The organism is Pseudomonas sp. PvP009 (genome assembly GCF_017832995.1).
Classification (GTDB): domain Bacteria; phylum Pseudomonadota; class Gammaproteobacteria; order Pseudomonadales; family Pseudomonadaceae; genus Aquipseudomonas; species Aquipseudomonas syringae.
Genome location: NZ_JAFIBG010000001.1, coordinates 5,680,764 through 5,738,434, shown reverse-complemented (window position 1 = coordinate 5,738,434; position 57,671 = coordinate 5,680,764). Strand labels below are relative to the sequence as shown.

Genomic DNA, 57,671 nt, shown 5'->3' with positions numbered 1-57,671 from the left:
CAGCTGTGTGGCTTGTATGGCATTGGTGGCGTTGTTGAGAATCACACCCTTGCTGTCGACGTTGTACTGCTGGTACTGGTTATGCGAAAGCCCTGCCGCGTTGGGAGCGGCAATGTTGATGACCGGCACACCGTTGCCTGCCTGGCCTACGGACGTATTGGTGGTACCGCTGACTGCTATCCCATCGGCCTGCGCCCAGATCGGTTGCCAGAACATGACGTTGGCCAACAGCAACGCCAGCAGGCGCTTGGGAATGCCCAGAAATCGCGTGCGCTCGGCTACTGCAGCAGAGGGCTGACGTGCCAGCAGAGCCAGTTGATGAGCGTCCATGTGGGCGACCTCGGAGCAGCGTTATTAAAGGAAAAAGTCCATACGGAAGTAGATCGGCGCTTCGCGCTCGATCACGTCGGGACGTTCCAGGGAATGGGCAAAGGTGACGGACGCAGCGACGTGCTGGCCACGGGTAAACAATTCAAATGAGTTACTGGACAACCGACCATGGTTTTGGCCGTTATAACGATCATTGCGGATAACCCCCTGATCGTAGCCAGCAGCAGCGCCGTATTCAGTGAACACCGGGCGCAGCCAGTCCAGCGCAACCGGACGCGTCAGACGTATTTCATTACGCCAGTAACCGCCACTGTCGCCGGACAGAAACTCGTCCTTGTAACCGCGCACCGATGACGAACCGCCGAGGCTCAGACGTTGTGGACTGAACAGCACGTCCTCGCTGCGTTGCCCTGTGGCCAGGCTGGTGAAGGCCAGATTTTCGCCCCATAGCTGAAACGGATGCAGGTAGCTGATGGTGCCGGTGTATTTGCGATAGCGCGCATCGGCCTCGCCCGGCCCCGGATCGTGATTGCCTTGAGCATCCAGTAAGCCGATGCCCTGCTGCATACCCAGGTCAATGTTGACGAATGCAGACCCGACTCGTCGGCCGTGGTTGATGCCGAATTGTGCTTCGGTGATGCGGTTGCTGCTCAAGGCCAGCTTGCTGTCCTCGACGTAGTTGTTGGTGCGCAGGTACGCCAGACCGGCGTTAAGCGAGGTCTTGCTGACCGAATCGCGGTGGATCACCCGCTCGGCACGAAACTGATGGTTCTGGCTGTCGCCATCCTGTTTGAACTTGAAGCCATCGGCTTCGGCCTGCGAGCGATATTCGGTTTCGCTATACAGATAGCTGAAAGTCCACCAGCCCCACGGCAGGCTGTATGACAGCAGGCTGTTGTGTGAAGCCTGTTGATGGTCACTGACTGCATCATGACCGCCGCGCAGGCTCAACTGATCGGCAAGACCCAGCGGGCTGTCCCAGTCCAGACCCACGTTCCACTGCTGCTCGCCAGTACTGCGCTGGCCTTCGTTATTGCGCGAGAGGTTGGCACGCCAAGGCTTCTGCGGGGTATTTTTGACCACGACATCGCTACCGCCAACAGCCTGGCCCGGAGTCAGCTCCATTTGCGCCTGATTGGACGGCAGGCGGTTGAGCTGATCAACCATCTGCTCGATTTCCCGCAGATTGAGTAACTCGCCCTCTTTACCCGGAAAGGCCATGGCCAGTTCGCGATCCGAGAGGCCGCTGGCAGCGTCACTGCGCAGATTCTCTAGCTTGCCCTCGATGACCAGCACCTGCAGGTCACCCTTGGACAGATCCTGCTGCGGCAGATAGGCCCGAGTGGTCACCAGACCTTTGTCGATGTAATGGTCGGTGATGGCCTTCAGCAGTTCATTGAGCTGGGCAACGCCCAAGCATTTGCCCTGAAACGGCTTGATCAGTGCATCGCGCTCAGCGGGCGACAAGGAATCCACGCCTTTGAGTTCGATGCGATTGATAGTGAAGCAGCGGGTGTCGGCGGGCGTGGCGGGTGTTGTCGGCGTGGTCTGCTTGCCGGGCAGGTCCTTTAGCTCTTCCAGGCGACGGCGCTGCTCTTCGAGCAAGCGGTCCTGGCGATCACGTATGAGATCCTGTTCGCCGGGGGTTGCAGCCTGAACAGGCGTCAACACTCCCATGGCCAGGAGTAGCGCACACAGACCCAGCCATGTCCTTTTAGAGGCAAGCATAAATATTCCATTAGAAGCGCTAGTGGCGAGAGGTACGCCTGTTCGGGGTTAGTCAACACGACGCTCAGTGCCATGCCTGGTAGCGGCAAATTGACATCACGTGTAACCATCGTGAAACAGACTACATAGATATCAGAAAATTCCCATTAATTTCTATTTTGGCGCTGATTTCTGATTACTTATGCAGTTCTAGTGAATTGCCCCTGGTTTCCTAGACACCGCAAGCCTCACCGTGAAGCCCAACTAAGAGGTGTCATGAGTCGTCAGCGTTATCCGACCGAAGCGGCAAGTAAGTGACCAAGAAAGGCAAGCCTGTCGCCGATGTTGCCCAGCGCCTGGCTCTAACTGGCGGTAGTGCTGGGACTCTTCTAACGCCAAGTAATTGGTTGATCAATGAAGCCAAGGATTTGCAGCGACCTGGCTATCGGCGCAAAGTTGATGACGAGCGCGCCACTGTCTGTTCTGTCTCTACGTCGGTGATCACGACCAGGACTTTTGCAGTAAACGAGCGCCTGCCACTATGGGACGAACCTTGTTTGATATCTTCGTGCAACGCCAGATGCTTGATTCTCTGAGGGCCGGCGCGGGCTGTTGCTGGAGTTTGTATGGCTAATCAAGCAGAACGGATAGGGTCCGTCACTTCGTCTGCGAAGCGAACGGACCCCGAGAGGCATAGAGGACTGTCTAAGTGAGGGGCGAGGCCCTATTTGGAGAGACCTGCGACAGTTTTAATTCTCTAAAATCATAACCCCTGTGGATAACTCACTCCACCGTCACCGACTTCGCCAGATTCCGCGGCTGATCCACATCCGTCCCCTTCAACACGGCCACATAATACGAAAGCAACTGCAGCGGGATGGTGTACAGAATCGGTGCCAGGGCATCGATGATGTGTGGCATGGCGATGACGTGGGTGCCTTCGCCGTTCTTCATGCCGGCTTGCTCGTCTGCGAATACGATCAACTCGCCGCCGCGTGCGCGCACTTCCTGCAGGTTGGATTTGAGTTTCTCCAGCAGTTCGTTGTTCGGTGCGACGGTGACGACTGGCATGTCGGCGTCGACCAGCGCCAGCGGGCCATGCTTGAGTTCGCCCGCCGGGTAGGCTTCGGCGTGGATGTAGGAGATCTCTTTGAGCTTGAGCGCGCCTTCCATTGCCACCGGGAACTGTGCGCCGCGCCCGAGGAACAGGGTGTGGTGCTTCTCGGCGAACAGTTCAGCGACTTTCTCGACCGTGCCGTCCATTGCCAGCGCTTCGCCGAGGCGGGTTGGCAGGCGACGCAGTTCTTCGACCAGCTGAGCTTCGACGCCCTCCTCCAGCGATCCCTTGACCTGACCCAGCGACAGGGTCAGCAGCAACAAGGCGACCAGCTGGGTGGTGAAAGCTTTGGTCGATGCCACGCCGATTTCCGGACCGGCCTGGGTCAGCAGGGTCAGGTCGGATTCGCGCACCAGTGAGCTGATGCCCACGTTACAGATCGCCAGGCTGGCCAGAAAGCCCAGTTCCTTGGCGTTGCGCAGCGCTGCCAGGGTGTCGGCGGTTTCACCGGACTGCGAGATCGAGACGAACAGGGTGTCCGGCTGAACCACCACCTTGCGATAGCGGAACTCGCTGGCCACTTCGACCTGGCAAGGGATGCCGGCCAGGCCTTCAAGCCAGTAACGCGCGACCATGCCGGCGTGGTAGCTGGTGCCACAGGCCACGATCTGAACATTGCGTACTTTGGCGAACAGCTCGGCAGCCTGTGGACCAAATGCGTGGACCAACACTTGCTGCTGCCCCAGACGACCTTCGAGGGTGCGCTGTACAACCTTGGGCTGCTCGTGAATTTCCTTGAGCATGAAGTGGCGGTACTCGCCTTTGTCGGCGGCCTCGGCGCCTTCGTGGTATTGCACCACTTCGCGCTCGACCGACACTCCGTCGACGTTCCAGATCTGCACGCTGTCGCGACGGATCTCGGCGATGTCGCCCTCTTCCAGGTACATGAAACGGTCGGTGACCTGACGCAGCGCCAGTTGGTCGGAGGCCAGGAAGTTTTCACCCAGGCCGATGCCGACAACCAGCGGGCTGCCGCTGCGGGCGGCCAGCAGGCGATCCGGCTGCGCGGCATTGATGACCGCAAGCCCATAAGCACCGTGAAGTTCTTTCACCGCAGCTTTCAGGGCAACCGCCAGATCGGCGGTGTCCTTGAGCTTGTGATGCAGTAGGTGGACGATGACTTCAGTGTCGGTATCGGATGCGAAGACGTAACCCAGGCCTTTCAGCTGTTCACGCAGCGCTTCGTGATTCTCGATGATGCCGTTGTGGACAACTGCCAGCGTGTCGGCCGAGAAATGTGGGTGGGCGTTACGCTCACACGGGGCGCCGTGGGTCGCCCAACGCGTGTGGGCGATGCCCAGACGGCCGATCAGCGGCTCGCCGGCAAGTGCCTGTTCCAGTTCACTGACCTTGCCCGAGCGACGACGGCGCTCAAGGATCCCTTCGTTGCTGAAGACTGCCACGCCCGCGCTGTCATATCCGCGGTATTCAAGGCGCTTGAGGCCTTCGAGCAAAATGGCCGTGATATTACGTTCAGCAACGGCGCCGACGATTCCACACATGGTTATCTCCTAGCTGACAGCAGCACAAATCAGATTGATGCCGCGGGCCTGTATCTGATCGCGTGCCTCACTGGACAGGCGATCATCAGTAATAAGGGTGTGGATACTGCTCCAGGGCAGCTCCAGATTGGGGATCTTGCGACCGACCTTGTCGGCTTCGACCATGACCACCACTTCCCGGGCGACTTCCGCCATGACCCGGCTCAAGCCCAGCAGCTCGTTGAAGGTGGTGGTGCCACGCACCAGATCGATGCCGTCGGCACCGATGAACAGCTGATCAAAGTCGTAGGAGCGCAGTACCTGCTCCGCGACCTGCCCCTGAAAGGACTCCGAGTGCGGGTCCCACGTTCCGCCCGTCATCAACAGGACCGGTTCGTGTTCCAACTCTGTCAGGGCGCGCGCAACATGCAGGGAATTGGTCATGACCACCAGGCCGGGTTGCTGGCCCAGCTCAGGGATCAATGCAGCCGTGGTGCTGCCGCTGTCGACGATGATTCTGGCGTGCTCCCGAATCCTGCAAACCGCAGCGCGAGCGATGGCCTGTTTGTAACGGGAAACCGGCTGACTGCCATCGCTTATAAGCTCATGGGGAAGCGATACGGCGCCCCCGTAACGGCGCAACAGCAGACCGTTAGTTTCAAGAGCAGCCAAGTCCTTTCGAATCGTAACTTCGGAAGTTTCAAAGCGTCTGGCCAAGTCGTCCACACTGACTTCACCTTGCTCGTTAAGCAGGGCGAGAATGTTGTGGCGACGTTGTGGTGTATTACGCTTCGACATGACAGCCTTAAGTTTCGATTCGAAAGATAACGAAGGCAATCAAAACCTATTTTTGGGGTTTGGTCAAGGTTTCGGGATGGGGCGGCGCAATTTCTATCGGATACTCGTGACACCGGCTTTTGAGCCTGGGGTTTGACGCGGAGCGTCAAGAACGGCATTCCTACGCGTGCCAATGTTGAGCATTGGCACGCGGGTCATAAGGGCTGTGGATAACTCAGTCTTTCCTGATTTTCACCGGCCGCTTCCAGCCTTCGATGTTTCGTTGGCGGGCGCGGGCCACACCGAGTTGTTCAGCAGGCACGTTCTGGGTGATGGTCGAACCGGCTGCAGTCGTCGCGCCGTCCAGGATATCCACAGGCGCAACCAGAGAGTTGTTGGAACCGATGAAGACGTCTGCACCCAACGTGGTCTTGTGCTTGTTGGCACCATCGTAGTTACAGGTAATGGTGCCGGCACCGATATTGGTGCGCGCGCCAACTTCGGCGTCGCCCAGGTAAGTCAGGTGGCCAACCTTGGCACCCTCGCCCAGGTTCGCATTCTTGAGCTCGACAAAGTTACCCACATGCGCCTTGGCACCCAGCACGCTGCCTGGTCGCAGGCGTGCAAATGGACCTGCATCACTGCCCTCACCCAGGATTGCGCCTTCGATGTGGCTGTTGGCTTTAACGACGACACCCTTGCGCAGGGTGCTGTCCTTGATGACGCAGTTCGGACCGATGACCACGTCATCCTCGATCACGACCTTGCCTTCAAGAATCACATTGATATCGATCAGCACGTCGCGCCCGACAATGACTTCACCGCGCACATCGAAGCGCGCAGGGTCGCGCAGGGTCACGCCAGCCGCCATCAGACGACGGGCTTCGCGCATCTGGTAATGACGCTCCAGCTCGGAAAGCTGCTTGCGATCATTGGCGCCCTGCACTTCCATCGCGTCGTGGGGCTGCTCTGTGGCAACCACCAGGCCGTCATTAGCCGCCATGGCGATCACATCGGTGAGGTAATACTCACCCTGGGCATTGTTGTTGGACAGCCGCCCCAACCAGTCAGCGAGATGAGCGGCTGGCACCGCGAGAATTCCGGTATTGCCTTCGGTGATAGCCTTCTGCGCGTCGCTCGCGTCTTTATGCTCGACGATGGCACAGACACGATTCTGATCGTCGCGAACGATACGGCCGTAACCGGTAGGGTCATCCAGCGTAACGGTCAGCAGACCCAGTTGCTGCGGATTGACCAGTTCGAGCAGGCGCGAAAGCGTTTCCACTTCGATCAACGGTACATCGCCATAAAGAATCAATACGGTGTCAGCCGTGAGCGCGGGCAGCGCCTGAGCAACCGCATGGCCGGTACCGAGTTGCTTGTCCTGCATCACGAAATTCAAGTCATCGGCTGCCAGCTGTTCACGCACGGCATCAGCGCCGTGCCCGATCACGACGTGTATTCCACTTGGGGATAACTGACGTGCGCTGTGGATAACATGACCCAGCATGGAATTGCCGGCCACGGGGTGCAGAACCTTCGGCAGCGCGGAACGCATCCGGGTACCTTGGCCAGCAGCGAGAATAACGATATCGAGAGACATGATAGGACTACCAACTGAGCGGCAACCGGACCGAAGACGGGCTGACTTGAAAGAGGAAATCTGAAAAAAGAAAAAGGGTAGCCGAGGCTACCCTTTTTCTCAATCGCGCATCGAGTGCAGCAGGGTTAGCCGCCGAACTTCTTGCGAATTTGCTGAACGGTGCGCAGCTGAGCTGCAGCCTCGGCCAGACGAGCAGTTGCAGATCCGTAATCGAAATCTGCGCCCTTCTCGTTCAGGGCCTTCTCTGCAGCCAGTACGGCCGCCTGAGCAGAAGCTTCATCCAGGTCGGCAGCACGTTGCACAGTATCGGCAAGCACCTTGACCATGTTCGGCTGAACTTCAAGGAAACCACCGGAGATGTAGAACACCTCGGCTTCCCCACCCTGCTTGATCAAGCGGATCGGGCCCGGCTTCAGATCAGTGATCAGCGGCGCGTGGCCTGGAGCGATACCGATATCACCCAGGTTGCCGTGCGCAATCACCATCTCGACCAGACCGGAGAAGATTTCCCCTTCCGCGCTGACGATGTCGCAATGGACTGTCATAGCCATTTGCTTGCCTCAACCTAATAGCGCCCGTTGCCGGGCGCCGGGATTACAGTTTCTTGGCTTTCTCGATCGCTTCTTCGATGCCGCCGACCATGTAGAACGCTTGTTCTGGCAGGTGGTCGTAGTCACCGTTGAGGATGCCTTTGAAGCCAGCAATGGTGTCTTTCAGGGAAACGTATTTACCCGAAGCACCGGTGAAGACTTCTGCCACGAAGAAAGGCTGGGACAGGAAGCGCTGGATCTTACGAGCACGGTTAACCAACTGCTTGTCGGTCTCCGACAGCTCGTCCATCCCCAGGATCGCGATGATGTCTTTCAGCTCTTTGTAACGCTGCAACACGTACTGAACGCCGCGAGCGGTGTCGTAGTGTTCCTGGCCAATGACGTTCGGGTCCAGCTGGCGCGAAGTCGAATCCAGTGGATCTACCGCCGGGTAGATACCCAGGGAGGCGATGTCACGGGACAGTACGACGGTGGCGTCCAAGTGGGCAAACGTGGTCGCTGGCGACGGGTCAGTCAAGTCGTCCGCTGGTACGTATACGGCCTGGATCGAGGTGATCGAACCATTCTTGGTGGAAGTGATGCGCTCTTGCAGAGTGCCCATCTCTTCAGCCAGGGTCGGCTGGTAACCTACTGCGGAAGGCATACGGCCCAGCAGTGCGGATACTTCGGTACCGGCCAGGGTGTAACGATAGATGTTGTCGACGAACAGCAGAACGTCGTTACCTTCGTCACGGAACTTCTCGGCCATGGTCAGGCCGGTCAGTGCTACGCGCAGACGGTTACCCGGCGGCTCGTTCATCTGACCGTAAACCAGTGCCACTTTGTCCAGAACGTTGGAGTCCTTCATCTCGTGGTAGAAGTCGTTACCCTCACGAGTACGCTCACCCACACCGGCGAACACGGAATAACCGCTGTGCTCGATGGCGATGTTACGGATCAGTTCCATCATGTTTACGGTCTTGCCGACACCGGCACCACCGAACAGACCGACTTTACCGCCCTTGGCGAACGGGCAGACCAGGTCGATAACCTTGATGCCGGTTTCCAGAAGGTCGTTGCCGCCTGCCTGCTCAGCGAAGGACGGTGCAGGACGGTGAATGCCCCAGCGCTCTTCGGTGGCGATCGGGCCAGCTTCGTCGATCGGGTTGCCCAGTACGTCCATGATCCGGCCCAGCGTCGCTTTACCGACCGGTACGGAGATGGCTGCGCCAGAGTCTGTTACTTCCAGACCACGCTTCAAGCCCTCGGTGGAGCCCATCGCAATGGTACGAACCACGCCGTCGCCCAGCTGCTGCTGAACTTCCAGGGTGGTTCCTGCCGCGCTCTGCACTTCCAGCGCGTTGTAGATACTCGGTACGCTATCGCGTGGGAATTCCACGTCGATCACGGCGCCGATGATTTGAACGATACGTCCGCTACTCATTAGCTGGTTCCTCTAATATTTGAACCGTTAAACCGCGGCAGCGCCGCCGACGATTTCCGAGATCTCTTGGGTGATCGCTGCCTGACGCGCCTTGTTGTAGATCAGCTGCAAATCGCTGATCAAATCACCGGCGTTGTCTGTGGCGTTCTTCATCGCGATCATCCGCGCTGCTTGTTCAGCTGCGTTGTTCTCGACCACCGCCTGGTACACCTGCGATTCCACGTAGCGAACCATAAGGCCGTCTAGCAGCTCTTTGGCATCGGGTTCGTAGAGATAGTCCCAGTGGTGCTTGAGCCCTTGATCCGGGGTTGCCACCAGCGGAATCAATTGCTCCACTGTTGGTTGCTGGGTCATGGTGTTGATGAACTTGTTGGATACCACGGACAGGCGATCAATACGGCCATCCAGGTAGGCATCCAGCATCACCTTGACGCTGCCGATCAAGTCGTTGATCGACGGCTCTTCGCCCAGGTGGCTGATCGCAGCGACGACGTTACCGCCGAAGTTGCGGAAAAATGCCGCACCTTTGCTGCCGACCACGCACAGATCGATCTCTACACCGTTTTCACGGTTCACCGCCATGTCCTTGACCAGAGTCTTGAACAGGTTGGTATTCAAGCCACCACACAGACCACGGTCACTGCTCACTACGACATAACCGACGCGCTTAACAGGGCGCTCGATCATGAACGGGTGGCGGTACTCCGGGTTGGCGTTTGCCAGATGACCAATCACCTGACGAATGCGCTCCGCGTAAGGACGGCTAGCAGCCATGCGCATTTGAGCCTTGCGCATTTTGCTGACCGCCACTTTTTCCATGGCGCTGGTGATCTTTTGCGTGCTTTTGATGCTCGCAATCTTGCTGCGAATCTCTTTTGCGCCTGCCATGTAACACCTATCAGGTTAGCAAGCGGGAGCCTTGCGGCCCCCGCTGCGGCTTACCAGGTTTGGGTGGCCTTGAACTTCTCGATGCCGGCTTTCATGCCAGAATCGATTTCGTCATTGAAGTCACCCTTCACGTTGATCTTCGCCATCAAATCGGCGTGATCGCGGTTGAAGTAAGCAATCAGCGCTTGTTCAAAGCTGCCGATCTTGGTGATTTCGACGTCAGTCAGGAACCCACGCTCAGCGGCATACAGCGACAGCGCCATGTCAGCGATCGACATTGGTGCGTATTGCTTCTGCTTCATCAGCTCGGTAACGCGCTGACCATGCTCAAGTTGCTTGCGGGTCGCCTCGTCCAGGTCAGAAGCGAACTGGGCGAATGCCGCCAGTTCACGGTACTGAGCCAGAGCGGTACGGATACCACCGGAAAGCTTCTTGATGATCTTGGTCTGAGCGGCACCACCCACACGGGATACCGAAACACCGGCGTTCACAGCCGGACGGATGCCGGAGTTGAACATGGCCGATTCCAGGAAGATCTGACCGTCGGTGATGGAAATCACGTTGGTCGGAACGAACGCGGAAACGTCGCCAGCCTGGGTTTCGATGATCGGCAGTGCGGTCAGGGAACCGGTTTTGCCGGTCACTGCGCCGTTGGTGAACTTCTCTACGTACTCTTCGGAAACACGCGATGCGCGCTCCAGCAGACGGGAGTGGAGATAGAACACGTCGCCTGGGTAAGCTTCACGGCCTGGTGGACGGCGCAGCAGCAGGGAAATCTGGCGGTAAGCCACTGCTTGCTTGGACAGATCGTCATAAACGATCAGCGCGTCTTCACCGCGGTCGCGGAAGAACTCGCCCATGGTGCAACCCGAGTACGGTGCAAGGAACTGCAGCGCAGCGGATTCGGAAGCACTTGCAGCCACGACGATGGTGTTAGCCAGTGCGCCGTTTTCTTCGAGCTTGCGAACAACGTTGGCGATGGTCGATTGCTTCTGACCGATCGCTACGTAGACGCAGAAGATGCCGCTGTTCTTCTGGTTGATGATTGCGTCGATGGCCAGAGCGGTTTTACCGATCTGACGGTCACCGATGATCAGCTCACGCTGGCCACGGCCGACAGGAATCATGGCATCGACAGCCTTGTAGCCAGTCTGTACAGGCTGGTCTACCGACTTACGCCAGATCACGCCTGGAGCAACTTTCTCGACCGCATCGGTCTCGGTGTTGTTCAGCGGACCTTTGCCGTCAACTGGGTTACCCAGTGCATCGACAACGCGACCCAGCAGTTCCTTACCTACCGGAACCTCGAGGATGCGGCCAGTGCACTTGGCGCTCATGCCTTCAGCCAGAGTCGTGTAAGCGCCCAGTACAACGGCACCCACGGAGTCTTGCTCAAGGTTCAGCGCCATACCGTAGACGCCGCCCGGAAACTCGATCATTTCGCCGTACATTACGTCGGCCAGACCATGAATCCGCACGATACCGTCAGACACGCTGACGACTGTGCCTTCGTTACGGGCTTGGGAGGTTACATCGAGCTTGTCGATGCGACCCTTGATGATTTCACTTATTTCGGAAGGATTGAGTTGCTGCATTGCTCTGCTGCCCCTTCAAACTCAAGATTTCAATGCTTCGGCTAGTTTCGCGATCTTGCCACGAACTGAGCCATCGATAACCAGGTCGCCGGCGCGGATGACGACACCCCCTATAAGAGAGGCATCCTCCGCAGCATGCAGGCGCACTTCCCGGCCGAGCCGTGCACTGAGAACCTTGGCGAGTTTGTCTTGCTGTTCTTGGTTCAATGCGAAAGCACTGGTGACATCCACATCGACCGATTTTTCCTGCTCTGCCTTGTACAGGTCGAACAGTTCGGCGATCTCCGGCAAAAGCGGGAGGCGGTCGTTTTCAGCAACGACGTGAATGAAATTCTGTGCCTTGGCATCGAACTTTTCGCCACACACTTCAATAAAAGTGGTGGCCTTTTGTGCGCTCGTCAGTCGCGGGGCCTTGAGCATGCGCTGCATGGTGTCATCTTGTGACACCGCAGCAGCCAGGCCGAGCATGGCTGACCAATTGGCCAGCTGCTGGTGGGCCTGCGCATGCTCGAAGGCCGCCTTCGCGTAAGGTCGGGCCAACGTGGTCAGTTCTGCCATGATCGCCCTCGCTTAAATTTCAGCAGCCAGTTTGTTAACCAGCTCCGCGTGCGCGTTTTGATCGATTGTGGCACCCAGGATCTTCTCTGCGCCATTGACTGCCAGGCTACCCAACTGGGCGCGCAAGGCGTCTTTGACACCGTTCAGTTCCTGCTCGATCTCGGCCTGAGCCTGAGCCTTCACACGGTCAGCTTCAACGCGTGCCGTTTCACGGGCTTCGTCGACAATCTGGGTACCGCGTTTCTTGGCTTGCTCAATGATCTCGGCTGCTTGAGCTTTAGCTTCGCGCAGTTGTTGACCCGCTTTTTCTTGGGCCAGCTCCAGGTCGCGAGCTGCTCGGGAAGCAGCGTCCAGTCCATCCGCGATCTTCTTCTGACGTTCGTGCAAAGCCGCGATGACCGGAGGCCACACGAACTTCATGCAGAAAATCACAAAAATGAAGAACGCAACGGACTGGCCAATCAGGGTTGCATTAATGTTCACGCCAACACCTCGCTCGTTCGTTGTCCATCACACCAATCAACTCGAAAATTCGAGTGATCAGCCAGCGAGTTGACCAACGAAGGGGTTCGCAAAGGTGAAGAACAGAGCGATACCAACACCGATCATGGTCACGGCGTCGAGCAAGCCCGCAACGATGAACATTTTAACTTGCAGCATTGGAACCATTTCCGGCTGACGCGCTGCGCCTTCCAGGAACTTGCCGCCCAACAGGCCGAAACCGATTGCAGTACCCAGTGCGCCCAGGCCGATCAACAGTGCAACAGCGATAGCGGTTAGACCAACTACAGTTTCCATCTTTCCTCCCGACTTTTACGTCGTATTGGTTAGGTTTTTTTAATTGAAGCGGTAAAACAAAATCGTTTCTACATCAGCCCTTGCGGGCACCGCCTCGCCACTGGCGAGACGGTCATCAGACGCGTCCTGAGACGAATCTCAATGGTTATCTTCGTGAGCCATCGACAGGTAGACGATGGTCAGCATCATGAAGATGAACGCTTGCAGGGTGATGATCAGGATGTGGAACACAGCCCACGCCCACTGCAGCACTACACCCAGACCGCTGAGCCACAACAGACCGCTGCCGAACATCACGGCGATCAGAATGAAGACCAGCTCGCCAGCATACATGTTGCCGAACAGACGCAGAGCCAGGGAAATCGGCTTGGCGATGAGCGTCACGAATTCCAGCAGGAAGTTGACCGGGATCAACAGCGCCTGAACGAACAGGTTCTTGCTGCCAAACGGGTGAAGGGTCAGCTCGCCGATGAAACCGCCGATGCCCTTGACCTTGATGCTGTAGAAAATGATCAGTGCGAACACGGACAGGGCCATGCCCAGCGTGGCGTTCGGGTCAGTGGTCGAAACGGCACGGAACGGAATGTGCGAGTCACCCGAAATCATCATTGCCAGCTGTGGAATCCAGTCCACCGGTACCAGGTCGACCGCGTTCATCAGGAATACCCAGACGAAAATGGTCAACGCCAGTGGCGCGATGACCGCGCTGCGGCCGTGGAAGCTGTCCTTCACGCTGCCGTCGACGAACTCGACCAGAACTTCGACGAAGTTCTGCAGTGCGCCAGGCTGACCGGAAGTTGCCTTCTTGGCCGCCATGCGGAAGATCAGAACGAAAATCAGACCCAACGCAACCGACCAGCCGAGGGTATCGACGTGGAAGGCCCAGAAACCCATTTCCTTGGCTTCCGCTGCGGTGTGGGCAAAGCCCCATTCGCCATTGGGCAGGTGCCCGAATGTAAGGTTCTGCAAGTGGTGCTGGATATAGCCCGAAGCTGTTTGCTCTGCCATGGTTGCCTCAAACGCCCTAAGGTCTCGAAAGTCTTGTTCTCGTAAGCAGGGGAGCGAACCAGTTGACCACCTGGATCAACATGAACACGCCGAATACAGCCAGCGGCGCCAAAGGCTTCACACCTGCGAACGTCAATGCAAAAAGCACTGCCGTGAAAATCAGTTTGCCTGCCTCGCCGGCGTAGAACGACCGAACGATGGCTTGCGCTGCTCTGGCCCCGGAAAACCGGAATGCCTTGTGAGCAAAGTATAAATTGGGTAGCCAGGCTATCAGGCCTCCGCAGAGTCCCGAATATCCTGCAACGACTCCTTGCCACTGCCACAGCACCAATGCGGCCATGAGCAGCACGATCAATTGAGCCAGCAAAAGCGGGAAAACCGCCAGGCGATAGAACGGCAAGCGGTCTGGCATGCGGGATTCCATCGCAACTGCTCCTTTGATGTCGGTCGCCATAATCAATAACTTGGCATAATTTGTGCCGACAAAATGCGCGCAGAGTATAGGGGCGGTTAAGCCCCTATTCAACAGTCGGGTAGTGATTTCCGACTATACGCTACAGAGCAATTGTTTCAGCGGATGTGAGCGAGCACTCCCTGAAGCTCGTCCAGCGAGTTGTAACGGATGACCAATTGCCCTTTGCCCTTCTGACCGTGACGAATCTGCACTGCAGACCCCAGACGCTCGGCCAGGCGCTGTTCGAGGCGGCTGATGTCCGGGTCGGTCTTCACCGGCTCGGCAGCCTCTGCCTTGCCACTCAGCCACTGCCTGACCAGTGCTTCGGTCTGGCGCACGGTAAGCCCGCGTGCGACAACGTGTCGCGCACCTTCGACCTGCCGATCTTCGCCCAATCCGAGCAAGGCACGCGCATGGCCCATTTCCAGATCGCCATGAGACAGCATGGTCTTGATGGCCTCCGGCAAGGCAATCAGCCGTAACAGGTTGGCGACACTGACTCGCGACTTGCCGACGGCATCGGCCACCTGCTGCTGGGTCAGTTGAAACTCCTGCTGCAAGCGCTGCAGCGCCATGGCCTCTTCGATCGGGTTGAGGTCCTCACGCTGGATGTTCTCGATCAGCGCCATCGCAATCGCGGTTTCGTCCGGTACATCGCGGACCATCGCCGGGATCGTCTCGACTCCCGCCTGCTGGCTGGCACGCCAGCGACGCTCACCCGCGATGATCTCGAAGCGGTTGTCACCGATAGGACGCACCACGATCGGCTGCATCACGCCCTGCGACTTGATCGACTGCGCAAGTTCTTCGAGTGCCTGCGGGTCCATGTCACGGCGCGGCTGGTACTTGCCGCGCTGGATCAGGTCCAGCGGCACATGCTGCAACTCACTTGGCGGGGCCTTGACGGCCTGTTCTTCCAGCGAACTGACGGTTGGACTGCTCAGAAGTGCGTCCAACCCACGTCCGAGACCTCGTTTCTTGACGGCCATGGGAATTCCTTAGGTTGGCTGAGCGGTTTTTGCGCCGCGACGTTGACGACGAACCAGTTCACTTGCCAGGGCCAGATAGGCCAGCGCACCGCGAGACGACTTGTCGTACGCCAGCACGGGCATGCCGAAACTCGGTGCCTCGGCCAGACGGATGTTCCTCGGTATCACGGTGTCGTACAGCTGCTCGCCGAAGTGTTCCTTGAGCTGCGCCGAAACGTCGTTGATCAGGCTCAGCCGCGGATCATACATGGTGCGCAGCAGGCCTTCGATTTTCAGCTGCGGGTTGAGCAGTTCAGCGATGCGCTTGATGTTATCCACAAGGTCACTGAGACCTTCGAGTGCAAAGTACTCGCACTGCATGGGGATAATTACGCCGTCTGCCGCGACCAGCGCGTTCAGGGTCAGCATCGACAGCGAAGGTGGGCAATCGATGAGAATGTAATCGTAATTTTCGCGGATAGGCGCCAGCGCATTGCGCAGACGACTCTCTTTCATCTGCATTTCCAGCAGAACCACTTCGCCCGCCGTCAGATCACGGTTGGCCGGAAGCAGTTGATAACCACCGTGCTCGGAAAACTGCATGGCCTCGCCCAGATCGCATTCGCCGATCAACAGGTCGTAGACGGAGTTTTCCAGGTTGTGTTTATCCACACCGCTGCCCATGGTCGCATTGCCCTGGGGATCGAGATCGATCAACAGCACACGGCGCTTGGTCGCGACCAGTGACGCGGCGAGGTTGATGCATGTGGTGGTCTTGCCGACCCCACCTTTCTGGTTCGCTATCGCGAATACCTTAGCCATTCTTGCTTGTGTTCCCAGTCATGCCGTGCGGCGCAGTATCAGCAGATGGCGTTGGCCTTGGCAACCCGGAACGGTCAAGGCGTGTGCGCTATCGAGGTGAAAATCCGAGGGCAATGCTACCAGCTCATCGTCAGGATGCAGCCCTTTCATTGCCAGCCAGCGTGTATTGACGTCGCCCATGTGACGCGTCCAGCCGGTGAAGTCTTCCAGGCTGCTGAACGCACGGGAGATGATTCCGTCGAATGGCACTTCGGGCTGATAACTTTCTGCACGGCTGTGGATAACTTCAAGATTATCCAGTTTCAGCTCAAGTTTGACCTGGGTCTGAAACCGGGTTTTCTTGCCATTGCTGTCCAGCAGCGCCACTTTACGCTCCGGAAACAGGATGGCCATGGGAATGCCGGGCATCCCACCGCCGCTGCCGACGTCGATCCAGCGTGTACCTTCGATGAAGGGCACCACACTGAGACTGTCGAGCAGATGCCTCGATACCATTTCGTCCGGGTTGCGTACCGCAGTCAGGTTGTAGGCCTTGTTCCACTTGATCAACAACGCCAGATACGCCAGCAATTGCTCGTGCTGGGCCGGGCTGAGGTCAATCCCCAATTCCCGGGCACCGGTGGATAACTCTTGGGCGTGTTGCGGGGTGACCATAGAACTCAAGCGCTTTGCTCCAACTGACGGCCCGCGCCGCGTTTTTTCAAATGGATCATCAACAGCGATATCGCTGCAGGCGTGACGCCGGGGATGCGCGAGGCCTGTCCGAGTGTTTGCGGACGAGTTATCCCCAGCTTGCTTTGGATTTCTTTCGACAGGCCGGAGATCGCGGCGTAGTCGATGTCTTCCGGCAGACCAGTGTCTTCACTGGCGCGCAGACGGGCAATTTCGTCCTGCTGGCGGTCAATGTAACCGGCATATTTTGTCTTGATCTCGACCTGCTCGGCGACCTGGGGATCGATGCAGCCCTGGCCAGTGATTGAAATCAGGCTGGCGTAGTCGATTTCCGGACGAGTCAGCAGGTTGAGCAAATTGTATTCGTGGGTCAGCGGCGTGCCGAAGTGTGCAGCAATCGCATCGCCCTGCTCGGTACCGGGACGCACCCAGGTACTTTTCAAACGCTGTTCTTCCAGCTCGATGCTTTCACGCTTGGTGCAGAACGCAGCCCAGCGGGCGTCGTCGACCAGGCCCAGTTCGCGGCCCTTTTCGGTAAGTCGCAGATCAGCGTTGTCTTCGCGCAGGATCAAACGGTATTCGGCCCTGGAAGTGAACATCCGGTAAGGCTCTTGCGTACCGAGCGTGATCAGGTCGTCGACCAGAACGCCGATGTACGCTTCATCGCGACGCGGGCACCAGCTGTCTCGACCCTGCGCGCGCAGCGCGGCATTGGTCCCGGCCAGCAAACCCTGGGCACCGGCCTCTTCGTAACCGGTCGTGCCGTTGATCTGGCCGGCGAAGAACAGACCGCCGATGACCTTGGTTTCCAGGCTGTATTTCAGATCACGCGGGTCGAAATAGTCGTATTCGATGGCGTAACCAGGGCGAACGATGTGTGCGTTCTCCATGCCGCGAATGGATTGGACGATCTGCAATTGCACGTCGAATGGCAACGACGTGGAAATGCCGTTCGGGTACAGCTCGTGCGTGGTCAACCCTTCCGGCTCGATGAAGACCTGATGGCTTTCCTTGTCGGCAAACCGGTGGATCTTGTCTTCGATCGACGGGCAGTAACGCGGACCAATACCTTCGATCACGCCTGAATACATTGGCGAGCGATCGAGGTTGGACGCAATGATTTCGTGAGTCCGCGCGTTGGTGTGCGTAATCCAGCAACTGACCTGCGGCGGATGCTGTTCCTTGTTGCCCAGAAACGACATGACCGGGATCGGTGTGTCACCTGGCTGCTCGGTCATCACCGAGAAATCCACAGAACGCCCGTCAATGCGTGGCGGGGTCCCGGTTTTCAGGCGGCCGACGCGCAGCGGCAGTTCACGCAGTCGTTGCGCCAGTGCGATCGAGGGAGGATCACCTGCCCGACCGCCTGAGTAATTTTGCATACCAATGTGGATAAGTCCGCCAAGGAACGTACCTGTGGTCAACACCACGGACTCGGCAAATATGCGCATACCCATCTGGGTCACGACGCCGCGCACTTGATCCTGTTCGACGATCAGGTCATCGCAGGCTTGCTGAAATATCCACAGATTCGGCTGGTTTTCCAGGGTTTCGCGGATGGCTGCCTTGTACAGCACGCGATCAGCCTGTGCACGGGTAGCTCGTACGGCCGGCCCCTTGCGGCTGTTCAGCACGCGGAACTGGATACCGCCCTTGTCAGTAGCCATGGCCATGGCACCGCCCAAGGCGTCGATTTCCTTGACCAGATGGCTTTTACCGATACCACCGATGGCCGGGTTGCAACTCATCTGGCCGAGTGTTTCCACGTTGTGGGTCAGCAACAGGGTTTTGACACCCATGCGTGCCGACGCCAGTGCGGCCTCGGTACCGGCATGACCGCCACCGATGACGATCACTTCAAAACGGGAAGGGAAATCCACCACGCACCTCGTGCCTGTTGTCGATGAGAAATTGGGATAGCTGACAAGTATAGGGACTTACCCCACCTGAATGAAACCCGTTGGACAAAATTTAACCAGCTGTGGAAAACTCGCGAATAAAGAAAATAAAAAGGAAAGAAAGTTTATAAAGCCTTGTTTTTATGTTTATTCTTACTGAGCCACCTTTCTGTGGATAGATCGCTACAGGCCTTTATTTTCAATGTGTACAGAGATTCAAAAGCCTGTGTTCATGTGGGGATGAGGGGTTTGGATAACCGTCCTGAGCCTGTTGATAAGATAGCCACTTGTCCACAGGGGCATTTATCTTCAGGTTTGCACCCTGCTTACCCACCGAGCTGAAGGGCAGTTATTCACAGGGCTTAATCCACAAAAAAACGGCTCTTCAGCAAAAATCAGGCACAGAAAATCCCTCCCTCGGGCATGTCTGCTCGTCAGATTCAGGTGTCGAGGCAAAATTAAAGGAGGAAATAGCCGAGTATGTGGATAACGCTGCCGCTGAAAGAGGCGTCTTGTGGTGCTTGAAGGCATGACCCAGGGCGGGCCATGCCAGGAGGTTTACTTACCGATGCAGAAGCTGGAGAAGATTCTGCCAAGCAGGTCGTCGGAACTGAATGCGCCGGTAATCTCGCCAAGCGCTTGCTGTGCCTGACGCAGGTCTTCGGCCAGTAGCTCTCCAGCGCCCGCCAGGGTGAGTTGAGCCCTGCCGTGTTCCAGCGAGTCACTGGCATGGCGCAGCGCCTCAAGATGGCGTCGACGCGCGCTGAAGCTGCTTTCCGAGGTTTGTTCATAGCCCATGCAGGCCTTGAGATGCTCGCGCAGCAGTTCAAGCCCTTCGCCACCAGACCTGGCGCTCAGGCTGATGGTGACGTGGCCATCAACGCTGGTCTGCAGATCGACGGGGTCTCCACTCAGATCTGCCTTGTTGCGTATCAGCGTGACTTTCGACGGGTCCGGGCGCTGCTCGAGGAATTCGGGCCACAGTGCGAACGGGTCTGCTGCCTCCGGCGCGGTCGCATCCACCACCAGCAGAATCCGGTCAGCTTCGCCGATGGCCTTGAGTGCGCGCTGCACGCCGATCATTTCCACCTGATCTTGAGTATCCCGCAGCCCTGCAGTGTCGACGACGTGCAACGGCATTCCATCTATGTGGATATGTTCACGCAGTACATCGCGGGTTGTGCCGGCGATCTCGGTGACAATTGCCGCCTCCCTGCCCGCCAGAGCGTTCAGCAGACTGGATTTGCCCGCATTGGGGCGTCCGGCAATCACCACGGTCATGCCATCGCGTAACAAGGCACCCTGCCCGGCTTCACGCAGCACTGTGGATAACTCGGCACGCACGTCATCGAGCATGTTCAGAACGTGGCCATCGGCAAGGAAGTCGATTTCCTCTTCGGGGAAGTCGATTGCAGCCTCTACGTAAATACGCAGACTGATCAATTTCTCGGTCAAGTTATCCACACGCCGCGAGAAAGCGCCCTGCAGCGAGCGCAGTGCATTGCGCGCTGCCTGTGCAGAACTCGCCTCGATCAGGTCGGCAATCGCTTCTGCCTGAGCAAGATCGAGTTTGTCATTGAGAAAGGCGCGCTCACTGAACTCGCCCGGACGAGCCAGTCGGCTGCCCAGTTGCAGGCAGCGTTGCAGCAGCATGTCCAGAACGATGGGACCACCGTGACCCTGAAGTTCCAGCACGTCTTCGCCGGTGAATGAGTTAGGTCCCGGAAAATACAGCGCTATGCCTTCGTCGAGTACCTGTCCGGCATCGTCGACAAAGGGGCCGTAGTGGGCAAATCGGGGCTTGAGGGTCCGGCCGATAATGGCTTCGGCGGCCTTGCCCGCCAGAGGACCTGACACCCGGACGATACCCACACCGCCACGCCCTTGGGCTGTGGCGATGGCGGCAATGGTTTCACGAGGAACGTTCATGCTCCGGCTCCCGGACAAATGACGGATAGCAAAACGCCCCACTAGGGGGCGTCTTGTAGAACTTATTCACAGGTTAGATCAGGCAGCTGCTTTCTTGGTAGCCGCTTCGATCTTGCGAGTGATGTAAGCCTGCTGAGCGATCGACAGGGTGTTGTTCACAACCCAGTACAGAACCAGACCGGCAGGGAACCACAGGAAGAAGAACGTGAAAATGATCGGCATCATTTTCATGACCTTGGCCTGCATCGGATCCGGCGGAGTCGGGTTCAGACGCTGCTGAATGAACATGGTCGCGCCCATGATGATCGGCAGGATAAAGAACGGGTCCTTGATCGACAGGTCGGTTATCCACAGGATCCATGGTGCCTGACGCATTTCCACGCTTTCCAGGAGTACCCAGTACAGCGAAAGGAAAACCGGCATTTGCACAAGAATCGGCAAGCATCCACCCAACGGGTTGATCTTCTCTTTCTTGTACAGCTCCATCATTGCCTGGGACATCTTCTGACGATCATCGCCATGCTGCTCTTTCAGCAATGCAAGCTTCGGAGCCACGGCGCGCATGCGTGCCATCGACTTGTAGCTGGCTGCGGAGAGCGGGAAGAACAGGCCTTTGATCAGCATGGTCAGAACAATGATCGACCAGCCCCAGTTACCGAGGATGGCATGGATATGTTGCAGCAGCCAGAAGATAGGCTGGGCAATGAACCACAGGAAGCCATAGTCGACAGTCAGCTCCAGGCCTGGGGATAACTCTTTGAGTACCGCTTGGCTTTTCGGACCTGCGTACAGGGTGGCACTGGTTTCACCTTGTGCACCAGGTGCAACCGACAGAGTCGGGCTGGTGAAGCCGATGATGTAGTTGCCCTGACTGTCTTTGCGGGTCTGAACGGCGTTGGTTGCGTTGTGATCCGGAATCCACGCAGTCACGAAGTAGTGCTGCAACCATGCAACCCAACCGCCCTGTACAGTTTCCTTGACCTGGCCCTTGTCGATATCTTTCATCGACACTTTCTTGTACGGCTCGGCCGCAGTCCACAGGGCAGCGCCCAGATAGGTAGCGGTGCCGGTAGCAGTCGTCGAAGAAGGATCGGAGCTGGCATCGCGCTTCAATTGCGCGAACAGATTACCGGACCAGGGTTGTGCGCTCTGGTTATCCACAACGTAAGTCATGACCAGATCGTACAGACCACGCTTGAAGGTGAAGCGCTTGATGTAATTGACGCCGTTTTCCGAGAATTTCAGATCCACGACCATCGTGTCCTGGCCGTCAGCCAGTTGATAAGTCTTTTGTGTGGAGGTGTAAACCGGACGACCGGCAGCGCGTGCATCAGGACCATTGGTCCCGGTCAGGCCGCTTTGTGCCAGAAAAGTACGCTCGCCGCCGTTGTCGAACAACTGGAACGGAACGTCAGGACGATCCTGACGACGCGGGTACAGAGGCAAACGAAGCTGAACGACGTCGCCACCCACCGGATCGATCGCCAGATCGAGCACATCGGTCTTGACGTGGATAAGGTCTTTGCTGGCTACGGCCGGAGTTTCAAGAGGTGCTGCAGCCGTATTGGCCGTAGCGTTTGCGCTTGGAACATCGGCACTTGCAGAACCATTAGTACCAGCGGCCGTATCCGGAATACCCGGTGCGGCGGTGCTGGCTGCAACATTCTGGGTCGGCATGGCAGCCTGGCCATAGTCTTGGTTCCATTTCAGAACCCCGACGTAGGTCACGATTGCCAGGGCGACGATCAGGATCGTGCGTTTAATATCCATGATTACTCGGCCATCGAAGAAGAACGGGAGGTGGGGACAGCTGGAACCGGGTCATAACCACCGGGATTCCATGGGTGACAGCGACCAAGACGACGAATTGACAGCCAGCCACCGCGCAAAAGGCCATGATTTTCGATGGCTTCATACGCGTAGCAGGAGCAACTGGGGTAGAAACGACAGTGACTGGCCATCAGCGGGCTAATGGCATAGCGATAGAACTGGATCGGAACGAGTGCCAGTTTACGCATCTGGACTGTCTACCCCTGCAGGTTCGGATTTTTCTTCCGGAATGGGTCGGCTACGCGCCAGACGTTTCCAGAGCTTGCCGAAATGCTGAATCAGTTCAGGGTTTTCTACGTCACCCAAGCCTTTACGCGCGACGATCACGATATCCCAACCGACCAAACTGTCTTGGTGTTGGCGAAATGATTCGCGCATCAGGCGTTTCAAACGATTGCGCTCGACGGAGAGCTTCACGCTCTTTTTACCTATCACAAGCCCCAGGCGGGGATGATCGAGGTCGTTGTTGCGCGCAAGGAGCAGGAGATTTTTCCCCGGAACCTTGCCGGTAGGGGAGTCAAAGACTGCCTTGAAATGCCGGGGAGTGAGCAAACGCTTTTCCCGACTGAAGTCTCGACTCACCTCCTGTGCCGATTTATCAAACTGCCAGACGCTTACGGCCTTTGGCACGACGACGCGAAAGAACTGCGCGGCCGTTTTTGGTGGCCATACGTGCACGGAAACCGTGGGTGCGGGCGCGCTTGATAGTGCTGGGTTGGAAAGTACGTTTCATGGCGTGTTACCTGGTTCGTCCACTACGGGCCGGAATGGCCCCCGTTTTAAGAGACCGGGGATTCTAGAGAAAGCAGGCCCGCAGGTCAATTTCCAACCAGCTTTTCTTCATAGGCGTCTTTTTATAGCTGAAAGTCCTCTTCTTCTCATTCACCGCTACGCTAACCCGCTCCTGTTATAGAAATAAAAAGAAGAGAGTATTTAAAGCTTCTTTATAAAGCTTATAACTCTTACGCAGAGCTTTTCTGTGGATAACATTACACAGCCCTTGTTATTCAATGTGTACAGAGGTCAGAAAGGTTGTCGAGAAACGGTGCTTTGCCTGTGCCGGACCCTAGGAAAAGCTGTGCATGGAACGCCTCTTTATCCACAGGCGAGTTATGCACAGAGTTCAAGCCCGACTTATGCAACGGGCTGAAGACGGGTTATCCACAGTGCTTACGCGTTGACCGTTTGTCGTGTGGGCGATGCATAAATCGTTGATTTATAGCCGTCTGTGAGCAACCTACATGTGGATAAGTCGCCTCTGGGTCGTTACAATGGCGGCTGTTTTTGCCTCACCGGCTTTCAACTCAGGGGATATCCGTGTCAGTGGAACTTTGGCAGCAGTGCGTGGAGCTTTTGCGCGATGAGCTGCCTGCCCAGCAATTCAACACTTGGATCCGTCCGCTACAGGTCGAAGCCGAAGGCGACGAGTTGCGTGTGTATGCACCCAATCGTTTTGTTCTCGACTGGGTCAACGAAAAGTACCTTGGTCGTTTGCTCGAGCTTCTTGGCGAACACGGTCAAGGCATGGCCCCTGCTCTTTCCTTATTAATAGGAAGCAAGCGCAGCTCCGCACCCCGTGCCGCTCCGAATGCGCCATTGGCCGCTGCAGCCTCCCAGGCGCTGTCTGCCAATTCGGTGAGCAGCGTCTCGGCACCGGCTCCTGCCACGGCTGCGCCAGCTGCTGCCGTAGCGACGCCGGCACCGGTTCAGAACGTTGCAGCACACAACGAGCCGTCGCGTGACAGCTTTGATCCGATGGCGGGTGCCAGCTCGCAACAAGCGCCCGCTCGCGCAGAACAGCGCACCGTTCAGGTAGAAGGTGCGCTCAAGCACACCAGTTACCTGAACCGTACGTTCACCTTCGAGAATTTCGTCGAGGGTAAGTCCAACCAGCTGGCACGCGCTGCGGCCTGGCAGGTTGCCGACAACCCCAAGCATGGCTACAACCCGCTGTTCCTTTATGGCGGTGTCGGTCTTGGTAAAACTCACTTGATGCATGCTGTGGGTAACCACCTGCTGAAGAAGAATCCGAACGCCAAGGTCGTGTACCTGCATTCGGAGCGCTTCGTTGCGGATATGGTCAAGGCGTTGCAGCTCAATGCAATCAACGAGTTCAAGCGCTTCTACCGCTCAGTCGATGCGCTGCTGATCGATGACATCCAGTTTTTTGCTCGCAAGGAACGCTCGCAGGAAGAGTTTTTCCACACGTTCAACGCGCTGCTGGAAGGCGGACAGCAGGTCATTCTGACCAGCGACCGCTATCCCAAGGAAATTGAAGGCCTTGAAGAGCGACTCAAGTCGCGTTTCGGCTGGGGCCTGACAGTTGCCGTCGAGCCTCCGGAGCTGGAAACCCGCGTCGCGATCCTCATGAAGAAAGCAGATCAGGCCAAGGTCGATCTGCCTCATGACGCAGCGTTCTTCATCGCCCAGCGAATTCGCTCCAACGTCCGTGAGCTGGAAGGTGCGCTCAAGCGCGTCATCGCTCACTCGCACTTCATGGGCCGCGACATCACCATCGAGCTGATTCGCGAGTCGCTAAAGGACTTGCTGGCGTTGCAGGACAAGCTGGTCAGTGTGGATAACATTCAGCGCACCGTCGCCGAGTACTACAAGATCAAGATCTCCGATTTGTTGTCCAAGCGTCGTTCCCGCTCTGTCGCCCGGCCTCGCCAGGTCGCGATGGCGCTCTCCAAGGAACTCACCAACCACAGTCTTCCGGAAATCGGTGACGTGTTTGGTGGCCGTGACCACACGACCGTCTTGCACGCATGCCGAAAGATCAACGAGCTCAAGGAATCCGATGCGGATATCCGCGAGGACTACAAGAACCTGCTGCGCACTCTGACTACGTGATAACGCCAGTGCAGCTCATCAAGGCAAGGGACTAGACCATGCATTTCACCATTCAACGCGAAGCCCTGTTGAAACCCCTGCAATTGGTCGCCGGCGTCGTCGAACGCCGCCAGACCTTGCCGGTTCTTTCCAATGTTCTCCTGGTCGTCGAAGGTCAGCAACTGTCGCTGACCGGTACGGATCTGGAAGTCGAACTGGTTGGCCGCGTCCAGCTGGAAGAGCCTGCCGAGCCTGGAGAGATCACGGTTCCTGCGCGCAAGCTCATGGACATTTGCAAGAGCCTGTCGAACGACGCGCTGATCGACATCAAGCTCGACGACTCGAAACTGATCGTCAAGGCCGGTCGTAGCCGCTTCACCCTGTCGACCTTGCCTGCCAATGACTTCCCTACCGTTGAGGAAGGTCCGGGCTCGCTGACGTTCACTCTGGTGCAGAGCAAACTGCGCCGCTTGATCGAGCGCACCAGCTTTGCGATGGCCCAGCAGGACGTTCGTTACTACCTCAATGGCATGTTGCTGGAAGTAAGCGCCGGTATCTTGCGCGCAGTGGCTACCGACGGCCACCGCCTGGCCATGTGCTCGATGTCTGCCGATATCGAACATGCCGATCGCCATCAGGTGATCGTTCCACGTAAAGGTATTCTCGAAATGGCGCGCCTGTTGACCGAACAGGACGGCACGGTCAGTATCGTTCTGGGTCAGCATCACATCCGTGCGACCACCGGCGAATTCACCTTCACCTCCAAACTGGTGGATGGCAAGTTCCCTGACTACGAGCGCGTTCTGCCTAAAGGTGGTGACAAGCTGGTGCTCGGTGATCGTCAGGCACTGCGTGAGGCGTTCAGCCGTACGGCGATTCTGTCCAACGAAAAGTACCGCGGCATCCGTCTGCAACTGGCCAGCGGTCAATTGAAGATTCAGGCCAACAACCCTGAGCAGGAAGAAGCAGAAGAGGAAATCAGCGTCGAGTACAACGGTGACTCGCTGGAGATCGGTTTCAACGTGAGCTACCTGCTCGACGTGCTGGGCGTCATGACCACCGAACAGGTGCGCCTGATTCTGTCCGACTCCAATAGCAGCGCCCTGGTGCAAGAGTCCGATAACGACGACTCCGCCTACGTTGTCATGCCGATGCGTCTGTAACTTCATGTCCAGCGCAACCTAGATGTCTCTTAGTCGCGTCTCGGTCACCGGGGTGCGCAATCTGCACCCGGTGACCCTCTCCCCCTCCCCGCGTATCAATATCCTCTACGGCGCAAACGGCAGTGGCAAAACCAGCGTGCTGGAAGCTATCCATCTGCTGGGCATCGCGCGCTCGTTTCGCAGCAGTCGCCTTCTTCCGGTCATTCAGTACGAGCAGCCGTCATGTACGGTTTTTGGGCAGGTCGATCTTGCGCAAGGTGGACACAGCAACTTGGGTGTTTCACGCGATCGCCAAGGCGAGTTCCAGATTCGTATCGACGGGCAGAACGCCAGAAGCGCCGCGCAGCTTGCAGAAATTCTGCCGCTGCAGCTCATCAACCCCGACAGCTTCCGATTGCTTGAAGGTGCGCCGAAGATACGCAGGCAGTTTCTGGATTGGGGAGTGTTCCACGTGGAACCTCGCTTTATGGCCACGTGGCAGCGCCTGCAGAAGGCCCTCAAGCAGCGAAACTCGTGGCTTCGGCATGGTACACTTGACGCCGCTTCACAGGCGGCATGGGACCGTGAGCTGTGCTCGGCAAGTGACGAGATCGACGAGTTCCGCCGGGCTTATATCAAGGCATTGAAGCCAGTCTTTGAACAGACTTTGAGCGAACTTGTTGAGCTTGAAGGTTTGACCCTGAGCTACTACCGGGGATGGGACAAGGAAAAAGAGCTAAGTACAGTGCTTGCCTCTTCCCTCCACCGCGATCAGCAAATGGGCCACACCCAGGCCGGACCACAGCGAGCTGACCTGCGCCTTAGATTAGGCGCGCACAATGCGGCAGATATTCTGTCTCGCGGTCAGCAAAAGCTGGTGGTCTGCGCACTGCGTATTGCTCAGGGACATCTGGTCAGCCAGGTCCGTCGAGGCCAGTGTATTTACCTGGTAGATGATTTGCCCTCCGAACTGGATGACAACCATCGACGCGCGCTTTGCCGCTTGCTGGAAGAATTACGCTGCCAGGTGTTTATCACCTGTGTAGATCAAGAATTTTTGAGGGAAGGCTGGCAGACGGAAACGCCAGTCGCTTTGTTCCACGTGGAACAAGGCCGTATCACCCAGACCCACGACCATCGGGAGTGATTGCATGAGCGAAAACCAAACGTACGACTCGTCCAGCATTAAGGTGCTGAAAGGACTTGATGCCGTACGCAAGCGTCCCGGAATGTACATCGGTGATACAGACGATGGCAGCGGTCTGCACCACATGGTGTTCGAGGTGGTTGATAACTCGATCGACGAAGCATTGGCAGGCCATTGCGACGACATCAGCATCATCATCCATCCAGACGAATCTATCACCGTGCGCGACAACGGCCGCGGTATTCCGGTAGACGTGCATAAAGAAGAAGGCGTGTCGGCAGCCGAGGTCATCATGACCGTGCTCCACGCTGGCGGTAAGTTTGATGACAACTCCTACAAAGTATCCGGTGGTTTGCACGGTGTAGGTGTCTCTGTGGTTAACGCCCTTTCAGAGCTTCTGTTGCTGACGGTTCGCCGTAGCGGCAAGATCTGGGAACAGACCTATGTTCATGGTGTTCCACAGGAACCGATGAAGATCGTCGGTGAAAGTGACAGCACAGGCACTCAGATCCACTTCAAGCCTTCCGCTGAAACGTTCAAGAACATCCACTTCAGCTGGGACATTCTGGCCAAGCGGATTCGTGAGCTGTCCTTCCTGAACTCCGGTGTTGGCATTGTCCTCAAGGATGAGCGCAGCGGTAAGGAAGAATTGTTCAAATACGAAGGCGGTCTGCGCGCATTCGTTGAGTACCTGAACACTAACAAAACGCCGGTCAACGAAGTGTTCCACTTCAACATTCAGCGTGATGACGGTATCGGTGTCGAGATTGCTCTGCAGTGGAACGACAGCTTCAACGAGAACCTGCTGTGCTTCACCAACAACATTCCGCAGCGTGATGGCGGTACTCACCTGGTGGGTTTCCGTTCTGCGCTGACGCGTAACCTGAACAACTACATCGAGCAGGAAGGTCTGGCCAAGAAGCACAAGGTCGCGACAACTGGCGATGACGCGCGTGAAGGTCTGACGGCGATCATTTCGGTCAAGGTGCCTGATCCAAAGTTCAGCTCGCAGACCAAGGACAAGCTGGTTTCGTCCGAAGTCAAAACGGCTGTCGAACAGGAAATGGGCAAGTACTTCTCCGACTTCCTGTTGGAAAACCCGAACGAAGCCAAAGCGGTTGTCGGCAAGATGATCGACGCAGCCCGTGCCCGTGAAGCTGCGCGCAAGGCGCGTGAGATGACCCGTCGTAAAGGCGCACTGGATATCGCTGGCCTGCCCGGCAAACTGGCGGACTGCCAAGAGAAAGACCCTGCCCTCTCCGAACTGTACCTGGTGGAAGGGGACTCTGCTGGCGGATCAGCCAAGCAGGGGCGTAATCGTAGAACCCAGGCCATCCTGCCGCTTAAGGGCAAGATCCTGAACGTTGAAAAAGCGCGCTTCGACAAGATGATCTCTTCGCAGGAAGTGGGCACCTTGATCACTGCGCTGGGCTGCGGTATCGGCCGTGAAGAGTACAACATCGACAAGTTGCGTTATCACAACATCATCATCATGACCGATGCTGACGTCGACGGCTCGCACATCCGTACCCTGCTGCTGACCTTCTTCTTCCGTCAGTTGCCCGAGCTGATCGAGCGTGGCTACATCTACATCGCTCAGCCACCGCTGTACAAGGTCAAGAAAGGCAAGCAGGAGCAGTACATCAAGGACGACGAGGCCATGGAAGAATACATGACCCAGTCGGCCCTTGAAGACGCCAGCCTGCACCTCAGCGAATCGGCACCGGGTATCTCCGGTACCGCGCTGGAGAAGCTGGTCAACGACTTCCGCATGGTCATGAAGACGCTCAAGCGCCTGTCGCGTCTGTACCCACAGGAACTGACCGAGCACTTCGTCTACCTGCCGCCGATCACCCTCGAACAGTTGTCGGATCACGAGGGCATGCAAGCCTGGCTGGCACTGTTCGACGCGCGTCTGCGCACCGGCGAGAAGTCTGGTCTGGTCTACAAGGCCAGCCTGCGCGAAGACCGTGAACGCAACGTCTGGCTGCCAGAGGTCGAACTGATCTCCCACGGCCTGTCGAACTACGTCACCTTCAACCGCGACTTCTTCGGCAGCAACGACTACAAGACCGTTACCGCTCTGGGCGCGCAGATCAGCACGCTTCTGGAAGATGGTGCCTACGTGCAACGTGGCGAGCGCAAGAAGCCCGTCAACGAGTTCAAGGAAGCCCTCGCCTGGCTGATGGCGGAAAGCACCAAGCGCCACACCATCCAGCGCTACAAAGGTCTGGGTGAAATGAACCCGGACCAGCTGTGGGAAACCACCATGGACCCGAGTGTGCGTCGCATGCTGAAAGTCACCATCGAAGACGCCATCGGCGCTGACCAGATCTTCAACACCCTCATGGGTGATGCGGTCGAGCCACGCCGTGACTTTATTGAAAGTAATGCGTTGGCCGTGTCCAACCTCGACTTCTGATGAAAGCGTGATCGAACACCAACCCCGGCGAAAGCCGGGGTTTTTGTTTGTGGAGTTTGGCCTGCTCGTCAGTCGACGGCGCTGCCCCCTTCCCTGTTTCTACAAAATGCAACCTGCGTCATCTGAGGCTGTTCAGGGCCTTTTAATCACTGTCGTCCAGCAGGTTGTTCAACGCAATGGCGCGCAAGTCTCGAACTTTAGCGATGCTTTTTTCTGGCGACGACCGGATCACATCTCTTGGGTCATTGATTCGCACCCGACCATACCCATCGATCAGGAACTGTAAGTCTTCAATGTGCAGGCTATGGGTTCTGAGTCTGGATATGATCTCATCACAGTCCTTCATAACGTTTTTATTGAAAGCCATGTCGGTTGGAATGTGTTTACGGTTATGGATAACGTCTTCGGAGTCCAGCGCATGATGGATGTAGTCTTTCGCTATCCCGACCTTGTTATCGTATTTGACTAAGGCGTGTGCATCAACGACCGGAAACCCGAGGTTTTTCAGGTGTTTGGTCATCTTTAGCTCTTTTGCTGCGTATTCATTTCCGGAAATAATCCCGGTTGTGTCTGGCCGGATCAGGCATATGCATTGCCGTGGATCCTGCCGAGAATGATAAACGTCCTTCTGACTTCCGCTTCCAAGCTTTTCGCCCACGGAAGGGATTGAGGTAAATTCAGCAGGCGCGGTGACATCCTGGATACCGGGATGTCGCTGGATGGAGGCAGCATTGGAAATACTTGGCATGGTGGTCTCCGCTCTCTATACGACTTTACGGGTGTATGGCATTCGCGAGTGGAGTCTTCGCGATCCTTTGCAGTGAGTGATGAATTGAGTGAGTTGGGTTCCCGGGTTTTTTGCACACACTAGATACGGTGTGTGGGGGCTGGCAGGGTCGGCCACTTAAGAACAAGACTACTGGCCGTTGAGAGACTCGATAACACCACCCCCTTGAGCTGACTTCAAACGTGAGTAGCGTTCTGCTCGATGCTGCTTAGATAGAGGTGACGAACGGCAAACCAACCCGTCGATCTTGGCTGATGTCGAGCTGTGCTTCGGTGATGCAGTTATTGCTCAACGCCCGCTTGCTGTCCTGATCCAGACTCATATTCCACTGCTGTTCGCCGGTACTGCCCTGACCGTGGTCAATCGCACGCCAATAAAAAAACCGACCTCTAAAGGTCGGTTTTTTATACGTCACCAAAACTTATGCACGTTTTTTACGTGTTAATCGCGTTGAGAAATAAGCAGCGTAATTAGAGACTTACCATCGGTTTCAACCGTTTTTCCAAAATCCGTACACAGGTTATCCACAAAATCACGCCGGGACTTTTTCGGGAGTTGCTGCAGGCTCGACAGGCGAACCCATCGCGCGTTGTGTGTCTTCATTCCAGGTCTGCACACGGTCATTCAACGCAGCAATGGCGCGTGGGCCTGTGCCTTCTGCATACATCGGCTCGCCAATCACGACTTGAATGGTGCCTGGCTTTTTCGCCCAGCCGTCGCGAGGCCAGTACTTGCCTGCGTTGTGCGCGACAGGCAGCACAGGTAGGTCGGCGTTCACTGCCAGTGCAGTACCGCCGCGAGAGAATTTTCCGACCTGGCCGTAAGGCACGCGTGTGCCCTCCGGGAAGATCAATACCCAGACGCCATCCTTGAGCAGCTCGTCGCCCTTCTTGGCAATTTCCCTGAGTGCGGCTTTCGGGTTTTCGCGGTCGATGGCGATCGGGCGCAGCATTGCCATCGCCCAGCCAAAGAACGGCACATACAGCAGTTCACGCTTGAGGACCTGACTCATCGGCTCGAAATACGCCGACAGAAAGAAGGTCTCCCAGGTGCTCTGATGATTGGAGATGATCACGCAAGGGGTTTTCGGGACGTTTTCAGCGCCAGTCACTTCGACCTTGATGTTCAGGAACACCTTGGTCAGCCAGATGGCGCAGCGGCACCAGTAGACGTTAATGAAGCGATAGCGGGCTTTGAACGGCAGAAAAGGCGCAATGAAAAAACTCAACGTGCACCACAACAGCGAGCTGGTGCCCAGCAACAGGTAAAAGAAGAAGGTCCTGATTGCCTGCATGATCGACATAGTTACGTTTACCGTACGGGCAGGTGCCCGCTCCTTGAGCGTCCTGAACCTGAAGAGCTGACTGTTCAGTGAGCGCTGTTGTGGATAAGTTCTGCGGCAACTGCCGCCAGATCGTCAAAAATCAATGTGCCTGCCGGCATTCCGCCTTCCATCGTCTTGCGTCCTTTGCCGGTCATCACCAGCACAGGCTGAGAATCGACGGCCAATGCGGCTTGCAGGTCACCCTTGCTGTCGCCCACGAACCAGAGACCTTTGAGGTCCGCTGCGTAATGACGGGCGATGGCCTGCAGCATGCCGGGTCTTGGCTTGCGGCAGGTACAGCCATCGTCTGGCCCATGCGGGCAGTAGACGATCAAACCGAGCTCGCCGCCCTGCTCTGCCACCAGCTTGCGCAAGCGCACGTGCATGGCATCCAGAGTGGCCAGATCGTAATAACCTCGGGCAATGCCCGACTGGTTGGTGGCGACGGCCACCGTCCAGCCGGCCTTGCTCAGCGCTGCGATAGCTTCGATCGAGCCAGGAATGGGCAGCCACTCCGCCACCGACTTTATGTAAGTGTCGGAGTCATGATTGATCACGCCATCCCGATCAAGTATCAGCAGTTTCACAGCGACTCCTTGTCAGCCCAGCAGCGAGATGTCGGCGACGCCGAGGAACAGGCCGCGCAAGCGCGACAACAGGGCATAACGGTTTGCACGCACGTTGGCGTCTTCCGCGTTGACCATGACGGCTTCGAAGAATGCATCGACCGGCTCACGCAACATCGCCAGACGCGCCAGCGATTCGCTGTACTGACGCTCGGCAGCCATCGGCTGGATCGCGTGATCGGCCTGTTGGATGGCCGAGTACAGCGAGAACTCGTTGGCGTTGTCGAAATACTTGGGCTCGACGGTCTGGGCAATGCTGCCCTCGGCCTTGCTCAAGAGATTCGATACACGCTTGTTCACTGCGGCCAGTGCAGCGGCCTGTGGCAGTTTGCGGAAGGCCTGGACTGCCTGGACGCGCTGATCGAAATCCAGCGCCGAAGCGGGTTGCAGGGCGCGTACCGAGAGGTACACCGCCACGTCGACGCCTTCGTCTTCGTAACGCGCGCGCAGACGATCGAAGATGAACTCGAGGACCTGTTCCGCCAGACCGGCTGGCTTGATCTTCGCGCCGAACTGCGTAACGGCAAATTTCACCGTTTCGATCAGGTTCAGGTCGAGCTTCTTCTCGATCAGGATACGCAGGATGCCCAGCGCAGCACGACGCAGTGCATAGGGGTCTTTGCTGCCGGTAGGCAGCATGCCGATCCCGAAGATCCCGACCAGCGTGTCGAGCTTGTCGGCAATGGCCACCGCAGCGCCGGTCAGCGTGGTCGGCAGTTCGGCACCCGCGCCACGTGGCATGTACTGCTCGTTGAGCGCCAGTGCGACATCTTCAGGCTCGCCGTCGGCCTTGGCGTAGTAGTAACCGGCAATGCCCTGCATTTCCGGAAACTCGCCGACCATCTCGCTCGACAGATCGCACTTGGACAGCAGACCGGCCCGCGCTGCCCGCTGGGCGTCGCCGCCAATGCGGGGGGCGATGTAGGCGGCCAGTTTCGACACGCGTTCGGCCTTGTCGAACACACTGCCCAATTGCGCCTGGAATACGACGTTCTTCAGGCGATCGTTGAAGGTTTCCAGCTTCTGCTTCTTGTCCTGCTTGAAGAAGAACTCGGCGTCGGTCAGGCGTGGACGAACCACCTTCTCGTTACCGGCGATGATCTGTGCCGGGTCCTTGCTCTCGATGTTGGCCACGGTGATGAAGCGCGGCAGCAGTTTGCCGGCGCCATCCAGCAGGCAGAAATACTTCTGGTTGTCCTGCATGGTGGTAATCAAGGCTTCCTGAGGGACTTCCAGGAAGCGCTCTTCGAACGAGCACACCAGCGGAACCGGCCACTCGACCAGACCGGCGACTTCGTCCAGCAGGCTTGGCGGCACGATGGCGGTACCTTCCTGCTGGGCGGCCAGTTCGTCGACGCGTTTACTGATGATCTGGCGACGTTCGTTGAAGTCAGCCAGTACATGAGCGGCGCGCAGGTCACTGAGGTAACCGGCAGGCGAAGAAATGCGCACGTCTTGCGGATGATGGAAGCGATGACCGCGCGAATGACGACCCGCGCTCTGGGCGAGGATCGTGCAATCGACTACCTGATCACCGAACAGCATCACCAGCCACTGGGTCGGCCGCACGAACTCTTCCTTGCGAGCCCCCCAGCGCATGCGCTTGGCGATCGGCAGGTCGTTCAGCGAGTCTTCGACGATGGTCGGCAACAGGGACGTCGTCGGCTTGCCGAGGATGGTCTGGCTGTAACGCAGTTTCGGGCCGCTCTGATCGATTTCGCTCAGGTCGACGCCGCACTTCTTGGCGAAGCCCAGGGCGGCCTGAGTCGGATTACCGTCGGCATCGAACGCTGCCTGACGCGGCGGGCCGTCGAGGTTGACGCTGCGATCCGGTTGTTGCGTGGCCAGTGCAGTAATCAGCACGGCCAGACGACGCGGTGCGGCGTAGACCTGTTTGGCGCTGTAGGTCAGACCTGCGCCAGCGAGGCCTTTTTCAATGCCGGCGAGAAATGCATCGGCCAGTGAGACGAGGGTCTTGGGTGGCAGTTCTTCGGTGCCCAGTTCGACCAGAAAATCTTGAGCACTCATTGCGCTGCCTCCAGCTTGGCCAACACTTCATCGCGTAGATCGGGCGGCGCCATCGGGAAGCCGAGACGGGCCCGGGCCTGCAGGTAGGCCTGAGCCACTGAGCGGGCCAGCGTGCGTACGCGCAGGATGTATTGCTGACGTGCCGTCACGGAAATCGCGCGACGGGCATCCAGCAGGTTGAAGGTGTGCGAGGCCTTGAGGACCATTTCGTAGCCGGGCAATGGCAGCTCCAGCTCGATCAGGCGTGCGGCTTCGCTTTCGTAGAAGTCGAACAGCTCGAACAGCTTGTCGACGTTGGCGTGTTCGAAGTTGTAGGTCGACTGCTCCACCTCGTTCTGGTGGAACACGTCGCCGTAGGTCACTTTGCCGAACGGGCCGTCAGCCCAGACCAGGTCGTAGACCGAGTCCACGCCCTGCTGGTACATCGCCAGACGCTCGAGGCCGTAGGTGATTTCGCCGGTGACGGGGTAGCACTCCAGACCACCGACCTGCTGGAAGTAGGTGAACTGCGAGACTTCCATGCCGTTGAGCCAGATCTCCCAGCCCAGACCCCAGGCGCCCAGCGTCGGCGATTCCCAGTTGTCTTCGACGAAGCGCACGTCGTGCACCAGCGGATCGAGGCCGATGTGCTTGAGCGAGCCCAGGTACAGTTCCTGGAAGTTGTCCGGATTCGGCTTGAGAATCACCTGAAACTGGTAATAGTGCTGCAGGCGGTTCGGGTTTTCGCCGTAGCGGCCGTCAGTCGGGCGACGGCTTGGCTGTACGTAAGCGGCGTTCCAGGTTTCCGGGCCTACGGCGCGCAGAAACGTGGCAGTGTGGAACGTGCCGGCGCCTACTTCCATATCGTAGGGCTGAAGTACCACGCAACCTTGTTCTGCCCAGTATTGCTGGAGGGCGAGGATCAAGTCTTGGAAGGTACGCACGGCTGGCGTAGGCTGGCTCACAAATTTCACCTGTGCTGGGCTGCGATTCAAAGAGCGGGAGTATACCCGATTCGGCCGCACGTCCACTCGTTGGGAGCCCTATGACACGCTGCTTTTGGTGCAACGAAGACCCCCTGTACATCGCATATCACGATCAGGAGTGGGGAGTGCCGCTGCGCGATGCGCAGAAGCTCTTCGAGTTGCTTTTGCTCGAAGGGTTCCAGGCCGGGCTGTCGTGGATCACGATTCTCAAGCGGCGGGCGCGTTATCGCGAAGTGCTGCACGGTTTTGACGTTGAGCGCCTGGCGCAGCTGAGCGATGCCGAAATAGAGGCGCTGATGCTCGATCCGAGCATTATCCGCAACCGCCTCAAGCTCAAGGCCGTGCGCACCAATGCGCGGGCCTGGCTGGCGCTGGAAGACCCGGTCGCTCTGCTCTGGTCGTTTGTTGGCGGTACCCCGAAGATCAATCACTTCAAGGATCGCAGCGAAGTCCCGGCGATTACCGCCGAGGCCGAAGCGATGAGCAAGGCACTGAAAAAGGCCGGTTTCACCTTTGTCGGCCCGACCATCTGTTACGCCTACATGCAGGCCAGCGGCATGGTCATGGACCACACCGTCGATTGCGATCGGTATGCGATCCTGAGCCGCTGACGGTTACACTACCCGCCTCGAGAATCTGGGAGTCATCTGTGGATAAGTTCAAAGGCGCCGTAATGGTCGGGGCGTTGCGATTGTTTGCGCTGTTGCCATGGCGCGCGGTGCAGTGGACAGGCACCGCGATTGGCTGGCTGATGTGGAAGCTGCCCAACCGTTCGCGGGAAGTGGCGCGGATCAATCTGTCCAAGTGCTTCCCTGAGTTGAGCGAGCCAGAGCTGGAAAAGCTCGTCGGCCGCAGTCTCATGGACATCGGCAAGACCTTGACCGAAAGCGCCTGTGCGTGGATCTGGCCGGCACAGAAATCGATCGACCTGGTGCGTGAAGTCGAAGGGCTCGATGTGCTCAAGGACGCGCTGGCCTCCGGCAAGGGCGTGGTCGGCATCACCAGTCACCTGGGCAACTGGGAAGTGCTCAATCACTTCTATTGCAGCCAGTGCAAGCCGATCATTTTCTATCGCCCACCCAAGCTGAAAGCCGTGGACGACCTGTTGCGCAAGCAGCGTGTGCAGTTGGGCAACCGGGTGGCGGCGTCGACCAAGGAAGGCATTCTCAGTGTCATCAAGGAAGTGCGCAAAGGCGGCTCGGTGGGCATTCCGGCCGATCCGGAGCCGGCCGAATCAGCCGGCATCTTCGTGCCCTTCTGCGGTACCCAGGCGCTGACCAGCAAGTTCGTGCCGAACATGCTGGCCGGTGGCAAGGCAGTCGGCGTATTCCTGCACGCCATGCGCCTGCCGGACGGATCGGGTTACAAAGTGGTACTCGAAGCGGCTCCGGAAGCCATGTACAGCACCGACACCGAAACCTCGGCAGCGGCGATGAGCAAAGTGGTCGAGAAATACGTGCGGGCGTACCCGAGCCAGTACATGTGGACCATGAAGCGCTTCAAGAAACGCCCGCCAGGCGAGGCGCGCTGGTATTAGGAAAGAACGGACGCGGAGCGTCCTGAACGGCATGCCCACGCTGGATCATGGGCACGATTGTTTCCCTCAACTGGCCGCCGCAATCAACCCGCGTCGTCCCAGCGCCACCTGAGTCCCTTCCGGACTCATTCGTATCAGGTTAACCGGGATGGATTTGGCTGCAGGGGTGTTGCCGTGTTTATCCCGGTTGGCCAGTGGCAGCAGGCCGTTGGTTTCCGGGTAGTACGCGGCGCAGCAACCCTGCGGCACGTCGTAGGGAATGACTTTGAAACCCGCTGCACGCCGCGCCGTGGTCGGGTCGAGCGCCGTCTGAAACTCGATGTAGTCCCCGGCCTTCAGCCCCAGGCGTTCGATGTCCTGCGGGTTGAGCATCACCACCATGCGATCGCCAAAGATGTCCCGATAACGGTCATCGTTGGAATACACCGTGGTGTTGAACTGGTCATGGCTGCGGATCGTCATCAACTGCAAATGCTCGGCGCCCGGCGGCGTGTCGTCTTCGTCGTAGATGCCTTCGGGAAAGAGGAAGTTGGCCTTGCCCGACTCGGTGTCCCACTTGCGTTCACTGGCAGCATTGGGCAGACGGAACCCTCCAGGTTCGAGGATGCGCTGATTGAAGTCATAGAACTGTTCGGGCAGCACTTCTTCGATCTTGTCGCGAATCCTGGCGTAGTCGCCCACATAGCTGTCCCAGTCCACCTTGGGATTGGGCGCAAGCGTCGCTTTGGCGATACCGGCAATGATGGCGATTTCGGAAATCAGATGTTTCGACGCAGGCTCCAGCATGCCGGTCGAACCGTGCACCATCGACATCGAGTCTTCCACCGTGATGGTTTGCGCCACGCCGTTCTGCAGGTCGCGTTCCGAACGCGCCACGCATGGCAGCAGAAAGGCCTTCTGTCCATGTACCGTCGCACTGCGGTTGAGCTTGGTGTTGACCAGCACCGTCATTTTCAGGCGGCTGACGGTCGGGCAGATCATATCGGTGTCCGGAATGGCGCGGAAGAAATTGCCGCCCATGGAAATGAGCGCTTCCACCTCGCCACGCAACAGGGCTTCGCAGGTCTCGGCCACGGCATGGCCTTTTTTTCTGGATGCTTCGAAACCGAACACCTTGCTCATGCTGGCCAGAAACGGTTCGCCGGCCTTTTCATAGATGCCCATCGTTCTGTCGCCCTGTACGTTGGAGTGTCCACGTACCGGGCAAGCGCCCGCACCGAGCTTGCCGATGTTGCCGCGCAACAGCAGCAGGTTGATGATCTGCTGCATGGCATCACCGCCACGCTTGTGCTGAGTGACGCCCATCCCCCAGCAGCAGATGACCCCCTTCGAGCGCTTATAGACCGTCGCCACCTCTTCGATGGCCTGACGCGTCAGACCCGAATGGCGCTCGATGATGTCCCAGGGCAACTGTCGGCAATAATCGGCGTACTGCTCAAAGCCATGGGTATGTTCTTCAATGAACGCCAAATCGAGGACGCGTGGCAGGTTTTCACGCTGCGCCACGTCATCGGCTTCGATCACGGCCTTGCAAACGCCTTGCAGGGCGATCATGTCGCCGCCGATCCTGACCTGATGGTACTGCGAGCTGATTTCCACCCCATGCAGACTGAGCATGTCGCGCGGGTCCTGCGGCGCCGCAAAACGTACCAGCGCCCTCTCCCGCAACGGGTTGAACGAGATGATGCTCGCGCCCCGGCGCGCGGCGGCGTGCAGCTCGGACATCATGCGCGGGCTGTTGGTCCCGGGGTTCTGGCCGATGATGAAAATCGCGTCGGCGTTCTCGAAATCTTCCAGCGTCGTGGTGCCTTTGCCGACCCCGATCGACTCGGGCAGCGCTGCGGTGGTGGTCTCATGGCACATGTTCGAGCAGTCAGGGAAGTTGGCCATGCCGTACAGGCGACCGAACAGCTGATAGAGAAAGGCGGCTTCGTTCGACGTGCGCCCGGAGGTGTACAGCTCCAGCTTCCACGGGTCGCTCAGGCCGCGTAGCTCTTCGCCGATCTCGGCGAATGCCTCGTCCCAAGTGACCGGCAGGTATTTGTCAGTGGCGGCGTCGTAGCGCATCGGCTCGGTAATACGGCCTTCTGCTTCCAGGTCATGATCGCTCCAGGTCGCCAGTTCGCTGACCGTGTGCCGGGCGAAGAACTCGGGCGTCACACGTTTCTTGGTCGATTCCCAGGCCAGTGCCTTGGCACCGTTCTCGCAGTATTCAAAGGTATGCGGCTTCTTTGGGTCCGGCCAGGAGCAACTGGGGCAGTCGAAGCCGCCAGGCTTGTTCATGGACATCAGCGTGCGGTTGCCCTTGATCAGCACATGCTGGTGCAGCAGGTGCTTGTTGACCGCACTGAGCGCGGGCCAGCCACCCGCCGGTGTGCCGTCGGTCTGTGATCCCTGAAGCGGGGCCTGGGAATTTTCCGATTCGGACATGGGGTGTGTTCTCTCTCATAAAGCCCGTGAAGGCATTCTCGTGTGTCTGAGATACACGGGCTCAGAGAGAATTCGCCCGAGTCGACGAGCGTTGCCGACAGGGCGCGTCGGCAAGAGGTTCAGTCAGGGTCATACCCTGTTCAGGAGCGGTTCAGAAAAAGCTCAGGCCGACCTGAAACAGCCGCTCAACCTCGCGGATACACTTCTTGTCCACAAGGAACATGATCACATGGTCACCGGATTCGATCACGGTGATGTCATGAGCGATAAGCACCTGTTCGTCGCGGATGACTGCACCGATTGCCGTACCGGTCGGCAGGTTGATGTCTTTGATGGCGCGGCCGACGACCTTGCTGCATTTCGAGTCGCCGTGAGCGACGATCTCGATGGCTTCGGCTGCACCGCGTCGCAGCGAATGCACGCTGACGATATCACCGCGGCGCACGTGGGCCAGCAGCGTGCCGATGGTTGCCAGTTGCGGGCTGACCGCAACGTCGATTTCGCCGCCTTGCACCAGGTCGACGTAAGCCGGGTTATTGATCAGCGTCATTACCTTGCGTGCGCCCAGACGCTTGGCCAGCAGCGACGACATGATGTTGGCTTCATCGTCGTTGGTCAGCGCCAGGAACAGGTCTGTGTTGCTGATGTTTTCTTCCAGCAGAAGATCGCGGTCCGATGAGCTGCCCTGCAGAACCACTGTACTGTCCAGGTGCTCCGACAGATAGCGGCAGCGCGCCGGGCTTACTTCGATGATCTTCACCTGATAGCGGCTTTCGATGGCTTCAGCCAGACGCTCGCCGATGTTGCCGCCACCGGCGATGACAATACGTTTGTAGTTCTCGTCCAGGCGCCGCAGCTCGCCCATCACGGCGCGAATGTCAGCCTTGGCGGCGATGAAGAACACCTCGTCGTCGGCCTCGATGACCGTGTCGCCATGCGGCAGTATCGCCCGGTCGCGGCGATAGATCGCCGCGATGCGTGTGTCGACATTCGGCATGTGCGCTCGTAGCTGGCGCAGCGGCTGTCCGACCAACGCGCCGCCGTAGTAGGCTTTGAGCGCGACCAGCTGCGCTTTGCCTTCGGCGAAGTCGATCACTTGTAGCGCACCGGGGTATTCGATCAGACGCTTGATGTAGTTGGTGACGACCTGCTCCGGACTGATCAGCACGTCGACCGGGATCGCGTTTTTATCGAACAGGCCTGCGCGTGTCAGGTACGCCGCCTCACGGATGCGTGCGATCTTGGTCGGCGTGTGGAACAGCGTGTGGGCCACCTGACAGGCGATCATGTTGGCTTCGTCGCTGCTGGTCACCGCGACCAGCATGTCGGCGTCGTCTGCGCCGGCCTGACGCAATACCGCCGGGTAGGAGCCCTTGCCCTGCACGGTGCGGATGTCCAGGCGGTCGCCCAGATCGCGCAACCGGTCGCCGTCAGTGTCGACCACGGTGATGTCGTTGGCTTCGCCCGCCAGATGCTCGGCCAGCGTACCGCCTACCTGACCTGCACCCAGAATGATGATTTTCACGCGCTTACTCCCGCACCGCCGCGATCTTGATCAGTTTGGCGTAGTAGAAACCGTCGTGGCCACCCTGCTGGGCCAGCAGCTGGCGACCATGGGCTTGCTTGATACCCGCGGGCGGCTGTCCGGACTGCCCGGCGATGTCCAGCTCTCTGGCCCCGGAGGTGCGCGCCAGAAACGCCTCGATGACGTCGGTGTTTTCGGTCGGCAGTGTCGAGCAGGTCGCGTACACCAGCATGCCGCCTACCTGCAGCGTAGGCCACAACGCGTCGAGCAGCTCGCCCTGCAACGTCGCCAGCGCGGCGATGTCGTCTGCCTGACGAGTCAGTTTGATGTCCGGATGCCGACGAATCACGCCGGTCGCCGAGCACGGTGCGTCGAGCAGGATGCGCTGGAACGGTTTGCCGTCCCACCACTGCGCTGTCTCGCGTGCATCGGCGGCGATCAGCTCGGCATCCAGACTCAGGCGATCGAGGTTTTCACGCACGCGCACCAGACGCTTGGCTTCCAGATCCACCGCCACCACGCCGCTCAGTTGCGGCTGCACTTCCAGCAAATGGCAGGTCTTGCCGCCCGGTGCGCAGCAGGCATCGAGTACTCGTTGTCCGGGGGCCAGCTCCAGCAGGTCGGCGGCCAGTTGCGCGGCTTCGTCCTGCACGCTGATCCAGCCTTCGGCAAAACCGGGCAGCGAGCGCACATCGCACGGCTCGGCGAGGACGATGCCGTCCTGACTGAACGTGCACGCGCTGGCTTGCAGGCCGGCAGTGTTGAGCAGTTCGAGGTATTGATCGCGACGGTTGTGGCGTCGGTTGACGCGCAAGATCATCGGCGGGTGCGCATTGTTGGCCGCGCAGATGGCTTCCCACTGTTCCGGCCAAGCGGCTTTCAGGGCTTTCTGCAGCCAGCGCGGGTGGGCCGTACGCACCACCGGGTCGTGTTCCAGTTCGATCAGCAGCGCCTCGCCATCACGTTGCGCATTGCGCAGCACGGCGTTAAGCAAGCCTTTGGCCCAGGGCTTTTTCAACTTGTCGGCGCAACCCACGGTTTCGCCGATGGCGGCGTGGGCCGGAATGCGGCTGTAGAACAGCTGATAAAGGCCGACCAGCAACAAGGCTTCAACGTCGGCGTCGGCGGCTTTGAAGGGCTTCTGCAGCAGCTTGGCCGCCAGTGCCGACAGGCGTGGCTGCCAGCGCGCGGTGCCGAACGCCAGGTCCTGAGTCAGGCCACGATCTCGCACCTCGACCTTGTCCAGTTGAGTCGGCAACGAGCTGTTCAGCGAAGCCTTGCCGCTGAGCACGGCAGCCAGTGCCTTGGCGGCGGCCAGACGCGGGTTCATTGGCCCAGCACCGTGCCGATGGCAAATTTCTCGCGGCGGCTGTTGAACAGATCCGTGAAGTTCAGCGGCTTGCCGCCCGGCAATTGCAGTCGGGTCAGGCGCAGCGCGTTCTGCCCGCAGGCGACGATAAGTCCATCCTTGCTGGCGCCGAGAATCGTCCCCGGCGCGCCCTGCCCTTCGGCCAGATCGGCGGCCAGGACTTTCAGGGTTTCTTCGTTCAGCGTGCTGTGGCAGATCGGCCAGGGGTTGAAGGCGCGGACCAGACGCTCGAGCTCATCAGCCGGACGTGTCCAGTCCAGACGCGCTTCGTCCTTGTTCAGTTTGTGGGCGTAGTTGGCCAGGCTGTCATCCTGAACCTCGCCGACCAGCGAACCGTCCGTCAGACCGGCAACGGCCTGCAACACAGCAGGCGGACCGAGTTCGGCCAGGCGATCATGCAGCGTGCCGCCCGTGTCCTGCGCGGTAATCGGGGTGACGGCCTTGAGCAGCATCGGCCCGGTGTCCAGGCCCGCTTCCATGCGCATCACGGTCACGCCGCTCTCTGCATCACCGGCCTGCACCGCACGCTGAATCGGCGCCGCACCGCGCCAGCGCGGCAGCAGCGACGCATGGCTGTTGATGCAACCCAGGCGCGGAATATCCAGCACCACTTGCGGCAGGATCAGGCCGTAGGCGACGACCACCATCAAATCCGGTTGCAGCGCTGCCAGTTCAGCCTGCGCAGCAGGATCGCGCAGTGTGGGCGGCTGCATGACCGGTACGTCGTGTTGCAGCGCCAGTTGCTTGACCGGGCTGGGCATCAGCTTTTGTCCACGACCGGCCGGGCGATCGGGCTGGGTGTACACGGCGACGATCTGGTGAGGGCTGTCGAGCAGGGCCTTGAGGTGTTCGGCGGCGAATTCCGGGGTGCCGGCGAAGACGATGCGCAGTGGCTCAGTCATGGAGTTCTCATTATAAAAAAAGGCCTGTTCAGGCCTTTTGGGGTAACGACGGATCAGGCGTTGAGCTTGTGCTGCTTTTCGAGCTTCTTCTTGATCCGGTCACGCTTGAGGTTGGACAGGTAATCGACGAACAGCTTGCCGTTCAGGTGATCGCATTCATGCTGGATACAGATGGCGAGCAGGCCCTCGGCGACCAGTTCGTAAGGCTTGCCGTCACGGTCCAGTGCCTTGACGCGGACCTTTTGCGGACGGTCGACGTTCTCGTAGAAACCGGGAACCGACAGGCAGCCTTCCTGATACTGATCCATTTCATCGGTCAGTTTTTCGATTTCAGGATTGATGAGGACCATCGGTTCGCTGCGGTCTTCGCTCAGGTCCATGACGACCACGCGCTTGTGGACGTTGACCTGAGTCGCTGCCAGGCCAATACCTGGCGCTTCGTACATGGTTTCAAACATGTCGTCGACCAACTGGCGAATGCCTTCGTCTACCATCGCCACAGGTTTGGCGATGGTGCGCAGGCGCGAATCGGGAAATTCGAGGATGTTTAGAATGGCCATATACGTAAGAGCTGCACTGTTAAGGTAAAGTCAATGTTGGGTGCCGGGCCCGGGAGTTCAAGGCAGGCAGCCCAGGACAGGACTCTAGGGTTCGCGTGAGGCAACATGATAAAGGGATTCACCGCATGAGGAAATCACTACTCGCCCTGCTGCTGCTGACCGCCAGCGGTCTTGCGCAGGCGCAAGTGCAACTCAGGGAAGGCTATCCGCAAAGCTACACCGTTGTCGCCGGGGACACACTCTGGGACATTTCCGGAAAATTCTTGCGTGAACCGTGGAAATGGCGCGAGATCTGGCGGGCCAATCCGCAAGTCCATGACCCCGACCTGATCTACCCCGGTGACACGCTCGCGCTCACCTGGGTCGATGGTCAGCCGCGTGTGACGCTCAATCGCGGCGAATCGCGTGGCACCATCAAATTGTCACCGCGTGTGCGCATTACGCCGATGGTCGAGGCCATTCCAAGCATTCCGCTGGGGGCGATCAACGCATTCCTGATCAGCAATCGGATTGTCGACAACGCCGAGCAGTTCGAAAAAGCCCCCTACATCGTCGCCGGCAATGCCGAGCGCGTGCTCAGTGGCAACGGTGATCGTGCCTACGCACGAGGCGCGCTTGACCCGTCGCACAGCGTCTATGGCATCTTCCGTCAGGGCAAGACCTACATCGATCCCAAGACCCAGGAAGTGCTGGGCATCAACGCCGATGACGTCGGCAGCGCCGAGGTGGTCGCCACCGAGGGTGACGTCTCGACCCTGATTCTGCAGCGCTCCACGCAGGAAGTGCGTCTGGGCGACCGCTTGTTAAGCAGCGAAGAGCGCGCCATCAGCTCGACGTTCCTGCCCAGCGCTCCGCAGGCGCCGATAGACGGTTTGATTCTGGATGTGCCACGCGGCGTCACCCAGGTCAGCGTGCTGGATGTAGTCACGCTCGACAAGGGCAAACGCGACGGCCTGACCGAGGGCAACGTGCTGGCGATCTACAAGACCAGCGAGACTGTGCGCGACCGAATCACCGGAGAGCTGGTAAAAATCCCCGACGAACGGGCCGGCCTGCTGATGGTTTTCCGTACCTACGACAAGCTTAGTTACGCCTTGGTCCTGCAAGCCAACCGATCTTTGGCCATCATGGACAAGGTTCGCAACCCGTAGACGCATGTTTCAGATCTGACACGGATTTGTGTGACGAACCAGACACTTATCAAATTGTTGTCAACAGAGTTATCCACAGGTTTGTGCATCATTCGGGATGCACGATGGATCAGGGACGATCTCATGCCATTGTTCGAAAATACCTCATCTTCGCCCGCAGAGCTGGAAGCGCGTTTGCGCATCCACCGCCTGCCTGAGATAGGGCCGAAACGCTTTTCCAGACTGATCGAAGCCTTCGGTTCGGCCTCGTCGGCGCTCAGTGCGCCGGCCAGCGCATGGCGTGCGCTGGGCATTCCTGGTGCCTGTGCCGAGGCGCGTCGTGATCCTTTAGTACGTGACGGTGCCAGCGCCGCACTGGCCTGGCTGGAGCGTCCGGCCCAGCATTTGCTGATGTGGGACGACCCTGGCTACCCCGCACTGCTGGCGCAGATCGCTGATCCACCGCCGCTGATCTTTATCGCCGGCGACCCTTCGATCCTCGAGCGTCCGCAGTTGGGTATGGTCGGCAGTCGTCGCGCCTCTCGGCCCGGGCTGGACACCGCCAGCGCTTTTGCGCGCAGCCTGGCGGCTGCTGGTTTTGTGATCACCAGTGGCTTGGCGCGGGGTATCGACGGCGCCGCGCATCAGGGTGCATTGGATGTCGGGGGGCTTACAATCGGGGTGCTCGGCACCGGGCTCGAAAAACTTTATCCACAGCAGCATCGCGCGCTCGCAGCGCAGATGGCCGCCCAGGGCGGCGCAGTGATTTCCGAGTTCCCGCTGGACGCCGAACCGCAGGCCAGCAACTTCCCGCGACGTAACCGAATCATCAGCGGCCTGTCGCTTGGCATACTGGTGGTCGAGGCCAGTGTCGCCAGCGGCTCGTTGATTACCGCGCGGCTGGCCGCCGAGCATGGACGGGAGGTGTATGCGATACCCGGCTCGATTCATCACCCTGGCGCCAAGGGCTGTCATCAGTTGATACGTGACGGCGCGACACTGGTCGAGACCGTCGAGCACATTCTTGAAGGCTTGCAGCACTGGAAACGTGTTGCGCCCAGCGTCGATCCCGTCACGCCGGCGAAGCCTGGCCCTTGCGATCATCCGCTGTTGGCGCTGCTGCACGCCGCACCGCACACCAGCGAGGGGCTGTCGGTGTCATGCGGCTGGCCGTTGCCCAAGGTATTGGCAGGCCTGACCGAGCTGGAACTGGATGGGCGCATAAGCTGTGAAGCAGGACGATGGTTCGCCAGAGCGCCCTGAGGTTAAACTGCCCCCAGGATTCAGTGGAGAGACAAACAATGGTCAGCAGTTGGCGAGTGCAACAAGCCGCTCAGGATATTCGAGCCGGTGCGGTGATTGCCTACCCGACCGAGGCAGTCTGGGGGCTGGGGTGCGATCCGTGGGATGAAGAAGCGGTCTATCGTCTGCTGGCGATCAAGTCACGGCCGGTGGAAAAAGGCCTGATCCTGATTGCCGACAACATTCGTCAGTTCGACTTCCTGTTCGAAGACTTCCCTGAGCTGTGGCTTGACCGCATGGCCAGCACCTGGCCTGGGCCCAACACCTGGCTGGTACCGCATCAGAACCTGCTGCCCGAGTGGATCACCGGCATTCACGAAACCGTGGCGCTGCGCGTTACCGATCACCCGACTGTGCGTGAACTGTGCGCACTGGTCGGTCCGTTGATCTCCACCTCCGCTAACCCGGCGGGTCGCCCTGCCGCGCGTTCGAGATTGCGCGTCGAGCAGTATTTCCGCGGGCAGATCGACGGGGTTCTCGGCGGCAGCCTGGGCGGGCGTCGGAACCCCAGCGTGATACGCGATATCGCAACCGCGCAGATCGTGCGCGCCGGCTGACGCTGACGCACACAGCGCGGGTTCAGTGGTAGACGATCAAGGGATCAGAATGGTCGAGCCAGTGGTGCGCCGGGCCGACAGCTCGGTCTGCGCCTTGGCGGCGTCTTTCAGGGCGTACTGCTGAATGCCATCGACCTTGAGCTTGCCGCTGGCGAGCATGTCGAACAGCTCGTCAGCCATGGCCTGCAGGTTCTGCGCATTGTTGGCGTAAGAGCCCAGCGTCGGGCGGGTGACATACACCGAACCTTTTTGCGCCAGAATCCCGAGATTCACGCCCGAGACCGGCCCGGACGCATTGCCGAAGCTCACTACCAGCCCGCGTGGCGCCACGCAGTCGAGTGACGTCAGCCAGGTGTCTTGGCCCACCCCGTCGTAGACCACCGGGCATTTCTTGCCGTCGGTCAGTTCCAGCACGCGCTTGGCTACGTCTTCGTGGCTGTAATCGATGGTTTCCCAGGCACCCAGCGCCTTGGCGTGCGCGGCCTTCTCCGGCGAACTGACCGTACCGATCAGTTTGGCGCCCAGCGCCTTGACCCATTGGCAGGCCAGCGAGCCCACACCACCCGCAGCGGCATGAAACAGAATGATCTCGCCCGGCTTCACCTGATACGTCTGACGCAGCAGATACTGCACCGTCAGGCCCTTGAGCATCAGGGCTGCGGCCTGCTCGAAACTGATCGAGTCAGCCAGCTTCACCAGATTCGCTTCAGGCAGCACGTGCACTTCGCTGTACGCCCCCAGCGGCCCGGTGCCGTAGGCGACACGATCACCGACCTTGAAGCGCGTCACCTCGGCCCCCACCGCATCGACCACCCCCGCCCCTTCGGCACCGAGGCCGGAAGGCAGCGGCGTCGGATACAGCCCGCTGCGGTAATAGGTATCGATGAAATTCAGGCCGATGGCCTTGTTACGCACAACCACCGCCTGCGGCCCCGGAGCCTCCGGCTCGAAATCGACATATTCAAGAACCTCGGGTCCTCCGACAGCGCTGAAATGGATACGCTTTGCCATGTGCTCTCTCCTTGATGTTGACCAATATCTTATGCATCAGGCAGACAAAGGTAGCATGCGATGGTGCAGCCAAAATGAAAGCGCAATGCTGCAGTCAGCTTTGGGAAAGGACAGAAAAGAACTCCTCGATGAGAGCGTCCCCGTTGGCGTTTTTTGATTCCAGGCTGACCATCGATGGAAAATCCTCGTAAGTCAGAAAAAAAGCCTCACCTTTAATCTTCACGTCCCATACGCGTACGTCCACCGCGTCTGACTTTGAAGTAACGGTGCCTTCGAGCAGACCGAGAATGGAGTCAGCATAACGAGGGAAATTATCCCAATCGATTTCCGCTGAGAAATTCAGGCATGAATGGCCGGAGTGCATTTTCTCTGTACGGACGGTCTTCATCAGGGTTCTCCTCTTACGCGTCCGAAGTACGTTGATCAGGCATATTCCTGAAGAGTACAAGCTGCGAAAGCCCCCATCGGACTCCTTCCCCGGACCTTCGTCAACTGCCAGCCCGCGCCGCCGATGGTATGCTACGCGCCAATTTGCCTGCGCCTCTTTTGCTGCGGGGGCTCAGCCGTTTGACGTCAGCCGTAAGGGATCCTCATGAGTACCCGTACCGAGGCCGTAAAAGCCTACCTGCTCGACCTGCAAGACCGTATCTGCACTGCGCTTGAACAGGAAGATGGCAGCGCACACTTCATGGAAGATGCCTGGACGCGTCCGGCCGGCGGCGGTGGTCGCACGCGGGTGATCGAGAATGGCACGGTCATCGAGAAAGGCGGTGTCAACTTTTCCCATGTTTTCGGCAGCAATCTGCCGCCGTCTGCCAGCGCTCATCGGCCTGAACTGGCCGGGCGTGGTTTCGAGGCGCTGGGCGTTTCGCTGGTGATCCATCCGCATAACCCGCACGTGCCGACGTCCCACGCCAACGTGCGCTTCTTCATTGCCGAGAAAGAAGGTGAAGAGGCCGTCTGGTGGTTCGGTGGCGGTTTCGACCTGACGCCCTATTACGGCGTCGAGGAAGACTGCGTGCACTGGCACCGGGTTGCCGAGCGCGCCTGTGCGCCCTTCGGTGACGATGTCTACCCGCGCTACAAGGCCTGGTGCGACAGTTACTTCCACCTCAAGCATCGCGATGAACCGCGCGGCATCGGTGGTCTGTTTTTCGATGACGTGAACCAGTGGGATTTCGACACCAGCTTCGCGTTCATCCGTGCCATCGGTGATGCGTTCATCAATGCCTATCTGCCGATCGTGCGGCGCCGCAAGGCGGCGGCGTACACCGTGCAGCAGCGTGAGTTTCAGGAATTCCGTCGCGGTCGCTACGTCGAGTTCAACCTGGTGTATGACCGCGGCACGTTGTTCGGTCTGCAATCGGGTGGGCGTACCGAATCGATCCTCATGTCGCTGCCGCCGCAAGTGCGCTGGGGTTACGACTGGAAGGCCGCGCCGGGCAGCGAAGAGGCGCGTCTGACTGATTACTTTCTGACCGATCGCGACTGGCTGGCGGATAACTGATGGACCAGTATGTCGTCTTCGGTAACCCTATTGGTCACAGCAAGTCGCCGTTGATTCATCGCCTGTTTGCCGAGCAAACCGGGCAGACGCTGGATTACCAAACCTCGCTGGCCCCGCTGGACGATTTCACCGCGTTCGCCCAGGCGTTTTTCCAGACAGGGCGTGGTGCCAACGTCACCGTACCGTTCAAGGAAGAAGCCTGGCGCCTGGCCGACAGCCTCACCCAACGTGCGCAGCGCGCCGGGGCAGTCAACACCCTGAGCAAGCTCGTCGACGGTACTCTGCTGGGTGATAACACTGACGGTGCGGGGCTGGTGCGCGACCTGACGGTCAATTGCGCACGCAGCTTGCGCGGTCAGCGCGTGTTGTTGCTGGGCGCGGGCGGTGCGGTGCGTGGCGCGCTGGAGCCGTTGCTTGCGCAACAGCCCGCTGCGTTGGTGATCGCCAATCGTACGGTCGAGAAAGCCGAGCGACTGGCGCAGGAGTTCGCCGACCTCGGGCCGGTATTCGCCAGCAGCTTCGACTGGCTTGAAGAGTCAGTGGACGTGATCATCAATGCCACCTCGGCCAGCCTGGCCGGAGAGCTGCCACCCATTGCGCCCAGCCTGATCCAGCCGGGAGTGACCTTCTGCTATGACATGATGTACAGCAACGAGCCTACTGCTTTTTGCCGTTGGGCCACCGAGCACGGCGCGGCGCAGGCGGTGGATGGTCTGGGGATGCTGGTCGAGCAGGCCGCGGAAGCCTTCCTGCTGTGGCGCGGTGTGCGCCCGGATTCAGCGCCTGTATTGGCGGAGTTGCGCAGATTGCTGGCTGCGGGTTGATCGGCTATCTGCGGACTATCGTGCCAATGCTCCGAGTTATACACAAGTCCGCTTTTGATTCTGGCCAAAGGCCGTGGAAGCGAACCGGGCGACGCTTCGCTTGTTCGCGAAGGCGGTATTTCAGATGATGTATTTTCGGCGATTATACCTGCCCTTTCGCGAACAAGTTCGCTCCCACGCCCTCCGGGCAGAAGCCAAATCTACGGGCTTATCGGGACCTTTGTAGAACGCAGAGCGTCGCGACGATGAGTTACAGCTCAATCCTCAAACAGAATCGGGCACTTCTGCGCCCCTTCCAGCTTGTGCAGTTCTTCGATCACTTGCGGCCTGGCATTGCGCAGGACCAGCACTCTGCCCTGCCGGCCCAGACGTCTGGCTTCCTGATGAAGCATCTCCACGCCTGAGTAATCGATGAAGTTGATCTGCTGCGCATCGATCACCACTCGCAGACCTTCGGTACGTTGCAGGCGGGTTTGCAGGTAGTGGCTGGCGCCGAAGAAGATCGATCCGCCGACCCGCAGGACCTCCTCGTTGCCCTCGCGCCATTGCTGGACGCGCGGTTGCGAGGTGCGCTTGAGGTAGAAAAACAGTGAGGCAAGGACTCCGGCGTAGATCGCGGTTTGCAGCTCCAGCAACAAGGTGGCCAGACAGGTCAGCGCCATCACGAAAAACTCGGCGCGGCTGACGCGGAACAGCGCACGAATGCCTCGGCGATCCACCAGCCCCCAACAGATCAGCAGAATTGAGGCGGCCATGGCCGGGATCGGAATGTGCGATATCAACGAGGCACCGGCGACCGCGAACAACGCCACCCACAACGCAGAAAACACCCCTGCCAGCGGCGAGCGCGCACCTGCCTCGTAACTCAATGCCGCACGGGTAAAAGACCCGGCTGACAGGTAGCCGGAGAACAGCGAGCCGACCATGTTCGACAGCCCCTGGGCACGCACTTCCTGATTGGCATTGAGCATCTGCTGCGAACGAGCCGACAGCGAGCGGGCAATCGACAGGCTGTTGACCAGCCCGAGCATGCCTACCGCCACGGCGGTCGGCAGCAGCTTGAGGATCAGTTCGAGGTCCAGCGGTAACGGGCTGAAGGGCGGCAGATGGCCGACGAAGGCGCTGACCACACGGACATGGCCGAACATCGCCGGCCACAGCCACACCAGCAGGCTGCTCGACACCAGTGCGATCAACAGCGTCGGCCAGCGAGGCACCAGAAGCCTGAGTCCGATGCCCAATGCCAGGGTCAACAGACCGAGCATCAGCGAAGACAGATCGACTTCACGCCAATGCTCGAGCACGGCGGTCAGGCTTTTGAGGGCGGTTGTCTGACTCGGCAGATCGATGCCCAACAGATTGGGCATCTGCCCGAGCGCAATCACCACCGCAGCGCCCAGCGTGAAACCCAGCACCACCGAATGCGAAACGAAATTCACCAGCGCACCGAAGCGCATCATCCCCAGCAACAGCTGAAACACACCGGCGATGAAGGTCAGCAACAGGATCAACATGATGTAGTCCTGACTGGCCGGGACGGCGAGCGGACTGACACTGGCATACAGCACGATGGATATAGCCGCAGTCGGCCCACAGATCAGATGCCAGGACGATCCCCACAGACAGGCCACTAGGACTGGAACAATCGCAGCGTAGAGACCGTACTCAGGCGGCAGCCCGGCGATCAGTGCGTAAGCGATGGATTGCGGCAGCGCCAGAATGGCGCCACTCAGGCCCACCAGCGCATCACGCCCGACGCTGGCGCGATTCTGCTGCGGCAGCCAGGCGAGAAAGGGTAGAAATTTATGGCGATTGAGCCAGCGCATCGGTCCCTCGGGTGATTTGAACGTAGAGGACGCAGAGCGTCCAGAACGGCACGCGGAGCATGGGCACGATAGTTGGATGGCTATCGTTCCTCACGCTCCAGCGTAGGAATGCCTTGGGTGACGCTCTGCGTCACAGACCTTCGCCACGCAGCGCACTCAAGGCTTTACGCCTACAACCTGGCCTTCACCGCCGCCAGACCGTCCTTGCCATCAGCGGTCTGTACGCCCTCCAGCCACTTTTCCAGCACCGCCGGGTTGGCCTTGATCCAGGCTTTGGCGGCTGCGCTATTGCTGACCTTCTTGTTGACCACCTCGGCCATGATGCTGTTTTCCATGTCCAGGGTGAAGCTCAGATTGGTCAGCAGCTTGCCGACGTTCGGGCAGGCTTGAGCATAACCCTTGCGGGTCAGGGTGAAGACCGAGCCGGTGTCGCCGAAATATTTCTCGCCGCCCTTGAGGTAGTGCATGCCCTTGATCTGTACGTTCATCGGGTGCGGCGTCCAGCCGAGGAACACCACAAAGGCCTTTTTCTTCACGTTGCGATTGACCTCGGCCAGCATCGCGGTCTCGCTGGATTCCACCAGCTTCCATTTGCCCAGATCGAATTCGTTCTTCTTGATGATCTCCTGCAACGACAGGTTGGCAGGTGCGCCGGAACCGATGCCGTAGATCTTCTTGTCGAACTTGTCAGCGAACTTGTTCAGGTCGGCAAAGTTATGCACACCGGCATCCCAGACGTAATCCGGCACGGCCAGGGTGAATTCGGTGCCCTCAAGGTTTTTCGCCAGTTGCGTCACATCACCGGTGGCCACGAACTTGTCGTAAAAGCCCTGCTGCGCCGGCATCCAGTTACCCAGAAACACATCGAGCTTGCCGTCTTTCAAACCGCCATAGGCAATCGGCACGGCCAGGGTATCGACCTTGGGCGTGTAGCCCAGGCCCTCGAGTACCACGCTGGTAATCGCGTTGGTGGCCGCAATGTCACTCCAGCCGGGATCGGCCATCTTCACGGTACTGCAACTGGCGTCCTCTGCCTGCGCTGCAAGGCTGCCGAGGGTCATGACCGCGACCGCAACGGCTGTGGATAACTTCTTCATTGATGTACCCCTTTGGTTTTTTTGGTGTGGGCAGGGTCAAGGTTGCGGAAAACGTGCCTTGCGCTCCAGATCGTCCAGATCAATGTGGTTGCGCATGTACTGCTGACTGGCGTCGACCAGTGGCTGGTGATCCCAACTCTTCAGCTTGCCGGTTGCCAGCGATTTGGCCACGAAGCGCCTTCTGCGCTGGCTGGCGAGCACCTGTTGGTGTATCGCCGGGATGTCCCACTTGGCCCGAGCTTCGGCCAGGAAGTCAGTGAACAGCTTTTCATGGGCGGGTGACTGGCTCAGGTCCTTCTGCTCTTTCGGGTCCTTCTTCACATCGAACAGCAGGCACGGGTCCTGCTCCGAATAGATAAATTTGTACGCGCCACGACGGATCATCATCAGCGGGCTGGTGGTGCCTTCGGCCATGTACTCGCCGAAGACCTCATCGTGTCCGCCCTTGCGTTTCAAATGCGGCATCAGCGAGCGTCCGTCCAATGGCAAACCGGCGTCCAGTTTGCCTTTGGCCATTTCCACGAAGGTCGGCAGCAAGTCGGCAGTCGACACCGACGCACTGACTCTTCCCGGTTTGAACTGGCCCGGCGCGTACACCACCAGCGGTACGCGCGCGGCCATTTCGAACCAGTGCATTTTGTACCAGAGACCCTTTTCGCCCAGCATGTCGCCGTGATCGCCGGAGAACACCACGATGGTGTCTTCCGCCAACCCGACTTCATCGAGCGTCTGCATCAGCTTGCCGACGTTGAGGTCAATGTAGCTGCACGCACCGAAGTAGGCGCGACGTGCATCACGAATCTTGTCGGTCGGCATGGGCTTGTCCCACAGGTCATAGACCTTGAGCAGCCGTTGCGAATGCGGGTCCAGCGCGGCCTGATTGGCGTGCGGCGTGGGCATCGGTATTTCGTCGTCGGCGTACAGGTCCCAGAACGGCAGAGGGATGGTGTACGGGTCATGAGGGTGAGTCATGGAAACGGTCAGGCAGAACGGCGCATCCCCGTCCTGGCGCACATGGTCATAAAGGTATTGCTGGGACTTGAACAGCACCTCTTCATCGAAGTCCAGCTGGTTGGTGCGAATGCACGGACCGGCCTGCAACACCGAAGACATGTTGTGATACCAGCTTGGCCGCACGTCCGGCTCGTCCCAGTTGACCGACCAGCCGTAATCGGCCGGGTAGATGTCACTGGTCAGGCGTTCTTCGTAGCCGTGCAGTTGATCCGGTCCGCAGAAATGCATCTTGCCTGCCAGGGCGGTCTTGTAACCCAGCGCACGCAGGTAGTGGGCATAAGTCGGAATATCGGCCGGGAAGTCGGCTGCGTTGTCGTACGCACCGATCCTGCTCGGCAACTGGCCGCTGACCAGGGTAAAGCGCGACGGTGCGCATAGCGGGCTGTTGCAATACGCCGAGTCGAACACTACGCCGTTGGCAGCCATGCGGCTCAGGTTCGGCATCAGAATCGGGGACCGGGCGTAAAACGGCAACATTGGCGCGGCCATTTGATCGGCCATGATGAACAGAATATTTTTGCGCTTCATGTAATCGCTGCGTCCCATTGTGAAAAGTTATGCGAAAGTGCCGGGTATGAGAATGAAGTCCATAAGTTTCAGGGTAAAGCCCATACACAGCAATGCCTAGGATAAGCCCAGCTAATGTTTGAATCTTTCGGTGACGTGTCACTCGACCTGCTGCGTGCATTTGAGGTCGCGGCGCGCCTGCGTAGCTTCACCGCGGCAGCCCTCGAACTGGGCACGACACAGCCCGCTGTCAGCCAGCAGATCAAGCGCCTTGAAGAGCAACTCGCTACCCGTCTGTTCGACCGCATCTACCGTGGCATCGAATTGACCGACGCCGGTGAAGTGTTGTTCAGCCATGTGCAGGCCGGGCTGCAATCCATCGACAGCGGATTGATAGCGATCACCGAACACCATCAGCACGAAGTGCTTCAAGTGGCGACCGACTTCGCTTTTGCCGCCTACTGGCTGATGCCGCGTCTGCACCGTTTCCACAAGGTCAACCCGGACGTGGACGTCAGCCTGGTCACCAGCGAGCGTACCCACAGCATGTTACGCGCCGACATCGACGTTGCCGTGCTGTTCGGTGACGGGCGCTTCAAACAGGGCGAAAGCCACTGGCTGTTCAGCGAAGAGGTCTTCCCGGTGTGCAGCCCGCAATTGCTCGCCGGGCGCCAGACGCCGCTGCCCAACGACGCGCTGCGCGACTTTCCACTCCTGCACCTGCGTGGCGAAAGCATCAACAACTGGTTCGACTGGGCGGGCGTATTCCGCGCGCTGGACATCCCCCAGGCCCCCGCGCCCGGCCAGTTGCGCTTCGACAACTACACCCTGCTGATCCAGGCGGCCATCGGCGGACAAGGCATCGCCATCGGCTGGCGTCACCTGGTCGACGACCTCATCGATCAGGGCCTGCTCTGCCGCCCTATCGCCGGCGCGGCGATTTCCGGTCAGGGCTATTACGTGGTCCTGCCCCAGCGCAAACGCCGCGTGCAGATCGTTCAGCAGTTCGTAGACTGGCTGGCCAGCGAGCAGGCGTTGAGCGGGGTTTCGCTGGCGGGTAGGCCATTGCCGTCGATTGCGGTGTAATATTGCCGCGCTGAAAAGTGACCACTCGGTCCATCACCGCGCGCATATCAACAAAATGGTCACGCATACGCTTCAACCTCATGAGCTGCCTGCCATGGGCGATTGAACCGAATGCTGAAAGACCAGAACAGAGGATCACCAGAAATGCCGGATCTACTCATCGACGGTAAGACACTTCACTATTCCGACCAGGGCACGGGCCCGGTGGTATTGCTCGGTCACAGCTATCTCTGGGACAAGGCGATGTGGAGTGCGCAGATTGATACCCTGGCCAGCCAGTATCGGGTGATCGTGCCGGATCTGTGGGGTCATGGCGATTCCAGCGGGTTTCCTGAGGGCACTCGCAATCTCGATGACCTGGCGCGGCATGCGCTGGCGCTGCTGGATCATTTGAATATCGAGCGTTGCAGCATCGTCGGGCTGTCGGTCGGCGGTATGTGGGGCGCAATCGCTGCACTGCTCGCGCCAGAGCGCATCACCGGGCTGGTGCTGATGGACACCTATCTGGGCAAAGAGACCGAGGCCAAGAAAGCCTACTATTTCTCGTTGCTCGACAAGCTGGAAGAGGTCGGGAGCTTTCCTGAGCCGCTGCTGGATATCGTCGTACCGATCTTCTTCCGTCCCGGCATTGATCCGCATTCGCCTGTGTACACGTCGTTTCGTGCAGCGCTTGCTGGTATGAATGCCGAGCAGTTGCGTCAGTCCGTGGTACCGCTGGGAAGAATGATTTTCGGTCGTGATGACCGGCTCGGGTTGATCGAACAGCTGAATGCCGACACCACGCTGGTGATGTGTGGTGATGCAGACATTCCGCGCCCGCCTGAGGAAACGCGTGAGATGGCGAACCTGATCGGCTGCCCTTACGTGCTGGTGCCTGAGGCGGGGCATATCGCCAATCTGGAAAATCCCGCGTTCGTATCGGATGCGCTGATGACGTTTCTGGCGCGGGTTAACCAGAAGCAGGGTTGAGCTGAGCCGCGCCTTCAGGGACGGATGCACCCCATCAATTCAACACGCCATCCAGAATCGCGTACACAATCCCCGAACCCACGGCGATCAGCACGACGTCGGTGCCCAAGCGGCGCCATTCGTAGCCGTCATACTGTGGCAGGTATTGCAGCGAGCGGCTGTCCAGGCGCTTGCCGTAACCAGGTGGCAATGGACGGCCCTTGGCGATGTGTACGCCCGGCGGCAGTGGCTGGCCCCGGCCGATGACGTCGCGGTGTTGCTGGAAAGTCTCGCGTACCGGGCCGAAATCCTGCGGTGGGCGGTTGCCGCCGCGGTTGTCCTGATGCGCCTGTCTGCCTGGTTGGCTGGCCGGGCCTTTGTCGGGACCCCTGCCATTGTCATTGCCCGGTCCACGGTCATTGCCGCGCTGGTTAGGCCCGCCGTCGTTCGGCGGTCCTGGCTGTTGGGCACCACGGTTGTCGTCCGGGCCATCACCGCGCTGATCAGGTGGTGCAGCTTGCAGCAGCGGACTGGCGCTGATCATCAAGATACCCAGTCCGGTGATAAAACGGTTTGCCAGTTTCATGGTGCTTCCTCGGCTTCACGCGATGCAGCAAAAAGGGGTTCATGACCTTGGTCATGAACCCCTTATGTCTTGCTACATAGAGCCGCCGCTCAGGCTTTGATTCCTCTGTATCAGAAACTTTACCCTCAGCGACGAGCGCTACGTACGCCCTCGGCCAGTGCCGCGCACAGCGTCAGTACGCCGTCGATGGCGTGCTCCGGCGACTCGGCGCTGGCGATCTTGTCGACGAAGGCCGAGCCCACGACCACGCCGTCAGCCAGACGCGCAATCG

General features: G+C 58.8%; 52 protein-coding genes and 1 pseudogene (2 of these 53 cut by a window edge). 13 read left to right on the top strand and 40 right to left on the bottom strand.

Annotated features, from left to right (window positions below):
* The 23 genes and pseudogenes from JOE29_RS24780 to rpmH form a co-directional block, all read right to left on the bottom strand.
* Positions 1-330: pseudogene (locus JOE29_RS24780) on the bottom strand (DUF637 domain-containing protein) (its annotated part extends 8,103 nt beyond the left edge of the window); the annotation flags it as partial.
* A gap of 24 nt (positions 331-354) precedes the next feature.
* The gene (locus tag JOE29_RS24775) at positions 355-2,007 is read right to left on the bottom strand and encodes a ShlB/FhaC/HecB family hemolysin secretion/activation protein (RefSeq protein WP_245226942.1); all 1,653 of its coding nucleotides are present in this window, start codon (positions 2,005-2,007) and stop codon (positions 355-357) included.
* A gap of 813 nt (positions 2,008-2,820) precedes the next feature.
* Entirely contained in the window at positions 2,821-4,656 is a 1,836-nt protein-coding gene (gene glmS / locus JOE29_RS24770; RefSeq protein WP_024649863.1) for a glutamine--fructose-6-phosphate transaminase (isomerizing), read from the bottom strand.
* Positions 4,657-4,665: 9 nt separating this feature from the next.
* Positions 4,666-5,433, bottom strand: coding sequence for a DeoR family transcriptional regulator (locus JOE29_RS24765; protein ID WP_003315962.1), 768 nt, complete (start codon positions 5,431-5,433; stop codon positions 4,666-4,668).
* A gap of 214 nt (positions 5,434-5,647) precedes the next feature.
* The gene (gene glmU / locus JOE29_RS24760; RefSeq protein WP_016569378.1) at positions 5,648-7,015 is read right to left on the bottom strand and encodes a bifunctional UDP-N-acetylglucosamine diphosphorylase/glucosamine-1-phosphate N-acetyltransferase GlmU; all 1,368 of its coding nucleotides are present in this window, start codon (positions 7,013-7,015) and stop codon (positions 5,648-5,650) included.
* 125 nt (positions 7,016-7,140) lie between these two features.
* Positions 7,141-7,566, bottom strand: a complete 426-nt coding sequence (locus JOE29_RS24755; RefSeq protein WP_003413751.1) for a F0F1 ATP synthase subunit epsilon — start codon at positions 7,564-7,566, stop codon at positions 7,141-7,143.
* A gap of 43 nt (positions 7,567-7,609) precedes the next feature.
* Positions 7,610-8,989, bottom strand: coding sequence for a F0F1 ATP synthase subunit beta (gene atpD / locus JOE29_RS24750; protein ID WP_002555982.1), 1,380 nt, complete (start codon positions 8,987-8,989; stop codon positions 7,610-7,612).
* Between the two features lie 27 nt (positions 8,990-9,016).
* Entirely contained in the window at positions 9,017-9,877 is an 861-nt protein-coding gene (gene atpG / locus JOE29_RS24745) for a F0F1 ATP synthase subunit gamma (protein ID WP_003367855.1), read from the bottom strand.
* Between the two features lie 50 nt (positions 9,878-9,927).
* Positions 9,928-11,472 (bottom strand): F0F1 ATP synthase subunit alpha, encoded by a 1,545-nt coding sequence (atpA, locus tag JOE29_RS24740; protein ID WP_003315957.1) that lies wholly within the window; start codon positions 11,470-11,472, stop codon positions 9,928-9,930.
* 21 nt (positions 11,473-11,493) lie between these two features.
* The gene (locus JOE29_RS24735; protein WP_003315956.1) at positions 11,494-12,030 is read right to left on the bottom strand and encodes a F0F1 ATP synthase subunit delta; all 537 of its coding nucleotides are present in this window, start codon (positions 12,028-12,030) and stop codon (positions 11,494-11,496) included.
* A gap of 12 nt (positions 12,031-12,042) precedes the next feature.
* A complete protein-coding gene (locus JOE29_RS24730) occupies positions 12,043-12,513 on the bottom strand; it encodes a F0F1 ATP synthase subunit B (RefSeq protein WP_002555986.1) in 471 nt (156 codons plus the stop codon).
* A 57-nt stretch (positions 12,514-12,570) separates the two neighbouring features.
* Positions 12,571-12,828 carry a F0F1 ATP synthase subunit C gene (gene atpE, locus JOE29_RS24725; RefSeq protein ID WP_002555987.1) on the bottom strand — a complete coding sequence of 86 codons (258 nt, stop codon included), beginning with the start codon at positions 12,826-12,828 and terminating at the stop codon, positions 12,571-12,573.
* 138 nt (positions 12,829-12,966) lie between these two features.
* Positions 12,967-13,836, bottom strand: a complete 870-nt coding sequence (gene atpB / locus JOE29_RS24720) for a F0F1 ATP synthase subunit A (RefSeq protein WP_003315954.1) — start codon at positions 13,834-13,836, stop codon at positions 12,967-12,969.
* Between the two features lie 16 nt (positions 13,837-13,852).
* Complete coding sequence (locus JOE29_RS24715; RefSeq protein ID WP_002555989.1) at positions 13,853-14,260, bottom strand: F0F1 ATP synthase subunit I; 408 nt, start codon at positions 14,258-14,260, stop codon at positions 13,853-13,855.
* 146 nt (positions 14,261-14,406) lie between these two features.
* Positions 14,407-15,279 carry a ParB/RepB/Spo0J family partition protein gene (locus JOE29_RS24710; RefSeq protein WP_003315951.1) on the bottom strand — a complete coding sequence of 291 codons (873 nt, stop codon included), beginning with the start codon at positions 15,277-15,279 and terminating at the stop codon, positions 14,407-14,409.
* 9 nt (positions 15,280-15,288) lie between these two features.
* Entirely contained in the window at positions 15,289-16,080 is a 792-nt protein-coding gene (locus JOE29_RS24705; protein ID WP_002555991.1) for a ParA family protein, read from the bottom strand.
* A gap of 18 nt (positions 16,081-16,098) precedes the next feature.
* The gene (gene rsmG / locus JOE29_RS24700) at positions 16,099-16,743 is read right to left on the bottom strand and encodes a 16S rRNA (guanine(527)-N(7))-methyltransferase RsmG (protein WP_003367844.1); all 645 of its coding nucleotides are present in this window, start codon (positions 16,741-16,743) and stop codon (positions 16,099-16,101) included.
* Positions 16,740-18,632, bottom strand: coding sequence for a tRNA uridine-5-carboxymethylaminomethyl(34) synthesis enzyme MnmG (mnmG, locus tag JOE29_RS24695; protein ID WP_004403388.1), 1,893 nt, complete (start codon positions 18,630-18,632; stop codon positions 16,740-16,742). Before mnmG ends, rsmG begins: the two co-directional genes overlap by 4 nt.
* Before the next feature lie 576 nt (positions 18,633-19,208).
* Complete coding sequence (gene mnmE / locus JOE29_RS24690) at positions 19,209-20,579, bottom strand: tRNA uridine-5-carboxymethylaminomethyl(34) synthesis GTPase MnmE (RefSeq protein ID WP_017279505.1); 1,371 nt, start codon at positions 20,577-20,579, stop codon at positions 19,209-19,211.
* Positions 20,580-20,657: 78 nt separating this feature from the next.
* Positions 20,658-22,349 (bottom strand): membrane protein insertase YidC, encoded by a 1,692-nt coding sequence (yidC, locus tag JOE29_RS24685; protein ID WP_100073118.1) that lies wholly within the window; start codon positions 22,347-22,349, stop codon positions 20,658-20,660.
* A 2-nt stretch (positions 22,350-22,351) separates the two neighbouring features.
* Entirely contained in the window at positions 22,352-22,597 is a 246-nt protein-coding gene (gene yidD / locus JOE29_RS24680) for a membrane protein insertion efficiency factor YidD (protein WP_002551313.1), read from the bottom strand.
* Positions 22,590-22,991, bottom strand: a complete 402-nt coding sequence (gene rnpA / locus JOE29_RS24675) for a ribonuclease P protein component (RefSeq protein WP_002551314.1) — start codon at positions 22,989-22,991, stop codon at positions 22,590-22,592. Before rnpA ends, yidD begins: the two co-directional genes overlap by 8 nt.
* Positions 22,992-23,007: 16 nt before the next feature.
* Positions 23,008-23,142 carry a 50S ribosomal protein L34 gene (gene rpmH / locus JOE29_RS24670; protein ID WP_002551315.1) on the bottom strand — a complete coding sequence of 45 codons (135 nt, stop codon included), beginning with the start codon at positions 23,140-23,142 and terminating at the stop codon, positions 23,008-23,010.
* A gap of 584 nt (positions 23,143-23,726) precedes the next feature.
* Here rpmH and dnaA point away from each other — a divergent pair.
* From dnaA to gyrB, 4 genes are read left to right on the top strand one after another with little or no spacing between them, the layout of a single operon-like run.
* On the top strand, positions 23,727-25,262 hold the full coding sequence (gene dnaA, locus JOE29_RS24665) for a chromosomal replication initiator protein DnaA (protein WP_003437057.1): 1,536 nt from the start codon (positions 23,727-23,729) through the stop codon (positions 25,260-25,262).
* 38 nt (positions 25,263-25,300) lie between these two features.
* Positions 25,301-26,404, top strand: coding sequence for a DNA polymerase III subunit beta (dnaN, locus tag JOE29_RS24660; protein ID WP_003421522.1), 1,104 nt, complete (start codon positions 25,301-25,303; stop codon positions 26,402-26,404).
* A gap of 22 nt (positions 26,405-26,426) precedes the next feature.
* Positions 26,427-27,530 carry a DNA replication/repair protein RecF gene (gene recF, locus JOE29_RS24655; protein ID WP_003340176.1) on the top strand — a complete coding sequence of 368 codons (1,104 nt, stop codon included), beginning with the start codon at positions 26,427-26,429 and terminating at the stop codon, positions 27,528-27,530.
* A 4-nt stretch (positions 27,531-27,534) separates the two neighbouring features.
* Positions 27,535-29,952 (top strand): DNA topoisomerase (ATP-hydrolyzing) subunit B, encoded by a 2,418-nt coding sequence (gene gyrB / locus JOE29_RS24650; RefSeq protein WP_210079966.1) that lies wholly within the window; start codon positions 27,535-27,537, stop codon positions 29,950-29,952.
* Between the two features lie 142 nt (positions 29,953-30,094).
* Here gyrB and hopBF1 read toward each other — a convergent pair whose 3' ends face one another.
* The 5 genes from hopBF1 to glyQ form a co-directional block, all read right to left on the bottom strand.
* Complete coding sequence (gene hopBF1, locus JOE29_RS24645; RefSeq protein WP_003413772.1) at positions 30,095-30,700, bottom strand: T3SS effector protein kinase HopBF1; 606 nt, start codon at positions 30,698-30,700, stop codon at positions 30,095-30,097.
* Positions 30,701-31,271: 571 nt separating this feature from the next.
* Positions 31,272-32,042, bottom strand: coding sequence for a lysophospholipid acyltransferase family protein (locus tag JOE29_RS24640; RefSeq protein WP_003315938.1), 771 nt, complete (start codon positions 32,040-32,042; stop codon positions 31,272-31,274).
* A 65-nt stretch (positions 32,043-32,107) separates the two neighbouring features.
* Complete coding sequence (gmhB, locus tag JOE29_RS24635) at positions 32,108-32,650, bottom strand: D-glycero-beta-D-manno-heptose 1,7-bisphosphate 7-phosphatase (RefSeq protein ID WP_003413774.1); 543 nt, start codon at positions 32,648-32,650, stop codon at positions 32,108-32,110.
* A 12-nt stretch (positions 32,651-32,662) separates the two neighbouring features.
* Positions 32,663-34,717 (bottom strand): glycine--tRNA ligase subunit beta, encoded by a 2,055-nt coding sequence (gene glyS / locus JOE29_RS24630; RefSeq protein ID WP_017279508.1) that lies wholly within the window; start codon positions 34,715-34,717, stop codon positions 32,663-32,665.
* The gene (gene glyQ / locus JOE29_RS24625) at positions 34,714-35,661 is read right to left on the bottom strand and encodes a glycine--tRNA ligase subunit alpha (RefSeq protein WP_002551326.1); all 948 of its coding nucleotides are present in this window, start codon (positions 35,659-35,661) and stop codon (positions 34,714-34,716) included. The genes glyS and glyQ overlap by 4 nt, the downstream gene beginning before the upstream one ends.
* Before the next feature lie 80 nt (positions 35,662-35,741).
* Between glyQ and JOE29_RS24620 the strand changes: the two genes are divergently transcribed.
* Both JOE29_RS24620 and JOE29_RS24615 read left to right on the top strand, forming a co-directional pair.
* Positions 35,742-36,293 carry a DNA-3-methyladenine glycosylase I gene (locus JOE29_RS24620; protein ID WP_003401445.1) on the top strand — a complete coding sequence of 184 codons (552 nt, stop codon included), beginning with the start codon at positions 35,742-35,744 and terminating at the stop codon, positions 36,291-36,293.
* A 38-nt stretch (positions 36,294-36,331) separates the two neighbouring features.
* A complete protein-coding gene (locus JOE29_RS24615; RefSeq protein WP_003304634.1) occupies positions 36,332-37,219 on the top strand; it encodes a lysophospholipid acyltransferase in 888 nt (295 codons plus the stop codon).
* Positions 37,220-37,285: 66 nt separating this feature from the next.
* Here JOE29_RS24615 and JOE29_RS24610 read toward each other — a convergent pair whose 3' ends face one another.
* From JOE29_RS24610 to def, 5 genes are all read right to left on the bottom strand, one after another.
* On the bottom strand, positions 37,286-39,649 hold the full coding sequence (locus JOE29_RS24610) for an FdhF/YdeP family oxidoreductase (protein WP_210079965.1): 2,364 nt from the start codon (positions 39,647-39,649) through the stop codon (positions 37,286-37,288).
* Positions 39,650-39,800: 151 nt separating this feature from the next.
* Entirely contained in the window at positions 39,801-41,174 is a 1,374-nt protein-coding gene (trkA, locus tag JOE29_RS24605) for a Trk system potassium transporter TrkA (protein ID WP_003315933.1), read from the bottom strand.
* A 4-nt stretch (positions 41,175-41,178) separates the two neighbouring features.
* Positions 41,179-42,504 carry a 16S rRNA (cytosine(967)-C(5))-methyltransferase RsmB gene (rsmB, locus tag JOE29_RS24600; RefSeq protein ID WP_210079964.1) on the bottom strand — a complete coding sequence of 442 codons (1,326 nt, stop codon included), beginning with the start codon at positions 42,502-42,504 and terminating at the stop codon, positions 41,179-41,181.
* Positions 42,501-43,445, bottom strand: a complete 945-nt coding sequence (gene fmt / locus JOE29_RS24595) for a methionyl-tRNA formyltransferase (RefSeq protein ID WP_058447076.1) — start codon at positions 43,443-43,445, stop codon at positions 42,501-42,503. The genes rsmB and fmt overlap by 4 nt, the downstream gene beginning before the upstream one ends.
* A gap of 53 nt (positions 43,446-43,498) precedes the next feature.
* Entirely contained in the window at positions 43,499-44,005 is a 507-nt protein-coding gene (gene def / locus JOE29_RS24590) for a peptide deformylase (protein WP_003318474.1), read from the bottom strand.
* A gap of 125 nt (positions 44,006-44,130) precedes the next feature.
* Here def and JOE29_RS24585 point away from each other — a divergent pair, with 125 nt between their 5' ends.
* From JOE29_RS24585 to JOE29_RS24575, 3 genes are all read left to right on the top strand, one after another.
* Positions 44,131-45,156 carry a LysM domain-containing protein gene (locus JOE29_RS24585; RefSeq protein ID WP_210079963.1) on the top strand — a complete coding sequence of 342 codons (1,026 nt, stop codon included), beginning with the start codon at positions 44,131-44,133 and terminating at the stop codon, positions 45,154-45,156.
* Between the two features lie 123 nt (positions 45,157-45,279).
* The gene (gene dprA, locus JOE29_RS24580) at positions 45,280-46,398 is read left to right on the top strand and encodes a DNA-processing protein DprA (RefSeq protein ID WP_003340103.1); all 1,119 of its coding nucleotides are present in this window, start codon (positions 45,280-45,282) and stop codon (positions 46,396-46,398) included.
* A 38-nt stretch (positions 46,399-46,436) separates the two neighbouring features.
* Positions 46,437-46,994: an L-threonylcarbamoyladenylate synthase gene (locus JOE29_RS24575; RefSeq protein WP_003340101.1), complete on the top strand. Its 558-nt coding sequence runs from the start codon at positions 46,437-46,439 to the stop codon at positions 46,992-46,994.
* A 36-nt stretch (positions 46,995-47,030) separates the two neighbouring features.
* On the opposite strand, the gene JOE29_RS24570 is transcribed toward JOE29_RS24575, so the two are convergent.
* Positions 47,031-48,005 (bottom strand): NADPH:quinone reductase, encoded by a 975-nt coding sequence (locus JOE29_RS24570; RefSeq protein WP_210079962.1) that lies wholly within the window; start codon positions 48,003-48,005, stop codon positions 47,031-47,033.
* A 94-nt stretch (positions 48,006-48,099) separates the two neighbouring features.
* Positions 48,100-48,393: a DUF3630 family protein gene (locus tag JOE29_RS24565; protein ID WP_003318468.1), complete on the bottom strand. Its 294-nt coding sequence runs from the start codon at positions 48,391-48,393 to the stop codon at positions 48,100-48,102.
* Positions 48,394-48,597: 204 nt separating this feature from the next.
* Between JOE29_RS24565 and hemF the strand changes: the two genes are divergently transcribed.
* Both hemF and aroE read left to right on the top strand, forming a co-directional pair.
* On the top strand, positions 48,598-49,512 hold the full coding sequence (gene hemF, locus JOE29_RS24560) for an oxygen-dependent coproporphyrinogen oxidase (RefSeq protein WP_024958986.1): 915 nt from the start codon (positions 48,598-48,600) through the stop codon (positions 49,510-49,512).
* Entirely contained in the window at positions 49,512-50,336 is an 825-nt protein-coding gene (aroE, locus tag JOE29_RS24555) for a shikimate dehydrogenase (protein ID WP_058447072.1), read from the top strand. Before hemF ends, aroE begins: the two co-directional genes overlap by 1 nt.
* A 257-nt stretch (positions 50,337-50,593) precedes the next feature.
* Here the strand turns inward: aroE and JOE29_RS24550 are convergent, their stop codons facing one another.
* From JOE29_RS24550 to betC, 3 genes are all read right to left on the bottom strand, one after another.
* Entirely contained in the window at positions 50,594-52,162 is a 1,569-nt protein-coding gene (locus JOE29_RS24550; RefSeq protein WP_210079961.1) for a SulP family inorganic anion transporter, read from the bottom strand.
* A gap of 170 nt (positions 52,163-52,332) precedes the next feature.
* On the bottom strand, positions 52,333-53,259 hold the full coding sequence (locus tag JOE29_RS24545; protein ID WP_137983203.1) for a choline ABC transporter substrate-binding protein: 927 nt from the start codon (positions 53,257-53,259) through the stop codon (positions 52,333-52,335).
* A 36-nt stretch (positions 53,260-53,295) separates the two neighbouring features.
* A complete protein-coding gene (betC, locus tag JOE29_RS24540) occupies positions 53,296-54,801 on the bottom strand; it encodes a choline-sulfatase (RefSeq protein ID WP_024663968.1) in 1,506 nt (501 codons plus the stop codon).
* 114 nt (positions 54,802-54,915) lie between these two features.
* Between betC and JOE29_RS24535 the strand changes: the two genes are divergently transcribed.
* Positions 54,916-55,866, top strand: coding sequence for a LysR family transcriptional regulator (locus tag JOE29_RS24535; RefSeq protein ID WP_004408763.1), 951 nt, complete (start codon positions 54,916-54,918; stop codon positions 55,864-55,866).
* Positions 55,867-56,010: 144 nt separating this feature from the next.
* Positions 56,011-56,835, top strand: coding sequence for an alpha/beta fold hydrolase (locus JOE29_RS24530; protein ID WP_032697454.1), 825 nt, complete (start codon positions 56,011-56,013; stop codon positions 56,833-56,835).
* Positions 56,836-56,869: 34 nt separating this feature from the next.
* Here the strand turns inward: JOE29_RS24530 and JOE29_RS24525 are convergent, their stop codons facing one another.
* Together JOE29_RS24525 and trpA are read right to left on the bottom strand one after the other, a co-directional pair.
* Positions 56,870-57,400 carry an anti-virulence regulator CigR family protein gene (locus tag JOE29_RS24525; protein WP_044313460.1) on the bottom strand — a complete coding sequence of 177 codons (531 nt, stop codon included), beginning with the start codon at positions 57,398-57,400 and terminating at the stop codon, positions 56,870-56,872.
* A 125-nt stretch (positions 57,401-57,525) separates the two neighbouring features.
* Positions 57,526-57,671 carry the final stretch of a tryptophan synthase subunit alpha gene (gene trpA / locus JOE29_RS24520; RefSeq protein WP_044313461.1) on the bottom strand. The gene runs 664 nt beyond the window's last position, so 146 of the gene's 810 nt are visible here — the last part of the coding sequence; the start codon falls outside the window, past its right edge; the stop codon is at positions 57,526-57,528.

Coding starts and splice junctions, on each gene's coding strand:
- JOE29_RS24775 (WP_245226942.1), bottom strand. CDS start 2,007: ATGGGAGTGTTGACGCCTGTTCAGGCTGCAACCCCCGGCGAACAGGAT.
- glmS (WP_024649863.1), bottom strand. CDS start 4,656: ATGTGTGGAATCGTCGGCGCCGTTGCTGAACGTAATATCACGGCCATT.
- JOE29_RS24765 (WP_003315962.1), bottom strand. CDS start 5,433: ATGTCGAAGCGTAATACACCACAACGTCGCCACAACATTCTCGCCCTG.
- glmU (WP_016569378.1), bottom strand. CDS start 7,015: ATGTCTCTCGATATCGTTATTCTCGCTGCTGGCCAAGGTACCCGGATG.
- JOE29_RS24755 (WP_003413751.1), bottom strand. CDS start 7,566: ATGGCTATGACAGTCCATTGCGACATCGTCAGCGCGGAAGGGGAAATC.
- atpD (WP_002555982.1), bottom strand. CDS start 8,989: ATGAGTAGCGGACGTATCGTTCAAATCATCGGCGCCGTGATCGACGTG.
- atpG (WP_003367855.1), bottom strand. CDS start 9,877: ATGGCAGGCGCAAAAGAGATTCGCAGCAAGATTGCGAGCATCAAAAGC.
- atpA (WP_003315957.1), bottom strand. CDS start 11,472: ATGCAGCAACTCAATCCTTCCGAAATAAGTGAAATCATCAAGGGTCGC.
- JOE29_RS24735 (WP_003315956.1), bottom strand. CDS start 12,030: ATGGCAGAACTGACCACGTTGGCCCGACCTTACGCGAAGGCGGCCTTC.
- atpE (WP_002555987.1), bottom strand. CDS start 12,828: ATGGAAACTGTAGTTGGTCTAACCGCTATCGCTGTTGCACTGTTGATC.
- atpB (WP_003315954.1), bottom strand. CDS start 13,836: ATGGCAGAGCAAACAGCTTCGGGCTATATCCAGCACCACTTGCAGAAC.
- JOE29_RS24715 (WP_002555989.1), bottom strand. CDS start 14,260: ATGGAATCCCGCATGCCAGACCGCTTGCCGTTCTATCGCCTGGCGGTT.
- JOE29_RS24710 (WP_003315951.1), bottom strand. CDS start 15,279: ATGGCCGTCAAGAAACGAGGTCTCGGACGTGGGTTGGACGCACTTCTG.
- JOE29_RS24705 (WP_002555991.1), bottom strand. CDS start 16,080: ATGGCTAAGGTATTCGCGATAGCGAACCAGAAAGGTGGGGTCGGCAAG.
- mnmE (WP_017279505.1), bottom strand. CDS start 20,579: ATGAACGTTCCTCGTGAAACCATTGCCGCCATCGCCACAGCCCAAGGG.
- yidC (WP_100073118.1), bottom strand. CDS start 22,349: ATGGATATTAAACGCACGATCCTGATCGTCGCCCTGGCAATCGTGACC.
- yidD (WP_002551313.1), bottom strand. CDS start 22,597: ATGCGTAAACTGGCACTCGTTCCGATCCAGTTCTATCGCTATGCCATT.
- rpmH (WP_002551315.1), bottom strand. CDS start 23,142: ATGAAACGTACTTTCCAACCCAGCACTATCAAGCGCGCCCGCACCCAC.
- dnaN (WP_003421522.1), top strand. CDS start 25,301: ATGCATTTCACCATTCAACGCGAAGCCCTGTTGAAACCCCTGCAATTG.
- recF (WP_003340176.1), top strand. CDS start 26,427: ATGTCTCTTAGTCGCGTCTCGGTCACCGGGGTGCGCAATCTGCACCCG.
- gyrB (WP_210079966.1), top strand. CDS start 27,535: ATGAGCGAAAACCAAACGTACGACTCGTCCAGCATTAAGGTGCTGAAA.
- hopBF1 (WP_003413772.1), bottom strand. CDS start 30,700: ATGCCAAGTATTTCCAATGCTGCCTCCATCCAGCGACATCCCGGTATC.
- JOE29_RS24640 (WP_003315938.1), bottom strand. CDS start 32,042: ATGTCGATCATGCAGGCAATCAGGACCTTCTTCTTTTACCTGTTGCTG.
- glyS (WP_017279508.1), bottom strand. CDS start 34,717: ATGAGTGCTCAAGATTTTCTGGTCGAACTGGGCACCGAAGAACTGCCA.
- JOE29_RS24620 (WP_003401445.1), top strand. CDS start 35,742: ATGACACGCTGCTTTTGGTGCAACGAAGACCCCCTGTACATCGCATAT.
- JOE29_RS24610 (WP_210079965.1), bottom strand. CDS start 39,649: ATGTCCGAATCGGAAAATTCCCAGGCCCCGCTTCAGGGATCACAGACC.
- rsmB (WP_210079964.1), bottom strand. CDS start 42,504: ATGAACCCGCGTCTGGCCGCCGCCAAGGCACTGGCTGCCGTGCTCAGC.
- fmt (WP_058447076.1), bottom strand. CDS start 43,445: ATGACTGAGCCACTGCGCATCGTCTTCGCCGGCACCCCGGAATTCGCC.
- def (WP_003318474.1), bottom strand. CDS start 44,005: ATGGCCATTCTAAACATCCTCGAATTTCCCGATTCGCGCCTGCGCACC.
- JOE29_RS24585 (WP_210079963.1), top strand. CDS start 44,131: ATGAGGAAATCACTACTCGCCCTGCTGCTGCTGACCGCCAGCGGTCTT.
- dprA (WP_003340103.1), top strand. CDS start 45,280: ATGCCATTGTTCGAAAATACCTCATCTTCGCCCGCAGAGCTGGAAGCG.
- JOE29_RS24575 (WP_003340101.1), top strand. CDS start 46,437: ATGGTCAGCAGTTGGCGAGTGCAACAAGCCGCTCAGGATATTCGAGCC.
- JOE29_RS24570 (WP_210079962.1), bottom strand. CDS start 48,005: ATGGCAAAGCGTATCCATTTCAGCGCTGTCGGAGGACCCGAGGTTCTT.
- JOE29_RS24565 (WP_003318468.1), bottom strand. CDS start 48,393: ATGAAGACCGTCCGTACAGAGAAAATGCACTCCGGCCATTCATGCCTG.
- hemF (WP_024958986.1), top strand. CDS start 48,598: ATGAGTACCCGTACCGAGGCCGTAAAAGCCTACCTGCTCGACCTGCAA.
- aroE (WP_058447072.1), top strand. CDS start 49,512: ATGGACCAGTATGTCGTCTTCGGTAACCCTATTGGTCACAGCAAGTCG.
- JOE29_RS24550 (WP_210079961.1), bottom strand. CDS start 52,162: ATGCGCTGGCTCAATCGCCATAAATTTCTACCCTTTCTCGCCTGGCTG.
- JOE29_RS24545 (WP_137983203.1), bottom strand. CDS start 53,259: ATGAAGAAGTTATCCACAGCCGTTGCGGTCGCGGTCATGACCCTCGGC.
- betC (WP_024663968.1), bottom strand. CDS start 54,801: ATGAAGCGCAAAAATATTCTGTTCATCATGGCCGATCAAATGGCCGCG.
- JOE29_RS24535 (WP_004408763.1), top strand. CDS start 54,916: ATGTTTGAATCTTTCGGTGACGTGTCACTCGACCTGCTGCGTGCATTT.
- JOE29_RS24530 (WP_032697454.1), top strand. CDS start 56,011: ATGCCGGATCTACTCATCGACGGTAAGACACTTCACTATTCCGACCAG.
- JOE29_RS24525 (WP_044313460.1), bottom strand. CDS start 57,400: ATGAAACTGGCAAACCGTTTTATCACCGGACTGGGTATCTTGATGATC.